We start from the raw sequence: 50,309 nt of genomic DNA, 5'->3' as shown, positions 1-50,309 counted from the left end.
CCAGTCCGGGGTATAAATCATAATTGGCACTGGCTTATCTAGCACCCTGTTGAGTTCTCAAAGAACAACCACACACCGCCGAGAAACCCCACACCGTGGAGCCCCCGTCCGGGGCATTTCGTTCATGTCCGCCGCTCTCGCGCCGGGCACTTTTACTACCTTACCTCACCGTCTTCCCCGTGTCAACCGGTGTGTCCCGGTCTGTCACGCTTCGTACGGGTTGGCACCGCTGACCGCGCGCAGCGGCGAACCGCTGTGCTGATCATCGGATTTGGTAGGCCGGCCGCTGCGGTCTCCCGCTAGCTCGCCCGGTTCCCTACCGGTCGACAACCTTACCCGGTCAGTTCCGCTCCGCCAAATCCGCCTCGCGGCGTTTCCGGCGGGCAACCGCCCGGACCGTGTCGGTCAGGAGCGTACCCCTTTTCGACCCGGCGCCAGTCCGGTTCGGCCATCCAGGACCTTCGTCCCGTTTGCCCCGTTCCGCGCTGGCAGAGAGAAAGTTACGCGTCTGCGGGTTTGATCGTCAAATCCGTGGGTAGCGTCCCGCGTCACACCATCCCCGATCGCCTATCTCGGCTGGTCAAGACGGTTCGGGGGGCGGGGCCTCGGGACGAACGGCCCGCTCTGTCAGGGAGTAACGCCCTCCCCCAGCGCCTTCTTCCCGGCCACCGTTGGGGCATGACAGTCCTGGTCACCGGCGCGACCGGTCGAGCCGGGCGGCACGTCGCCCGGATTCTGCGAGCCGGCGGACACCCGGTACGAGCGGCGGCGAACGAACCGGGCGCCACCGGCCCCTGGGACGAGGCGGTGCCGTTCTCCTTCACCGATCCGGACACCTGGCACGCGGCGTTCGCCGGCGTGGACCGGATGTTCCTCATGCGGCCCCCGCAGCTCGGCAACGTGAAGCGGGACATGCTCCCCGCCCTGGAGCGGGCGCGGCAGCTCGGCGTACGCCGGATGGTCCTGCTCTCCCTGCAGGGTGCCGAGAGGAATCCGGTGGTCCCGCACCACGCCCTGGAGAAGTGGCTGCGCGGGTCGGGCCTGGAGTGGACCTTCGTCCGGGCGGCGTTCTTCATGCAGAACCTCTCCACCACCCACGCGGCCGACATCCGCGACCGGGACGAGATCATGCTCCCCGCCGGACACGGCAGGACCTCCGTCGGCGACGTCCGGGACGTCGCCGCAGTCGCCGCACTGGCGCTCGCCGAGGCGGGACACGCGGGGCGGGCGTACACGCCGACCGGCTCCCGGGCGCTCGGCTACGGCGAGGCGGCGGAGCTGCTGACCGCGGAGCTGGGCCGGCCGATCCGGTACGTACCGGTGGGGCCGCTGCGGTACTGGCGCAGCGCGCGCGGGCAGGGCATGCCGGCCGGGATGACGCTGGTGACGCTGGCGCTCCACACCACCTGCCGACTGGGCCTCGCCGCCGGCGTCACCACCGACGTCCGTGACCTGCTCGGCCGGCCGCCGATCGGGTTCGCGCAGTTCGTCCACGACGAACGGGCCGCCTGGCTGCGCGTACCCGGACACGCTGGTGACCGGCCGGCCACCGCGACCGACGGTCGGCGGCCGACCGCGCGGAACGGCGGCTGACGTCAGCCGGTGGGCCGGCGGGCCGCCCGCCAGCCGCGGACGCCGAGCACCCCGACGGTGGTGCCGATGGCCAGCGACGCGGCGATCAGCAGGGCGTGCACCCAGAGGAACCCGGTCGGGGCGCCCTCGCCCACCGTCCCGGTCGACCAGGCGCGTGGGTCGTTCCAGATGGCGAGCCCGAACCTCGGCCAGATGAGCCAGGTCCACACCCCGACCGCGAGGAGGAAGAGGGACCAGCCGCGCGACAGCACCATGAGTGGCGAGTATGCCAGCGGGCGGGCCGACCTTCCCCCGCCGCGACCGGTGTCGCGCCGCCCGGTCACGCACCCGCTCCGGGAGATTGCCGCGATCGTTTCCACCGGTGGTGCCGAGGGCACAGATCGGGAGGAGCGACGACGAACCGGAGGTGTGCTGATGCAGCCGTTCAACCCGTGGACCTGGCGCGATCCGACGGCGCTCGCCGGGGGGTACGACCGGGCCGACCCGGCCGAGGAGCCCCGGGACCGGCCGGAGAGCGACGGGCCGGACGCTCCCGGTCCGGGGACCCCGGTCGACCTGACCGGCTACCGGGTGGAGGCCACCGACGGCCGGATCGGCGCGATCGACGAGGCCAGCGAGGACGCCGGCGCGCGGTGGCTGGTGGTCGACACCGGCCCGTGGATCTTCGGGCGCAAGGTGCTGCTGCCGGTGGGCACGATCGCCCGCGTCGACCACCTGGAGCGGGTGGTGCACGTCGACCGGACCCGGGAGCAGGTCAAGGAGTCACCCGCCTTCGACCCGGACGACTTCGCCAGGCCGGAGTACCGGGAGCAGGTCGGCAGCTACTACGAGCAGAGCTACCGGAAGGGCTGAGCGGGCCCGCACGCCGCACAGCCGACCACACGGCGCCGCCCCGCCCGCAGCCGCAGGGCCGCGACCACGCCGACCTGAGCGGCGGTACGACCATCGGGCCGGTCGGGGTATCCGCTGTACCCGCCCCGGCCTGCCCGCTAGGCTCCTCCCATGACCAGCGCGATCGCCCACACCACCGACACGTCGTACGACGTCGCGGTCGGTGCGGAGCGACGCCGGCGATCCGTCGCCCGCCCGCGCTGACCCCTTCCCTGCGACCGGCGGATCGAGCCGCCGGTCATCGCCGATCGTCCTCGGTCCGCCCGCACTCTCCCCCCTTCGGAGATCCGCGTGACGGCGCGGACCGAGCGAGATCGGCGTACCCATGGATCTGGAAAAGCTGCTCACCGACCGGCTGGCGCCGGCGTTCGCGACCGTGGCCGGCGGCCCGGTCGACCCTGTCGTGCGGCGCTCCCCACGGGCGGACTTCCAGTCCGACGCGGCGCTGGCGCTGGCCCGGCGGCTCGGCCGCCCGCCGCGGGACATCGCCGCCGAGGTGCGGGACCTCGCTGCCCTGGACGACGTCTGCACGGCGGAGGTCTCCGGGCCGGGCTTTCTCAACCTGACGGTCACCGACCGGACGCTGGCCGCCCTGGTCGCGGAGCTCGCGGCCGACGACCGGCTCGGCGTGCCGGTGACGCCGACGCCGGAGACCGTGGTGGTCGACTACTCGGCACCGAACGTGGCCAAGGAGATGCACGTCGGGCACCTGCGCTCCACCGTCATCGGCGACGCGGCGGTGCGGCTGCTGGACTGGCTCGGGCACCGGGTGCTGCGGGTCAACCACCTGGGCGACTGGGGAACGCCGTTCGGGATGCTGATCGAGCACCTGCTCGACCTGGGCGAGGCCGAGGCGGCGCAGGAGCTGTCCATGGGGGACCTGGACTCCTTCTACACGGCCGCGCGGCGCAAGTTCGACGCCGACGAGGCGTTCCGGGAACGGTCGCGGCAGCGGGTGGTCGCCCTGCAGGGTGGCGACGAGCGGACGCTGCGGCTGTGGCGGCTGCTCGTGGCGCAGTCCGAGCGGTACTTCCTGACCGTCTACGCCCTGCTCGACGTCACCCTCACCGCGGCCGACTTCCGGGGCGAGAGCGCCTACGACGACCGGCTCGCACCGACCGTCGAGGAGTTGGACCGGCTCGGACTGCTGCGGACCAGCGACGGCGCCGCCTGCGTCTTCCCGCCCGGCTTCACCGGTCGGGACGGCGAGCCGCTGCCGCTGATCGTGCGCAAGCGCGACGGCGGGTACGGATATCCGGCGACCGACCTGGCCGCGCTGCGGCACCGGACCGCCGACCTCGGCGCCACCCGGCTGCTCTACGTGGTCGGCCTGCCGCAGCGGCAGCACTTCGAGATGGTGTACGCGGTGGCCGAGCTGGCCGGTTGGCTGCGGTCGCCGACCCGGGCGGAGCACGTCGGCTTCGGCTCGATCCTCGGCCCCGACGGGCGGATGCTGCGGAGCCGGGCCGGCGGTTCCCTGAAGCTCGTCGGGCTCCTCGAGGAGGCGGTGGCCCGGGCCGTCGAGCTGACCCGGGCCAAGAACCCGGAGCTGGACGAGGCGACCATCGCCGAGATCGGCCGGGCGGTCGGCATCGGGGCGATCAAGTACGCCGACCTCGCGACCGACCGGGGCCGGGACTACGTCCTGGACTGGGAGCGCATGCTGTCGCTGGACGGCAACACCGCGCCCTACCTGCAGTACGCGTACTCCCGGATCCGGTCGATGTTCCGGCGGGCCGGCACGGCCGCGCGACCGGACGCGGCGATCCTCCTCGTCGAGCCGGCCGAGCGGGCGCTCGCCTTCGAGCTGGCCGGCTTCGCCGCGGTCGTCGGCCAGGTCGAGCGGACCCTGGCGTTCCACCAGCTCACCGGCTACCTGTACCGGCTGGCCAGCACGTTCAGCGCGTTCTACGAGCGGTGCCCGGTGCTGCGCGCCTCCGGGGAGCTGCGGGACAGTCGGCTGGTGCTGGCCGACCTGACCGCCCGGACCCTGCGGCAGGGGCTGCACCTCCTCGGCATCCGCACTCCCGAGCGGATGTGACCCCACCGGCCCCGGCCGCTCCCGCAGTAGACCTGGAAGGGTGTGCGAGGGTGGGATGCCGATGTCCGCCATACCGGCGGGATCGACCATGCTCGCCCGGCTCCGCTCCGCGGTGGAAGCCGGGCGGGCCACCTGTCGGCCCTCGTCGGGCTGGCACCACTGATGGGGAGAAGATGAGTGGTGCTGCGGATCCAGTTCGAGCTCCGGCCGCTCGCCGACGTACCGCCGTGGGGTGGCGACCGGCGGACGCTGCACTGGTTCGGGTTGACCAGCGGCTGGTACTGGATCGAGGCCGACGGTCACCGATTGCTCCGATACGGCGAACGGGCAGTGGACCGGTGGCGCCTGAGCCGCCCCTGTCCGGACTACTACGTGGCCCGGCTCTGGGAGGACCTCCTGGTCCTGCGCTGGGCTCTGGCCGAACCGGTGCCGGCCGACGTCGTCCACTTCGTGGACGGGAGCTTCCCGGGCAGGGAGATACCCGACGACGTCAGTGCCGACGTGGACGCGGCGTTCGACCTCCAGGGCGACCACCAGCTCGATGTGGGCTACCTGACCGACGCGCCGATCATCACCTGCTGGCGCCACGAGGCTGCCGGACGGGACCTGGTGACCATCAACCAGCGAGTCCGGCCAGCCGGCCGGGACACCTTCGACGGGCCGGAACTGCTGCAGGTGAGCATGCCGACGGCCGAGTTCTTCGCGGCGGTGCGCGAGCTCGACCGTCGGCTCATCGCAGCGATGGGCGAGCGGGTGGCTGAACTGGCCCGGACCGGGCCGCTGGCGGAGGTGGAACTCGACCTGGAGACGCTGCGTGCCGAGCATGGGCAGCGGAGCCGTTGGCTGGCGGACCGCCTGACGGTTCCCCGGCGGGTCGACTGGGACCGGGTACGGTCCGGCATCACCGAGATCTCATCCTGGCCGCTCCGGGACACCGGCAGTTGATCCGATTACCGATCGAAGCGAACGACGTCGACCGCTAGCGTCACTGTGGTGACCGCACCTGCAATCACCACCGCCACCCCGACAGACCGCGCCCGCGTCATCGCCTCACTGGTCGCGGCCTTCACCAAGGATTCCGTCCTGCGGTACCTGTTCCCGGACGAGGCGACCTATCCGCTGCACGCCGCCGCCTTCTTCGGGCACCTCTTCGACAAGCGGGTGCACAAGGGGACGGTCTGGACGATCGAGCGCGGCGCGTCGGTCGCGATCTGGGAGCCTCCCGCGACAGACAACCAGCCACCGGGAGACAATCTCGCCGCGCAGCTCCCCACCGACGCGCTGGCCCGCGTCCGTGCCTACGACGAGGCCGTGCACTCGGCACTGCCGACCGCCCCGTTCTGGTACCTCGGCGTCCTGGGCACCCACCCCGACAACGCCGGTCGTCGTTGGGGGCACGCCGTCATGCGGGCCGGGCTGCGCCGCGCCGCCGCGGACGGCCTGCCGGCGGTCCTGGAGACCAGCAACACCGCCAACGTCGAGCTGTACCGTCGCGCCGGCTGGCAGGTGCTGCGCGTCGTGACGGCACCCCTGCCCACCTGGATCATGCATCAGCCGGCCCGCTGAGGGCAGCCAGTAGCAAGGCTCGGCGGGTGCTGCCCGCCACGCCCGATACTCAGGCCGGGCGCAGATCGTGAATGGCGAAGTGCAGGTCGAGTTCATCGCCGGGTTCGCACCACAGGCCCTCGGCGGCCAGCACGTCGGCGGCGACGATCCGGGCCTGCGCCACGGGCGTCGGCTCGGCACCGAAGCTCGGCCAGACCAGCAGGGGAAAGGCACGTTCCTCGCCGTGGCGACGCACGTCCGCGATGTCACCGAGCGCCGCCGACGGCAGGGGGTCGCGCTCGATCACGTCGTAGGGCGGACTGTCATGCGTGCGAGGTTCAGGTAGGTCACGTTGATGCCGGTGTTGGGAATGGGCACGGACACCTTGCGCACGACGCCGCCTGTGGCGCGGTCGAAGACGGTGGACGTGATGTCACCGTCGGCGCCGGGAGACGTACTGAGCGCGTGGAGCTGAGTGTCGGAGAACGCGAAGAGCGTCTGCATGGGACGTCCCACACCGGTTTCGAGCCCGGTGTCGAAGCGGGTGGTGGTCTTCCCAGTGGCGCTGTCGGTGGAGAACACCCGGCCGTCGGCGTATACCCAGTGCAGCCGGCCGTCCCGCCAGTCCTGCACGACGTAGCCGAAGTCGTCGAGATTCAGCTGCGTGCCGTCGTCAAAGGTCAGCGGGTGCGCCCGGTACTTCCCGGTGGCGGTGTCCCAGGAAATAATCTTCGCCTGTTCGCGGCCATCGGCATCGGTGTCCCAGGACAGGAAAGTGATCACGCCGTCGTGGCAGGGGACCTGCCCGATCGGGGTTCCCCCGCCGAAGTGCGGTCGCCAGGCAACGACCTTCTCACCGCCGTCCGCCGGGTAGAGGCGGGCCAGCATCTGCGGGCTGGCGGCCGGGTCCCTGGTGGACTTCATGCCGGGAAGATCGGGTGCCTCACCCGCGTGCGTCCCGGGTGTATCGGTCAGCCCGAAGACCTGGCCACCGCAGACGGCACCGGTGAAGTAGTTGCCCTGCACGTCGTACCGGCGCGCGTCGCCTCCGGTGGTGACGGCGACCTGGTTGGCGTATCCACCGTCGGCACCGTGCCCGCCGTTGTAGACCCCCACCGCTCCACCGTCCGGCAGCGCGAACATCAGGTTCTGCGCGGTGGCCTTGGGGTTTCCGGCCTTCGTGAACCCGGATGCCGTCATGTGGTAGTCGCTACCTTCGTCGGCGAAGTACAGACCGTGCACGGACCATACCGGTGCCATCATGTCCATACGCCTGGTCTTGACGGCACGGAAGGCGCCCTGAGCGTTCACCAGAACCAGATACCCCGGCTCGTGCACCTCCCCGGTCACCGGGTACATCTCCGAGTTCTGGGGCCCGACGAAGAACGCCATGACCGCATCACCCAGCATGGCCTCGCTCTCCGGCACCACCGCGCGGTTGAAGAACTCTTGAGGGCCCGAGGGAGAACGCGACGTGCATCCTGCCAGAGCCATCGCCACTGCCAACGCCGCGACAGCCGCGCGTCTCGATCTCAGTGACATAGGCTTCCCCGCCTTCTTTCCTGCGCCGTGCGCCGCCAGTCCCGATTCGCCCACCCGCTGGTGATGATCAGCGAGGGACCCGCCACCCGCAGACCTCGCCGCAGGTTTTCGCAGTACCGGTAACGACAGACTCTCCCCTCGCCCCACGAGCACCTGTTCTGCTGGGTGTCACCAATGAAAGCCCGCGCCGAGGCGTCCGGGCGGCTTGCCGCAGCCGCGGCGGGTATTGGCAGGGAAAAGACAACCCGGAAGGAACTTCATGCGAGCGACTCTGATGTACGGGGCCGGGGACGTGCGGGTCGAGGACGTGCCCGACCCGGTGCTCCAGGAGCCCACCGACGCGATCGTGCGGGTCGTCCGGACCTGCATCTGCGGCAGTGACCTGCACCCGTACCACACCATGCCCGCGTCGGGGCGGGGGTCACCGATGGGGCACGAGTTCCTCGGCGTCGTCGAGGACCTCGGCTCCGAGGTGGCCGGCCTGAAGCGGGGCGCCCTGGTGGTGGCACCCTTCGCGTTCCAGGACAACACCTGCGAATTCTGTCGGGAGGGCGTGCAGACCTCCTGCCGCCACGGAGGGTTCTTCAGCACCGCCCAGGCCGAGTTCGTCCGCGTACCCCAGGCCGCCGGCACCCTGGTCACGCTGCCGGTGGGGGAGGACTCGCCGCTGCTGCCGTCGCTGCTGACCCTCTCCGACGTGTACGCCACCGGCTACCACGCGGCCAAGCGCGCCAACGTCGACCCGCGTACCACCGTCACCGTGATCGGGGACGGGGCGGTGGGCCTCCTCGCGGTGCTGTCGGCCCGGCAGCTCGGCGCGCAACGGATCATCCTGATGGGCCGGCACAAGGCCCGCACCGACCTCGGCATCGAGTTCGGCGCCACCGAGGTCGTCGCCGAGCGCGGCGAGGAGGGCATCGCCCGGGTGCGGGAGCTGACCGGCGGTGACGGCACGCACGCGGTGCTGGAGGCGGTCGGCTACCGCGAGGCGTACGAGCAGGCGCTCGGCGTGGTCCGCGCCGGCGGCGTGATCAGCCGCGTCGGGGTTCCGCAGTACGACGAGGGGCCGATCGGCTGGGGCATGTTCGGCCGCAACCTCACCCTGACCGGCGGGCCCGCTCCGGTGCGCGCCTACGTCGACGAGCTGCTGCCCGGCGTCCTCGAGGGCACCGTCGAGCCCGGCAAGGTGTTCGACCGCACCATCGGCCTGGACGAAGTGCCCGACGGGTACCGGGCGATGGACAGCCGCGAGGCTCTCAAGGTCCTCGTCCGCATCTGACCGAGCACCCTCGGCCCGGGACGGGCGCGGCGTGTCGTCTCAGCGCGTCGCGCCCCGGGTCCCGTGATCCACCCCGAGTCAGGGGACGGTTTTCTCGGCTGCCCCCTTGTCACGGTGGCGGCCGAGGCAGAGTTGGACTCGGCGGCCCGTGCGATCGCGGCGCACCGACCGACGTGGCTGGCGGAGCCATCCGGGGCAGGCGCGTCATCACTGGAAGGCGAGGTCGCGTCATGCGCGCGGTGGTGCTCAGGGAGTTCGGTGGCCAGCTGGCCCTGGACGAGATCGAGAAACCCGTACCCGGTCCCGGACAACTACTGGTGCGGGTCGCGGCGAGCGGCGTCAACCCGCTGGACACCAAGATCCGGGCGGGTAAGGCCGCCCACGCCCGGAACCGCCTGCCGGCCGTACTCGGTCTGGACCTGGCCGGGGTCGTGGCGGAGGTCGGCCCGGAGGTCACCGGCTTCGCCCCGGGCGACGAGGTGTACGGACTCACCGGCGGCGTCGGCGATCTTCAGGGATCGCTCGCCGAGTACGCGGCCATGGACGCCCGGCTGCTCGCCCGCAAACCGGGGCTGCTGACCCTGCGCGAGGCCGCAGCGCTGCCGCTGGCCGTCGTCACCGCGTGGGAGGCGCTGGTGGACCGGGCACAGGTGAGGACGGGCCAGCAGGTGCTGGTGCACGGTGGGGCCGGCGGTGTCGGGCACGTGGCCATCCAGATCGCCCGCGCGCGCGGTGCCGAGGTCTTCGCCACCGGATCGACCCGAAGCCTGGAGACCATCGCGCGGCTCGGCGCGACTCCGATCGACCACACCACCACCCCGGCACAGGACTACGTCGCCGAGCACACCGGCGGCGACGGCTTCGACGTGGTCTTCGACACCATCGGCGGCGCCACCCTCGACCTCTCCTTCACCGCGGTCCGCACCTACACCGGCCACGTGGTCAGCGCCCTGGGCTGGGGCACCCACTCCCTGGCACCGCTGTCGTTCCGCGGCGCCACCTACTCCGGGGTCTTCACCCTGCTGCCGATGCTGACCGGCCGGGGACGCGAGCACCACGGGAGGATCCTGCGCGAGGCGAGTGCGCTGGCCGATGCGGGTGTGCTGAGGCCACTGCTCGACCCCCGAAGGTTCACCCTCGCCACCGTCGCCGACGCGCACGCCGCCGTGGAGACGGGCGCCAGCACCGGCAAGATCGTGGTCGACGTCGAGTGATCAGCCCTCCGCCCGCCCGGCGATGACGTGCGGGACAGCGAGCACTGTCGTTGGGGCCCGACAGTGACGCCGGGGATGATCTGTCCCTGTGAATATCCGTGAGGTGACGCCCGGCGGTGACGATCGCCTGGCCCGGGTGTTGTTGTCCGTGCAGCGTGCGGCGTACGCGGTGGAGGCCGCGGTGATCGGTGACGATCGGATCCCGCCGTTGCACGAGACGTTGGACGAGCTGCGCCTGGCGCCACTGCGGTGGCTGGCAGCCTTCGACGCCGGTCTCGTCGGAGCGATCGCCTGGGCTGAGACCGACGCCGAGGTCGACGTTCACCGGCTGGTGGTCGACCCGGCCTGTCACCGGCGCGGGGTGGGCAGAGCCCTGGTGCGTGAGGTGCTCGTACGCGCCGGCCACCGCCGTACCGTCGTCGCCACCGCGCGCGCCAATGTCTCCGCCCGCGCGCTCTACGACGGGCTCGGCTTCGTGGCCGCGGGCGAGCAGGAGGTGATTCCGCGTTTGTGGATCACGCGGTATGTCCACGACCCGGGTGCCGTGTCCCTGGCCTGACCGATTCGTGCTGCGGCCTTCAAAGCTGGACAGCGGTTCGTGAGGCCGGGATGGCCGGCCCGTCTCCGAACCTGGGCTGCGCCGACGCGTGGTGCGCCCGCGAGCGGGCCTGCCGGACCTGCTGCCACCGTCAACTGAACCGCGAGCGGTGCCGGTACCCCGACGGGCGCCGGCGCCGCTCCCCCTCATTACCGCTTGGCCTCGTGCTTGGCCATCTGGGGCCGTTCGCCCTTGCCGACCTTCCGCAGCGCCTCGCGCAACTGCTCCTCGGTCATCTTGGAGTTGCCTTCGATGCCCGCGTCGTGGGCCTGCTGTCGAAGATCGTGCAGCCGTTCCCGGTCACTCATGTCGGCCTCCCCGTGCCTGCGGTGGCGCGGGCGGCTCCGCGCCAATGTCGCCCGTCGCCTTCCCTGCGACGGGAGGCGCAAACGGCCTCACCCGCCCGCCCGGCCCCGGCGGCGTTGCGGGTGATGACGTTGAGGTTGCCCCATCCGGGAACTCCTTGGCGTCGTCGAGACGCTCGACGCCCTGGTGACGAAGTGACCCGCCGACGCGTCGAATTTGAGGAACGAGAGGAAGGGCTACCCCAGGACCGAGTGCCGCCACCGGTAGAAGGCGTTGGCAGGCGGCAGCGCGAGCAGGACGAGGGAGACCAGCAGCGCGGGCGACGCCACGATCCCCGAAAAGGTGGCGACGGGCTCAACCCACGCGGGTGTCAACTGACCCGCGATCGCATCGACCCTGTCCCAGTCGGTTCTGTCCGGGACCTCTCCCGGGGGAGCCGGGAGGAGGGCAAGGGCCAGCCAGCAGGCTGCCACCACCAGCGTCACGCCGCCGATGATCCAGGTGACGATCCGGGTCCAGTTCCAGCCGCCGAGGTTGACCAACGCCAGCACCAGGAGGCCGAGTGCGACCAGCGACACGAGCAGGCCGACACCCATGAGAAACACCATCGGCAGAGCGGCAAAGGCGCCCGGCATGCCGACCACCTCGTGCGCCTTCGAGTACGCGTCCTGTTTGACCGCCTCTGCCGCCACCTGCGCCAGCCGTGCCAGACCGCTCAGCGCCAGCAGCAGGCTGGACCCGACGACGACGACGGGAATGCGCCGCCGGGCCAGCTCCGTCGTGGGCGTCTGCGTAGTCATGAGGAGGGATGCTAGTGCCGGCCGTTGTTTCGGTGTTCCGATCTCGACACGCCCAAACTCGTCAAGCCAGCTCAGACGCCGACGCCGACGCCGATCCAGGCCCTAAAGGGCGAGATTGCCGTACGCCGGGGTGCCTGCCGCCTCGTATGTCAGTTGCAGCGTGCCGTTGGAGTGGGTGACCGACTCGGTGAGCCGAAGGGCCGCGGGCACGGTGCCCCCGGCGAACACCCGCTTTCCACTGCCGAGCACCAAAGGGGCACCGCGGCCGGAATCAGCCGGGGCAGAAAGATCAAAGGGCCGGTCTCCCATGACGGGAAACCAGCCCTTGACCTGCTGTGCGCCCGAAGGGACTCGAACCCCTAACCTTCTGATCCGTAGATTCCCAAGACCATGTCTAGCCCGTCCGAGTCGGTCCGCCTGGTCCTGGTCCTCGGGCGCTCGGCAACTCGATCCGTCCGGTCCAGTCCACTCCAGTCCGCTCCGGTGGCTCCCACGGGTGGCTCCCAGACTGTCAGCTTGGGAATCTCACAAGACTGGTTCGAGACACAGCGTTTCGCCTCGTGGACCAGGTCGGCGGTGGCCTCGTTTGGCCTCCCGTGACACCACCTTGTGGCCCGTGGATGGCCCGCCGGCTCATGCCGGGCGAGGGTCGGCAACCTACGCATTACGAGATCAAATGGGCGATCGGCCGGCCTGGGCACATGGCGGTCTAGCAGCGGAAATACGTCTCGACATCTCACACCGCTCCCCCGCTATCCGCCGACCTCTTGCGGACCAGATGCGGACTGCGCGAGCAGGCGCGGCCAAATCCGGTTCGGCCCCTGCCGCCGTTCCTCTACTGTGCGGGCGTGGCCGGATTGAATGGTGACGAGGCAGCATCTGACCTGCCTCCCGGACGCCCAGTGTGGTTGCTGGACGTGGATGGGGTTATCAACGCGAACCGGCCAGGCTGGGGCGGGCCACCCCGGAAGAGCATGGTCTGGTCGGACACCGACCAGGTGTCATACATTGTGCGCTGGGCGCCAGCTCTGATCGACCGGATCCGGTCGCTCCGTGCTTCCGGCACCGTGGACATCCGTTGGTGCACCACCTGGTGCCCCGATGCGAGCCGGCTTGAGTACCTGTGGCACCTCCCCCCGTTGGCTCGGGCGATCACCGCTGATCCGATGCCACGGGGTCCTGCTTGTTGGCCGCTGAAGCTTGCTGCGGCTCGCACCGTGCTGGCCGAGGGGCGCAAACTTGTCTGGACTGACGACGAGGCGCTGCCCCCACCGGGCCCTCTACGTAACGAGTTGACCGCCAGCGGGCAAGCACTTCTCATCGCGCCCAAGTCAAACCGCGGCCTCCAACCCGACGACCTGGAGCGGATCGAGTCGTTCGTCGCAGCCTCGCAACATGACGTCCTACGGTAGAGCGGATCTCCTCGTCGGGCAGTCGTAGACCGTCCAGCCTCCCCGGACGGGGACAAGGTGGAGCGCCCTACCGGACGAACGACCTTGGCCCCGTCCGGGGAGGCTGGTAGCCCTTGTGGTGCCCGACGAGGTGATCTGCGGCGGCATCTCTGAGGAGGGCCGGGGTTCGGGGCAGCGCCCCGAGGTCTTCAAGGTCTTGTCATCCGTCATTGTGGCCGGCCGGCCCGGCCGATGCCGGCCGGAGGTCGCCAGCAGGCCGGGGCCGGGCCGGCGCGGCCCGCTTGCGGGCCGCCTTGATCTGATAGAGCGCAATTCGGCAGTCTGTGACCGTCGCCGGATTGTCCCGTCACGGGACATGCTTGACACTCGCGTCCCACCAGATGCTTGACATGATCCGCGAGAGACGTCACAGAGGCCCTCACGGTCCGCGACAGAGATGCGGAGTGTGCGCTTGATCGGGCTATGAAGCGACGCCGCGGAGGGCTAAGTGCAGCGGCAGCGGTTTGGATCAGACTTCTGCCGTCTGGTCTGGGATGACCAGGAAGTCGGTGACGTAGCTGGTTACCTCGCCGTCGGCGGCATAACCAATGAAGGTCGGGTAGATGCCGTCGCCCCACCCGGAGCTAACGATGATCACGTTCGCTCCGGTCGCTTCATCCGTAATCGCATCGACAGCGGCAGGTGCGGGCGGCACCTGCGCCGGGATGAAGACCTCGTCCACCTGGTCGAACTCCCAGCGGGCCAGCGCTCGCACGGCGACCGCGTCTGCCAGTGTGCCCACGCCCGCGTCGACGGGATAGCCGAAGAACCCGTCCGCTCCCAGTTCGACGGGCTCCTGCCCGTCCGTCAGCGCCGGCTCCCAGCGCACCGTCGGCTGATCCTTGACAACGAGCTGGAGAGCGGCTGTGCGGTCCTGCGGTTCGCTCCCGCTCTGGTGGACCGCAGCGACCCACGCGGCCAGTCGATACCGGCCAGGCTCGACCGTCACCGTGAACGGCGCCGCTGTGTCGGGGGCAATCAACGGATCGCAACCGACAACCTGACCGCTCGGAAGCGTCACCATGCCAACCGGATGCGCCTTGATCACGTACTCGACGCCGTCTTGTGTGATCCGAGCACCGTCGACCAACACCGTGGTCAGGTCAGGCAGGTATGGCATACATCCTCCAGCGCTACCAGCACAGCGCACACCCCAGGGAACTGGCAGCGATCATGCCAAGCTCGGCTGTCACCCATCGTCACCGGGCTGGTCGTGCCGTCAAGGCCGGCTGTCGTGCATGTCCTGGGACGGATTCGTCAAGCATGTGGTGGGACTAGACAGTGACCGTCGCCGGATGTCGTGTCCCGGCTGATGCTTGACATCGGCGTCCCACCAGACGCTTGACATGATCCTCTAGATGTTGTGCAGGTACTCACTGCAATGGGAGCCCGCATCGCGGGCAGTAGGGGACGCTGACGCCGTCGCCGGTGGGACGATCATTGCCATGGACCCGAGGCCGCTGACTCAGCGAGAGCGCGCAGTGCTTGAGGCGCTGCTGGCCGTTGGTTTCGACGGCGTCGAAGGCCTGCGGCGCCAGGCGGCGGACGTGGTCGTCGTCGGCAGGTGCGACTGCGGGTGCCCCTCCATCGACTTCCAGCACGGTCGCGGCCACGGGATGGCGATACGTGCCAATGCGGCGGTCACAGCCTCCGATGACGGCCTGTTCCTCTACACGATCGAGGACCCCCATCGGGGGGAGGTCCTAGGCGGCATCGAGTGGGTCGGCGTCGGGGACACAGATCCCGATGAGCTCCCATCACCCGAGCTGCTCGACATCCAGCCCGCTTGACTCGTCGGCCCCGCTCACCGCTCCGTCATCGGAATTTGAGTGCGCCGTCAGAGGGCTTGGCTAGCACCGAAGGTGATCGGCGAACCTAGGTCGGCCCTCAAGCGTGTGCCGGGACGGATCCGTCAAGCATCAGGTGGGACTAGACAGTGACCATCGCCGGACGTCTACCCGCCTAGGTTGCGGATCTCTTCGTATAGGTCGTCCGCCGCGCTTGCCCCTCGGTATGGCTCGGCGCGAAGCATCGCCGCGAATCTTCCGAGCCGCTTCTTGATCCAGGAGATTTGGCGGTCCGCTGGCAGATCGAGAATCGGCCGGATGGCGGCAGTGGCGGAGTCGAGGTCCCCGACTTGCAGGAAGGCGGTTCCTTGGTAGACGTGGGCCAGGGCCTCGTCGTCCAAGGACCTGCTCTCCGGAGGCTCCTTCTCCCAGAGCGCGATAGCCCGCCCCGCCTCTCGGGCAGCTCGTTCCGCGTCGGCCCCACCCGCCAGCCAAATCAGGCTGCTCCCCGCGTAGTAGTGCTGCTTGGCGACAGAGAAGCCGAAGAGGCCATCCACGGAGTCGGTGCTGGCAAGCTCCTCCCGCTCCGTCTGCGCTAGGTCAAGGGTGCGGTTCGCGCCTGTGGAGTCGCCGAGATTGGCATGGCACTGAGCCACGCCGCAGAGCAGCCGTATCCGGCCGGTGCCCCTTGCCTTGTACCGCAGTCCGTCGTGCACGTAGTCCAGGGCGTGGCCGTAGTCGCCCTGGAAACGTGCGATCAGACTTTGGGTGCCGCGTGTCCACGCGCGCAGCTCGTTATCTCCAGCGTGTTCCGCACAGGTCCATGCAGCGTCTGCGTGGGTCATGGCTGCGTCGGCGCTGCCCAGGTCGAGGGCGGCGTATGCCAGTGCGCCTTGCAGCCTGCCCAGCAGGAGGTAGAGATCTTTGAGTTCGTGCGGAGCGTAGTGGCGGTCGCGCAGCCGTTGCAGGATCTCGCCGCGCAGCTCGACGGCGTCTTGCAGCATCGGGCCGGGTGGCGCTCCGAGGTAGGCGATCGCCAATCCCTCCACACCGTCGCTGATCTGGGCCAGGTCGTGGCGCTCCTCGGCGGCGGTGAGCAGCCGGAGTGAGTCCTTGACGGAGGCCGTCAGCAGCCTGCCCATCCGCTCGTTGTGACCGGTCGGCGTACGTGCCTGGTGGTCAGCGAGCTCAAGACGCGACGCTCCCGGCGGACGCTGTACCTCACGCCCCAGCTGGTGGAGCTGTTGCGTCGGCATCGGGCGCGGCAGGCGGAGGAACGGTTGGCCGCCGGTGAGGCGTGGCAGGATCACGGCCTGGTCTTCCCCAGCGAGGTCGGTACGCCGCTCGATCCGGACAACTTCTCCCACCGGTTCTCGGCGCTGTGCAAGCGGGCCGGGCTCGGGCACTGGCACCCGCACGAGCTTCGCCATTCTGGTGCGTCGCTCATGCTTGCCCAGGGCACCCCGTTGCATGTGGTGTCGGAAGTCCTCGGGCATACGTCGATCGCGATCACCAAGGATGTCTACGGGCACCTGATGGAGGGTGACCGCCGTTCTGCTGCGGCGGCCATGTCCCGTGCGCTGTTCGGGCAGTGAGGCACCCGGTGGCTCCCAGCTTGGCTCCCACGGCCGCTCGAAGCCTGATTTCAGCGGACATGAAAAAGCCCCCGACCTTGCCGTTTTGGCTGGTCGGGGGCTTCCCCTTGCTCTGTGCGCCCGAAGGGACTCGAACCCCTAACCTTCTGATCCGTAGTCAGATGCTCTATCCATTGAGCTACGGGCGCTCGTGCTCAGCCAGTCTACACAACCAACTTTCGCGCGGAGACTCCGGGATTCGAACCCGGGAGGGGCTTTAAGACCCCAACCGCATTAGCAGTGCGGCGCCATAGACCAGACTAGGCGAAGTCTCCCCGGTGATCCTGCGGACCACCGCGGACGAGGATACAGGTCCGCCCCCACCCGGGGCAAAGCGGCTACCTCGGACGCCGAGAACCGGTCCCCGGGCCGACGTGTTTCCACCGTGTGCGATGTCACGTTCGCGACTACGCTCCATCGACATGCAGGAGCAGCCGCCGAGCGATCCGCCCCGCCGCGATCCCCGCGGGCAGGCGCGTAGCCGCTCCCCGAAGGCCACCTTCACTCCGCCGCCCACGCCGGCGAAGGCTTCCCCACCCGCTGCCGAGGAGAAGCCGCCGGCGCAGAGGCGGGCGCGGTCGAAGGCCGCTCCGGCGGTGCTGTTCCAGCCACCGGCCGCCGACCGACCACTGCCCCGCCAGCCCGCCCGCGACGACGTCTCCGGCCCCTCCTCCGACGGCCCCGCCGCCACCAATCAGACCAGCACCGGACCGACCGGAAGCGGAGCGACCGGAACGGGACCTACCTCGCCGGAAACGACCACGCAGAGAATGCCGGCTGAGGAGACCGCGCAGGGAACCACCGCACAGACCGGGACCGCGAAGGAGACGCCGGAGACCACCGGCCGGGCCACCCGGACCGGCACGCCGGGGTCGCGGCGGGCGCCCGGAACGGACCGACCCGCTCCGGCCGCCAGGAAGGCGACGCCGAAGAGGGCCGCCACCTCGAAGAAGGCAGCGCCGGCACCGGACGGTGATCCACCGCACACGGACGCGGCAGCGGCCGAGCCGACCCCACCGACGGGCTCCAGCGCCCTGGCCAAGCTCACCGGTGTCACTTCCGCCCCAGCTGACGCGTCGGCACCACAGGTGCCGGCCACGGCCGACCCGGCCCCGGCGGGGCCGAGCAGGGCGGGTGCCGAGGGCGCGGAACAGGCCGGTGCCGGCACGACCGCGCCGGCGAGGCGGAAGGCCGCCCCGGCGAAGCGGACCGCCGCCCGACAGCACACCGACCCCGACGCCGGGCCGCAGGAGATGAGCGGGCCGGAGATCACGCCGCCGCAGGCCGCGTCACCGAAGAAGGCGACGCGGCGAAAGGCCGCCCCGGCCAAGCAGGCCGCTACGCCGACCTCGCCTCCGGCCGACCCGCCGGGTCCCGCCGCGAGCGGACCGGACGCGCTGGCCGGCCGCAGCGCGGCACCGGGGCTGGCCGCGCTGCGGGTACGGCTGCTGAACCACCCCGGGTTCGCGCCGGAGCTGTTGGCGCTGGCGGCCGTCGAGGGGATCGGGCCGGGCGCCCGCGACTGGGCCCAGCGGCTGCGTGGGACGTACCCGGAAGCGGGTCCGGACGGCCTGGCGCGGCTGGCGACCCGGCGCTTCGTGCGCGGGGCCGGCGTCGGTGGCGCGGCCGCGGCGCTGGCCGGGTTCTTCGCCCCGGTGGCGGAGCTGGCGGCGGTGCTGTGGACGCAGGCCGGCCTCGTGCTGCACGTGGCCGCCGCGTACGGGCGGGACCCGCTGGACCCGGAGCGGGCGGTGGAGCTGCTGGTGCTGACCCAGGTGCACCCGGACGAGGACAGCGCCCGGTCCGCGTTGGCGGCGGCGCGGGCGGCGGACGGTCCGGGGGAGCGGCCGTGGGCGCGCGCGGCGGAGGCCGCCTGGCGGCTGGCGGCGCCGCTGGCCGTGCAGGCCGGTGGTTGGGCGGCGCTGCGGCTGGCGTCCCGGCTGCTGCCGGGGGCGGCGGTGTTGGCGGCGGCGGCCGGTGACGCGGCGGCGGCGGAGCGGCTGGCCGCCCGGGCGGTGGCCGTCTACCGCCCGGTCAGGACCGGGTGAGCGGGCCGGTGGTCAGAGCCAGGTGAACCACTTCTCCGGCAGCAGCGCGTACCCGACGAAGGCGACCACGTCGAGCAGGGTGTGCGCGACGATCAGCGGCATCACCCGCCGGGTGCGCAGGTAGAAGAGGCTGAACACGACCCCCATCACGGCGTTGCCGAGGAACGCGCCGAAGCCCTGGTAGAGGTGGTAGGAGCCGCGCAGCAGCGCGCTCGTCGCGACGATCGCGCCGAGCCGCCACTGGAGCTGGCGCAGCCGGGTGACCAGGTAGCCGACCACGATCACCTCTTCCAGCACCGCGTTCTGCACGGCGGCGAGGATGAGCACCGGCACCGCCCACCAGAGGTCCGGTAGGGCGGCGGGGACCAGGGTGGCGTTGACGCCGAGCTGCGCCGCCGCCCAGAACAGGGCCAGGCCGGGCAGGCCGATCAGCGCGGCCAGGCCGGCGCCCCGGGCCAGGTCGGGGCCGGGCCGCGAGAGGTCGACCCCGAGCGTCCGCGCCGGGTCGCCGGGGTCCCGCGCCAGCAGGTGTACGGCGAGCAGCACCGGCAGCAGCGCGAAGGCGATGCCGAGCAGCTGGTACGTCAGGTCCAGCCAGGGCCGGGGCGAGGCGGACCGGTTCAGGGCGGCGGTCTGCGCGGAGAGCGGCCCGGCAGCGCTCAGCGCGGCGACGATGGACACCATCGCGTAGACGGCCGACTTGCCGAGCGACAGGCCGAGGACCAGCACGGTCTCGGTGCCGAGGACCCAGCGGGACACCGGGCGGGTGAGCTCCTCAACGGTCACCGCACCACTCTGCCCGACGACGGGGGCCGACGGCACCGGTCGACGGGCCAGGTGAGGCGATCGCACATTGTGTGCGACCGGTGCACACGCTCCGTGGACATTCTATGCGGGCCCGATCCGCCGTCAGGAGGAGAAGCGCCCCGTGGACGACATCGCGCGACTGTTGAAGGAGAGCTGGACCCTGGTCGAGGAGGACCGGGACCGGCTGATCGGTCACTTCTACGCTCGGACGTTCCTCCTCGACCCGGCCCTGCGGCACCTCTTCCCGACGGAGATGTCCGGTCAGCGCGACCGGCTCCTGGACGCGATCGTCACCGCGACGCAGGTGGTGGACGACCCGGAGAGCTTCGGGGAGTACCTGGGCGCGCTGGGCCGGGACCACCGCAAGTACCACGTGGACGCGGCCCACTACGAGACGATGGGCGTCGCGCTGCTGGATGCGCTGCGCAGCACCGCCGGCGACGGCTGGAACCTGGAGTACGACCAGGCCTGGCGGGAGGCGTACGCGGCGATCAGCGAGAAGATGCTGGCCGGGGCGGCGGCGGACGACGACCCGCCGTTCTGGCACGCCGAGGTGCTCACCCACGAGCGGTACGGCGCGGACACCGCGGTGCTGACCGTGCGGGCCCTCCAGCATCCGCTCACCTGGCGGGCCGGGCAGTACGTCAGCGTCGAGGCGCCCCGGCACCTGCCCCGGGTCTGGCGGACGTACTCGGTGGCGAACGCTCCGAACGACGACAACGTGCTGGAGTTCCACGTCCGTACGCCCGCCGGGGCGGGTTGGCTCTCCGGCGCGCTGGTGCGGCGGACGAAGCCGGGCGACCTGCTCCGGATCGCCGCGCCGATGGGGTCGATGACGCTGGACCGGGAGTCGACCCGGGACATCCTCTGCGTCGCCGGTGGGGTGGGTCTGGCGCCGGTCAAGGCGCTGGTGGAGGAGCTGACCGGCTGGAACCGGACCCGCTGGGTGCACGTCTTCTACGGCGCCCGGCACCGCGACGACCTGTACGGCCTGGCCGGTCTGGCGGAGCTGGTCGCCGCGCACCCCTGGCTGTCGGTGACCGCGGCGTGCAGCGACGACCCGGACTTCGACGGCGAGCACGGGGACATCTCCGAGGTGATCACCCGGTACGGGCCGTGGACGACGCACGACTGTTACGTCTCCGGTTCGGCGCCGATGGTCCGGGCGACCCTGCGGGCGTTGGCCGAGGACGAGGTCCCGGCCCCGCGGATCCGGTACGACACCTTCGGCAACCTGTAGCGACTTTCCTCCCCCCGTGACCGGGTCGCGTGCCTCCGCCCCCTGGGGCACGCGACCCGGTCCCCCCTTCCTTTCGTTCTCCGCCGGCCGGGGGACTCAGACGGTGGGGTACTCCTCGACGGGGACCAGCGGCACGCCGGGTGCCATCCGGTCGGTCCAGAGCCGCCCCTCCAGGTGGTCGATCTCATGCGCGACCAGCCGGGCCATCCCGTACGAGTACGAGGTGATGATCCGGCTGCCGTCGAAGCGGGCGTGTTCGACGTCGATCCGCAGCGGCCGGGGCACCAGCCCCCGACGGTCGGCGAAGGAGAGGCAGCCCTCGTACTGCTCGTCGGTGTCCGGGCTGGCGTCGACCACCCGGGGGTTGAGCAGCACGACCGGCTCGGCGGCGCGGTCGGCGGGGCGGATCACCGCCACCGCGGCGTCGACTCCGAGCTGCGGCGCGGCGAGCCCCAGGCCGGCGCTGAACGGGTGCAGCTCGTCGACCCGGGCCAGCAGGGCGGTCAACCTCTCCGCCACCTCCCGGGCCCGCGGCTCGTCGGTGGGCAGGTCGAGGGGGCGGGCCGGGCGGCGGGGCTGGTCGGCGTCGCGGGGCAGCAGGCCGAGGGCGTGCAGCCGGTCGGCGGCCCGCCCGGTCGGCGTGGCGCGTTCCGCCTCGGCCGGTTCGCCCCGGAACCGCCACTGGAGGCGGTAGCGGGTGTTCAGCGGCGGTTCGTCGATGGCCCAGTCGAAGACCGCCCGGTCGCCCCGGTCGTGCCGGCGGACGGGGGTGCGCAGGGGGCCCTCGTCGGCGGAGAGGGAGGTCTCGACGCCCCAGACCCGGGGGTCGAGCGCGGCCGGCAGGTCCAGCCGCACGGCGAGGTGGCGGGTGGGCAGCCGGACGGCCCGCTGGAACCAGGGGCCCCACTTCTCCCGGCCGACCCGGTACGCGTACTCGATCTCGGCCCGCTCGCCGGGGTGCAACGGGAAGGGGCCGTCGGCGTTCTCGAAGAGCAGCCAGATCTCCTTGTACGCGTCGCGGTCGTGCCGGACCCGCCAGTGCATGGGTTCCCGGCTGCGGCCGTCGTCGAGGAACACCCGCAGGCCGAGTTCGGCGAAGGTGAGCGGGTGTTCCCGGTGGTGCCGGTTGGAGCGTCCCGGGTCGTCGGGCCAACGGTCGACGGCCACCCGGACCAGGTAGCGGGTGACGGGTTCGGCGCCGGCGTTGTGCAGCTGCCGGCGGATCACGCAGCGGTAGCCCTGGTCGGTGAGGGTCAGGGTGGCCGTCTCGCGTTCGACGAGCAGGCCGGTGCCGGGTGGCAGCCACCGGCCGGTGGGCGCGGGTTCCCGGGGGGCCGGCGCGGCGCGGGCCTGGCGCAGCTGGTCGTACTCCCGGAAGCGCTGCCAGATCGCGCCGTCGGCGTCGAGGACGGCCTCGGCGCGGCGGGCGAAGTCCTCGGTGGGCCGGTGCCGGCACCCTTCGACGTGGCTGACGTACGACGGGTCGAAGCCCATCATGGTGGCGAGTTGCTTCTTGGATAGCCCGCGCCCCGTCCGGTGCCGGGCGAGCTCCGCCGCGAAGGACTCGGCGGCCCGCTCCAGGGGGGAGGTCGTCATCAGCTTCCTCAGGGCCGGGACGACAAGTCTTCATGTTCCACCGGTCCGGCCGCAGCCGAACTGGCGCTAATCCGACATATGGCTTGACACGCCCGCGTTTCCGCTCCCATCGGCCGGGTAGTACGCGGAGCCAGGGCCGCTCCATCGCCGACGGCGGAGTGATCCGAGCCTCCCGCCCCGTCCCTGGCGAGGGTTCCCTGGGGCCGACGACTGTGGTTAGGCTAGCCTTAGCTCAACGGACGGTACTTCGGACAGGGGGATGACCAGGTGACAGCGGTGATGCCGAGGCGGGACCTCGCCCTTCCGCTCGCCCCGGTCACCGACACCCTGCGGGCCATGTTCGGCACCCTCGACCTGCCCGGCCTCGCGCCGGGCCTGGTGGTCACCGACGAGGCCGGCTGGAGCCCGGCGAGCACGCTCGTCGACGGCACCCGGCTCCCCGACTTCCTGCGCGCGGCGGCCCGGCGCTGGGGCGGCACCCCGCACGCCTGCGCCGCGCTGGCCTGGAAGTCCTACAGCTACTGGACGGCGCTGCCGGTGGTGCTCGGCTGGGCGTCCGCCCGTCGGGTGCCGCTGCTCGACCCCGCCGACGTCCTGATCCACTTCGAGGACCACCACCAACTGCTCACCATGGGACTGCGCCGCTCGACGGCCGTGGCGGTCCTCCCCGGCGACCCGCTGGCGCTCTCCGGCCTGCCCGAGGTGCGGGTGGTCGCCGACGAGGCGGAGCTGCTCCGGGTGCTGCGCGCCTCGCTGCTGGACGCGCACCTCGCTCCGATGATCGCCGCCATCCAGGCGGAGGTCCGGGTCGGCGCCCGTACGCTGCTCGGCTCGGTGGCCTCCGGCATCGCGAACGGCATCCTGCGCGCGACGGACGTGCTGCCCGGCTCCTCGGTGCGCAGCATCGCCACCCTGCTCGACGCGCTCGACCTGGCCGACCTGGTCGAGATCGTGCCGAACGCGGCGGGCGAGCCGACCGTCCAGCGCCGCACCTGCTGCCTGGCCTTCACGCTGCCCCGGCCGAAGATCTGCCAGGGCTGCTGCGTCCGCTCCTCCTGAGGCTCGTCCGTCCTCAGTCCGTCAGCGGCCGGACGTCCCAGAGCCACACCCCGCCGGCCCACGTCGGCCTGATCCCGGTCAGCTCGGTCATCGCCGTGCCCAGCGCCCCGGCGTGGCGGTGCGGCCCGAGGACCACCACGCCGGCCCGCCAGTACCGCAGGTCGTCCACGGCGGCGGCCCGGTCCTGCGGGGTGATCGGCGGGACGGCGCCCGTCCTGGCGATCCGGCCGACGAGGGTGCTGGTCCGGCGGAACGGGGCGCCGAAGAGTGCGACCTCCGGCTCCGGCGCCTGCGGCCGGGTGTCCGGATAGAGGAAGTAACCGCGGGCCAGCGGCATCTCCAGTCGGGTCCGGGCGCTCCAGCGCAGCGGGTCGGGGTAGGTGTTGTCCGGCAGCGGCAGGGTGACGACACTGCGCCCACCGGCGACGTACGGGCGCCAGGCACCGGAGGTGACGAAGGCCGGGGTGGGGTCGGGGCGGGTGGTGGGCAGCGGGGTGGGCAGCAGTGGCAGCAGGGCCATCAGCAGGACGGTGACCCCGACGAACCGGATCTGGGACCGGTCGGCCGGATGGCGCACCGCCAGCCGCCGGGCCTGCTCGGCGCCGAGGGCGAGGAGCACCCCGATGATCGGGCCGAGCGCCAGGGACCAGCGGGTGGGCACCACCGAGTGCAGCAGCGGCAGGCCCTCCAGCGCCGCCCACGGCGCGGGCACACCGGTCTCCCGGCCGTTGAGCTGCACCTCCCGGCCGAGGGAGAGCACCGCGAAGAGCAGGCCGAGGGCGGCCAGGCCGAGCACCACCGCGCTGCGTCGCAGCCACCACACCAGCGCGACCACGAGTACGACCAGCGGCCACCCGAAGAAGGCGTTCTCCTCGGTGGCGTTCTTCGCCAGCGGGGCGGCGGACCGGGCGTCGCCGGCGAGCGACTCCCGGGAGTACCCGACGAAGGCGGCCAGGTCGGTGCGGTAGCCCCGGATCAGCCGGGAGAGCCCGTGGTAGGAGCCGGGCCCGAAGAGCTGGACGTGGAGCGGGTAGGCCAGCAGCGCGGCGGCGAGCAGGGCGGCGACACCCAGCCCGGCGAGGAAGGGCCTGGCGTCCCGGCGCCGGGAGGGCCGGCGCAGGGCCAGCGCGCCGACCACCGCGGCGAGGCCGATCGCGGTCATCAGCAGGATTTCCAGGTTGATGAAGGCCTGCCAGACGATGAGCAGGCCGAGCAGCACGCCGTTGCGGAGCCAGCGGCCCGGCTCGGCCAGCCGCAGGGTGCGCCAGACGATCAGCGGTACGACGAACTGCGACACGATGTTCGGGTGCCCGTTGGCGTGCGACACCATCGCCGGGGCGAACGCGCAGAACGCCGCGCCCAGCCAGGCCGGCCCCCGGGAGCGGGTGACCACCCGGGAGAGGAGGAAGTACCAGGCGGTCCCGGTGGCGGCCAGCCCGGCGGTGAGGAAGATCAGGAAGGACCAGTGCGGGCCGAACAGGACGGTGACGGGCGTCATTGGTAATGAAATGGACAATACGGACGTGTTGGCCATCAGGTTCACGCCGTCCGGCACGTTCATCCGGTCCGACGCGAACGGATAGGCAAATTCGGTCACCACGCGCGCGCCGTGCGCCATCATCCACTCGAACTGCCACTGGTCGGTCCGGTTGTCCCGGAGCGCGCCGCCGGGGCGCGACCAGAGGCGCACGGTCACCCAGAAGGCCAGCAGGACGTAGCTGAGCACGGCGGCCGCGTCCCGCCACCGCCCCTCCCGCAGTGGTTCGCCGGGCTCGGCGTTCCCGACCCCGGGACGCGCGCCCGCGGGGCCCGGTTCGGGAGTAGTCATGGCAATTCGAGCGTAGTCACGGCATCGAGCTGACGTGACATGTTTCGGGGGACTGGCGTACTATGTGCCGGGTTCGCCGACCGCCGATCACGTGCCCACCCCCGACCGCATTTCGGCCACCACGGTGCCCCGATTCCTCCGCCGCTGAAGCGGATGGTTCACTCTGTCGGTCAGGCGCAGGTCGAGTCATATCGTGAGGAATCGACGCATGGCAGAAATCACTGGGGATCAGCGCGTCCAGTCCGAGGTACTGGAGGGCCTGGCGACCGCGGTCAACCATCGCAGATGGTTCGTCGAACTGGCGGTTCCCCACCTCGGTGACAACCCCATCGAGATCGGCAGCGGGCTCGGCGACTACGCGCTCGAGTGGTCGGCGCACGTCCCCCGGTTCACCGCGACCGAGGCCGATCCGGACCGGCTGGTGTCGCTCAAGGAGCGCCTCGCCGACCAGCCCGGCATCGAGGTACGCCAGATGCTGCTGCCGCACCCGGAGCGCGGCGACTACAGCGCGGCGGTCTCCTACAACGTGCTGGAGCACATCGAGGACCACGTGGGGGCGCTGCGCAGCATGCGCGACCTGGTCCGCCCGGGCGGCAAGGTGATCATCATCGTGCCGGCGTTCCAGTTCGCCATGAGCCCGGCGGACATCGCCACCGGACACGTCCGCCGCTACACGAAGAAGACGCTGGGCGCGGCGATGACCGAGGCCGGCCTGCACGTCGAGACCATGCACTACGCCAACGCGCTGGGCCTCATCGGCTACTTCATGGCGACCAAGGTCTTCCGGCTGATGCCGAAGGAGGGCCCCATGGTCAAGGTCTACGACACCCTGGTGCTCCCGGCCACCAAGGCCGCCGAGCAGCGGATCCGTCCCCCGTTCGGCCAGTCCGTCTTCGCGGTGGCCCGCGTCCCCGCCTGACCCACGCCGACTGAGACCGGGCCCCCGCCGACGGCGGGGGCCCGGTCTGCTTCCGCACGGCGCGGCGTCACTCCTTGATCTGGTACGTCGGGCGGATGACCGCCCGGGCCAGGGTGTGGAAGGCGAGGTTGAAGCCGACATAGGCCGGGGTGGCGCTCCGGTCGACGCCGAGGCGCTCCACGTCCAGGGCGTGCACGGCGAAGACGTAGCGGTGCGGGCGGTCACCGGGGGGCGGGGCGGCGCCGCCGTACCCGGTGTCGCCGTAGTCGTTGCGGACGCTGAACGCGCCGCCGAGGTCGACCTCCCGCACCCCGGTCGGCAGCTCGGTCACCGACGGCGGCAGGTCGACCAGCACCCAGTGCCAGAAGCCGCTCCCGGTGGGGGCGTCCGGGTCGAAGCAGGTCACCACGAAGCTCTTCGTCCCGGCCGGGAAGTCCGACCAGGCCAGGTGCGGGGAGACGTTCTCGCCGCCGTGCGCGTACCGCGCGTCCATCGGCTCGCCGTTGTACACGTCGTCACTGGTCAGGTTGAACGACGGAACGGTCGGCAGCAGCTCGTACGGGTCCGGGGCGATCGGTCGTTCCAGGGTCATCGGGGGTCCTTCCGGTACGGCGTTGTCGTCCCTTCTTACCCCGCCGAGGCGGCCCGTCGAACCGGAAACGCCCCGTATCCGGGTCCTGCCCACTCTCTCCAAACGACTACACTGTAGTCATGGGTAGTCCCCGCTCGGTACGCTTCGACGACACGGTCCTGGCCCGCCTGGACCGGTACGTCCGCGAACACCCCGGCTCCTCCTCCTCGTCGGTGGCGAACATGTTCGTCGACGAGTCGCTGCGCACCTACGAGCACCCGGGAGTGATCTTCCGGTCCGGGCCCGCCGGTCGGCGAGCCGCCCTCAACGGCGGGCCCGACGTCTGGGAGGTGGTCGGCGCCCTCCACGCGGTACAGGGCGAATCCCCGGACCTGGAGGGCGAGGAACTGGCGGCCGAGTTGATGGAGGTCACCGGGCTCGGCCGGGAGCAGATCGCCACGGCCCTGCGCTACTACGCCACCTACTCCGCCGAGATCGACCAGCTGATCCGGGCCAACCACGAGGCGGCCGAGCGGGAGGAACGCCTCTGGCGGGCCGAACAGGGGCTGCTGAAGCGCCGAAGCGCATGACCGGCCTGCTGCTCGACGAGATGTATCCGCCGGCACTGGCCAGGGAACTTCGCAAGCTGGGACACGACGTCCTGGCGGCACTCGACGTCGAGGTGGGTCTGTCGTCCCGCTCGGACGAAGACGTCCTGGCCTGGGCCACCCGCCACGAGCGCTGTGTCGTCACCGAGAACGTCCGCGACTTCGCCCGGCTGGCACCGCTGGCGTCGCACGCCGGGATCATTCTCGTTTCGGCCCGCCGGTTTCCCCGAACCCGCAACGGGCTGGGGCGGCTCGCCACCGCACTGGACGCCGTGTTGACGACCGGGGCGCTGCCTCCGGCTGAGGGTGTGACCTGGCTCGACGCCACGTGACGGGCGTCCGGACCGGAGCGGAGGGTGTGGGATTCGAACCCACGAAGACATCGCTGCCTTACCGGTTTTCAAGACCAGCGCCATCGGCCACTAGGCGAACCCTCCCGGACCGCCACCCGCAGGTGCGCGACCGCTGCCTAGTCTGCCACGGGCGCGCCGCGGGCGAGCAGACCTCCCCGGCCCGGCGACCGCGCCGGCTCGACGTGGGTTACCCCGACACCAGGCCAGGCCTCACTCAGCCGTCCACTGTGGCCCGGCGGCAGGCACGTGGACGAAATCCGCGCCCCGGCGTGGTCGAAGGGGCGGATCGGGTAAGACTGGGCCATGCGCGCGATCACGATCCCGAAACCCGGTGGACCCGAGGCACTCGTCTGGGCCGAGGTGCCCGACCCCGAGCCCGGCCCGGGCGAGGTGCTCGTCGACGTGCGGGCCAGCGCGGTGAACCGGGCCGACCTGCTGCAGCGGCAGGGGCACTACCCGCCGCCGCCGGGCGCGCCCGCGTACCCGGGTCTGGAGTGCTCGGGGGTGATCGCCGCGATCGGCTCCGACGTGACCGGGTGGGAGGTCGGCCAGCAGGTCTGCGCGCTGCTCGCCGGCGGCGGGTACGCCGAGCGGGTGGCGGTGCCCGCCGGGCAGCTGTTGCCGGTGCCGGCCGGCGTGGACCTGGTCGACGCCGCGGCGCTGCCGGAGGTGGCCTGCACGGTCTGGTCGAACGTCACCCGGCAGGCCCGGCTGGCCGCCGGCGAGACGCTGCTGGTGCACGGTGGTGGCAGCGGGATCGGCACCTTCGCCATCCAGTTCGGGGCGGCGCTCGGCGCGACGGTGGTGGCGACCGCCCGGTCGGCCAAGCACGAGCGGCTGCGCGAGCTGGGAGCGGCGCACACCGTCGACTACCGCGAGCAGGACTTCGTCGAGGAGGTCCGTCGGGTCACCGACGGCCGGGGCGCGAACGTCATCCTCGACATCATGGGCGCCTCCTACCTGGGCCGGAACGTGGCGGCGCTGGCCGAAGGCGGTCGGCTGGTGGTGATCGGCATGCAGGGCGGGCGAAAGGGCGAGTTGGACCTGGGCGCGCTGCTGGCCAAGCGGGCCACGGTGGCGGCCACCGCGCTGCGGTCCCGCCCGCTGGAGGACAAGGCGGCGATCGTGCGGGGCGTCCGGGAGCAGGTCTGGCCGCTGGTGGAGTCGGGCGCGATCCGGCCGGTGGTGGACCGGCGGGTGCCGATGACGGCGGCGGCCGAGGCGCACCGGCTGGTCGAGTCGAACGACCACCTGGGCAAGGTGCTGCTCACGAGGTCGTGACGTGGCCGTCCGGCTGCGCGGGCCGGGGCAGCACCAGCCGGGCACCGGGCCCCTCCCCGGAGAGCGAGTCGCCCGGGTTGTTGAGGTGGCAGCGCTGCAACGAGAGGCAGCCGCAGCCGATGCAGCCGTCCAGGTCGTCGCGGAGCTTGCCGAGCAGTCGGATCTTCTCGTCCAGCCGCTCCCGCCAGGTGCGGGAGAGGGCGGCCCAGTCGTCCGGGGTGGGGGTACGCGAGGCGGGCAGCGAGTCCAGCGCCTCGCGGATCTCGTCGAGCGAGATGCCGACCTGCTGGGAGATCCGGATGAAGGCCACCCGGCGCAGCTCGGTGCGGGCGTAGCGGCGCTGGTTGCCGCCGGTGCGCTCGGCGCGGATGAGGCCGAGCCGTTCGTAGTAGCGCAGCGCCGACTGGGCCACGCCGCTGCGGGCGGAGAGCTGCCCGATGGTGAGAGCCTCTTGCATCACGGTCACCTTGAGTTGAAGTGAACTTCAACTTCAGGCTAGCCGGGTGGCTACCACCACCGCCACCGCCGTCAGCGCCGGGCCGAGCCGAGGGGGCGGCGGCGGGTGCGCTCGCGGCCGAGGATCCAGAGCGCCTCGACGCCGTCCTTCCAGGTGATCTTCTTGCCCTCCTCGCGGCCGCGCGCCCGGTAGCTGATCGGCACCTCGTACGGGCGGATCCGCTGGCGCAGCAGCTTGCCGGTGACCTCGGCCTCCATGCCGAAGCCCCGGGAGCGGATGTCGAGGGAGCGGTAGAGCTCGACCGGCATCAGCTTGAAGCAGGTCTCCAGGTCGCCGATGTAGGAGTTGAACAGCACGTTCGCCGCCATCGTGACGCCCTTGTTGCCCATCACGTACCAGAAGCTGTAGGCGCTGTGGCTGCCGAAGGTCCGGTTGCCGTAGACCACCGTGGCCCGGCCGTCGAGCACCGGGTCGAGCAGGCGCGGGATGTCCTGCGGGTCGTACTCCAGGTCGGCGTCGAGGATGACCATGTACTCGCCGTCGGCGCTGTCGACCGCCGTCTTGATCGCGGCGCCCTTGCCGGCGTTGCGCTGGTGGGTGATCACCCGCAGCCGGGCGTCGTCCGCGCGCCCGAGGATCTCCCCGGTGCCGTCCCGGCTGCCGTCGTCGACCACGACCAGCTCGATCTCGCACGGATAGTCGACGGCCAGTGCCTGCTTGAGGGCATCCGCGATGCGTTCTTCCTCGTTGTAGACCGGCATGAGGATCGAGAGCTTCACGGGAATCTCCACGGTGGCGACAGCAAGTCGCCCCTAGCCTAGCCTGGCTGCTGAGCAGCGCGGAGTCCGCCACGGGGCCCGGCGGGCGCCCGGGCGTCAGGAACATGGTGTTTACTTCCGCCCATGTCGGCAGCCGGCTGGATGCTCGTGGCGGCGCCGGTCGCCGCGCTCGTCGTACTCACCCGGGTTCTCCGTCCGCGCCGCGACCGGATCGCGCCGCTGCGGTTGGCCGTGGTCCGGGCCGCGCTGACCACCGGCGTCTTCGCCGTACTGGCCGTGGAGGTGCTCGGCGCGGCACGCGCGCTGACCCTGCCGGCCCTCGCCGCGGCGTGGCTGCTCTTCCTGGTCGCCGTCGCGGCCGGCGCCCGGCTGCGGCCCGGCCGGGCGGCCGTCCACCGGGGCGCGACCGTCCCCACCGCCCGCCGGGAGGCGCTGGTGGGCGCGGGCGCGGCCACCGCCGACCCGTCCGGCCACACCGGCCCGGTCCCGGCGTCCCTGCCGGACCCCGACGCCGCCGGAGCGGCGGTCCCGACCTCCGCGCGCGGCGGCGTCGCGTCGGCGCTGGCCGGCTGGACCGCCCGGCTGGCCGACTTCCGGCGTACGGCGGGCCGGGGCGAGCGGCTGCTCGCCGGCAGCGTGCTCGGGGTGGTGCTGGTGGAGCTGCTCGTGGCGCTCCTCGCCGAGCCCAACAACTTCGACTCGCAGACCTACCACCTGCCCAAGGTGGAGCACTGGGTCGCCCAGCACAGCCTGGAGTTCTGGCCGACCGCCATCCACCGCCAGGTGACCATCCCGCCCGGCGCGGAGTACCTGCTCCTGCACCTGCGCCTGTTCACCGGCGGGGACGCGCTGCACAACCTGGTGCAGTGGGCGGCGGGGATCGGCTGCCTGCTGGTCGCCACCCGGATCACCGCCCAGCTCGGCGGCGGGCGGCGGGCCCAGCTGCTCACCGCGTTCCTGGTCGCCACCACGCCGATGGTGGCGCTCCAGGCGACCAGCACCCAGACCGACCTGGTGGCCGCCGCCTGGGCGGGCTGCGCCGCCACCCTGGCCCTGGACGGGCTGCGCCACCGCGCCGGCCTCGGCGCCGTGCTGGCGCTCGGCGCGGCCACCGGGCTCACCGCGCTGACCAAGACCAGCGGGCTGATCGCGGTCGGACCGATGCTGGTGCTCTGGGGCGTCGCGCAGCTCCGGCTGGCGTTCCGGCCGGCCCCGACCGACGGCGGGCCTGCCGACGACCGCGTACCCGGTGCCCGGCGGTCCCCCCGACCGGCGGGCGGGGTGCTCCGCACGGTCGCCGGCTCGCTGCTGGTGCTGCTGGTCGCGGCGCTGGTGGTGGGTCCGTTCCTGGCCCGGGTGACCGCCGAGTTCGGCCACCCGCTCGGCCCGCCCCGACTGCGCGAGTCCATCCCGATGGAACGGCACGACCCGTTGTCCATCCTGGTCAACGCGCTGCGGATCGGGCACACCGCGTTCGACACGCCGCTGCCGCCGCTGCGCGCCGGCACCGCAGAGGCGATCATGGACGGCTCCCGGGCGGTCGGCGTCGACCCGCAGGACCGGGCGATCACGTTCGGCCGCGAGGTCTTCCCGGTGCCGGCCTGGTATCCGGACGAGGACCGGGTGGCGTTTCCCCTCGCCGGGTCGCTGGCGCTGCTCGGGGCGGTGTTCGCGCTGGCCCGCCCGGCCCGGATCAGCCCCGGGGGTCCGGGGCCGCTGCGGGCGTACGCGGCGACGATGGTGGTGGCCGTCGGGCTGCACACCGCGATGATCAAGTGGCAGCCGTGGGGCAACCGGCTGCTGCTCTACGCGCTGGTGCTGGCCGTACCGCTGGCCGGTCTCTGGCTGGACGCGCTGTTCCGGCGCCGGTCCGCCCCGGGCCGGCGACCGGTGGCGGCCGGGCTGGCGGTGGCGGTGCTGGCCACCGCCGCGCTCTCCGGCGTGCTGGCCCTGTCGTACGGCTTCCCGCGCCGGCTGGTCGGCGCCGGGTCGGTCTTCACCACCGCGGAGTGGGACACCCGCTTCCTGCGTCGCCCGCAGTGGGCGGAGGAGTTCCGCTGGGCGGCCGAGGCGGTACGGGCCAGCGATGCCCGCCGGATCGGCCTGGCGCAGCAGAACGACAACTGGGAGTACCCCTGGTGGCTGCTGCTGCGCGACGCCGACGGCCGGTCGCCGGAGCTGGTGGCGTTGCAGTCGGTGCTGCCCGACCGGCCGCCCGCCGATCCGGCCTCGGTCGACGCGATCGTCTGCACCGGACCGCGCGCCGCCTGCCTGAAGCTGGTGCCGACGGGTTGGCGCCTGGAATACCGCGGCTACGTCGGCTACGCCCTCCCCCCGACCTCCTGACCCACCCGCCGCCGGCGCTCGGAGCCGGGGTCCGGCGCGCAGATGGCGGAAACCTTTCCGAGAGACATTCACATACCTCGTTGCCACGCGTTACCTTCCGGTAACTCGATCGACGTCCCGCGATCGAATCGGAAAGGAGTGCGTCGATGCTTGGCACCCCCACCAGGCGCGCACCGGCGGTCCGACGGCACACCCTGGCCGTCGTCTCCGCCGCCGCCCTCGTCCTGCCGATGCTCCTCGGCCCGGCGTCCCCGGCCACCGCCGACGACCGTCCGACCGTCCAGCCGCTCCCGTCCCACCTCGAAGCCGTCCGGGCCGCCGAGGCCACCGCGCTCTACGGCTCGCCGGAGATCCGGCCGCTGGAGCAGCGGCGTACCGCCCTGGTGACCATGGGCGACAGCGAGATCTCCGGTGAGGGGGTGGGCAACTACGTCCCCGGCACCCACCAGCCCGGCAACTGGTGCGACCGCTCGTACGACCAGGCGGTGTTCCGCACCGGCATCCCGTCGGACACCCAGTACAACCTCGCCTGCTCCGGGGCCACCCCGTGGAACCTGATCGCCGGCGGACCCACCCAGCACAACGAGCTCAACCAGGGCGACCACCTGGCGATCAAGGCCCGCAACACGCACGTCAAGCTGATCTGGGTGGTGGTCGGCGCCAACGGCGACGGCACGATCCAGTTCGGACCGGTCGCCACCGACTGCACCATCCGCCGGGTCTTCTTCCAGGGCCCCTGCTACCCGACCTACACCGACCAGTGGACCATCCGCACCGACGGCAGTCGCCGCGCGGTCACCGAGGCGCTCACCTCGATCCGGCAGACCATGACCGGGGCCGGCTACCGGAGCGCCGACTACGAGCTGGTGCTCATGTCGTACCCGAGCCCGGGCAGCCCGGACGTGGAGGACAACCCGAACTTCCCCGGCTGGTACAGCGGCGGCTGCCTGCTCTACCTGGCCGACGCGGCGTTCGCCCGGAACAAGGCGGTGCCGCTCTTCGAGTCGGCGCTGCGGGCCGCGGCGACCGAGACCGGCACCCGCTACCTGGACGCCAGCCGGCTCTTCCACGGCCACGAGGTGTGCACCGACAACACCTCGGTGCGCGGCCTCTACATCGAGGTGGGCATCTGGGACGAGAACGCGGCACGGCAGTCGTTCCACCCCAACGCCCGGGGGCACGGCATGTTCGCCCAGTGCATCACCCAGTTCTGGAACTCCGGCCAGGCGCGGGCCACCTGCGTCGACCCGGCCAGCACCGGCAGCGGGGTGCTCTACGGCGGGCTGTTCGAGTTCAAGCAGCTCCGCAACGCCGCCACCGGCACCTGCGTGGACGGCAAGGGCTACGACTCACGCAACGGCACCGCCCAACAGTCGTACGGCTGTCACGGCGGTCGCAACCAGGGCTTCTGGTACGACCCGACCCGCCGGTCGCTGCACTCGGAGCTCTCCCACGACCGCTGCCTCGACGTCGCGGGCGGATCGTTGACTGCCGGTACCGCGGTCAACGTCTACGACTGCAACGGCAGCGCCGCCCAGCAGTTCGTCTTGGCCGGCAACCAGCTCAAGCCGGCCGGCGCGACGAACCTCTGCGTGGCGTTCGACAACCCGTGGTTCGGCACCCCGCGGCTGCGGCTGGCGAACTGCTCCACCAGCACCCGCCAGCAGTGGTCGTTCGAGTCCCGGTCGTTCGCGAACCCGGTCGGGTACGGCCACGACGACTTCATCGGCTCCCGCGTCTACTGACCGACGACGAGCGGCCGTCCCTCACGGGACGGCCGCTCCCGCCGCCTCACTTCTGCTTCGCGGGGACCACGATCAGCCGGGCGACGCTGGCTTCGCCGTCCCGGGCACCGGCGACGCCGACCGTCGTACCGACCTCGATGTCCCTGGAGGCGATCGTGGTGCGCCGCTCCACCACCCGGAGCTTGTCGCCGAAGGTCCAGGTGAGGGTGAAACCGTCGGCGGACTTCACGGTGACCGAGTCGCCGTCGATAGCGGTGACCTCGCCGCGCTGCACGACCACGGTCTTCGTGCCGCCGTCCCGGGTCTTCACCACCACCTCGCCGTGCAGGGTGTTCTGCCGGAGCAGCACCCGGGCCTGCCGCCGCTTGCGCCACTCGTCGCCGCGCTCGCCCGCCCTGTCCCGCGGGCCGGTGGACGCCTCCGGTGCGGCGGACGACGGCGCGGGCGCGGCGGCCAGGTCCAGCTCCCCGGCCTCGAAGCCCATGGCGGTGAGCGCCTGTCCCTCCGCGCCCAGCGCCGCGGCCACCTCGACGGCCGCCTCCTTCGCCGCGCCCGGCGACCGGTCGGCGGGCCCGCAGCCGGCGACGCCCAGCGCGAGCGCCGCGAGCAGCGACGTGGTGGCGATGACAGTTCCCTGACGTGCCATTGGTCTTCCTCTCGTCCGTGGTGTACCCAGCGTCGCCCGGCGGGATGGGCGGAAGGTCAGGTCGATGTTCGGGTCGGGTAAGGATCCGGGGGCAGCACGACGGTGAACGCCGCCCCACCCTCGGCGGCGTGCCCGGCGGTGATCCGTCCGCCGAGCCGGCGGACCAGGCCGGCGGCGAGCGCCAGCCCCAGCCCGCTGCCCACCTTGCGCACCCCCCGGTAGCGCTGGTGCAGCGCGCCGCGTTCGAAGGCCACCGCCAGGTCGTCGTCGGTGAAGCCGGGCCCGCCGTCCCGGACCTCCACCACCCCGCCGGCCGCCGGGCCGGCTCCGGCGGGCCGGACCGCGAGCACCACCGGCGCACCCGGCGGTACGACCCGCAGCGCGTTCTCCAGCAGCCCGTCCACCACCTGCCGGATCCGCCCCGGATCGGTGTACGCCGGCACCGGCGCGTCGGGCAACTCGGCGCGGAACGGCACCCCGACCGCCGCGCACCGGTCGGACCAGGTGCGCGCCGCGTCGGCGGCGAGTCGGGTCAGGTCGACCGGCACGGGCTCCAGCGGGAAGTCCGCCGCCTCCAGCCGGGCCAACGCCAGCAGGTCGCTGACCAGCCGGTCCAGGTGTTCGGCCTCGGCGAGCATGGTGCGGCCGGTGCCCGGCGTCTCGTCCCCGCCGATCACCCCGTCGGCGAGCGCCTCGGCCCAGCCCCGGATCGCGGTCAACGGGGTGCGCAGCTCGTGCGAGACGGAGAGCAGGAACTCCCGCTGCCGCCCCTCGCTGGTGGCCAGCGCGGCGGCCAGCCCGTTCAGCGCGTACGCCAGGTCGGCCACCTCGTCGGGCGGCTCCACCGGTACCCGTACCGCGCGGTCGCCGGCGCGCAGCCGGGCGGCGGCGGTCGCCGCGACGCGGATCGGGCGGGCCAGCCGCCGGGCGAGCAGCAGCCCGGCCACCACCCCGGCGGCGAGCCCGGCCAGCAGGGGCAGCCAGAGGCTGCGCAGCACCTGACGCCAGGGGCCTTCGGTGGCGGCCCGGGTCAGCACCACGCCGTCCCCGCCGGGCAGCGGCCGTCCCTCCACCAGGGCCCGCTCCCCGTTGACGAGCCGCCGGCCGGAGACCTCCCTGCCGGCGGAGATCCGGTTCACCACCTGCCGGGGCAGCCCGGGCCGGTCCACCGTGCCGCCGCGGACGACGTACACCTCGATCCGCTGTTGGCGCAGCTGGCGGATGAGCCGGTCACCGGCGGCGTCGCGCTGCCGGCTGGGGCGGACCCGCAGCACGTCCGCGGCGAGCCGGGCCTGGGCGGCCAGCGCGTCCTGGTCGCGTCGCTCCACGCCGCGCACCGCGAGGGGGACCGCGACCAGCGCGGTGACCAGGACGGAGACCAGCGCGACCGCGCAGGTGACCAGCACCGCGCGGGCGGTCAGCGTGCGGCCGAACCGGTGGCGCGGGGCGGTCGGCGCCGGGCCGGGCCCGATCACCGGCAGCGCGACGGTGGGCTCGTGCGGCTGCGGCGGGCCGGGGTCAGCCATCGGCGGCGTACCCGACGCCACGGTGGGTGCGGATGACGCTGGCCGGGCCGAGCTTCGCCCGGACCTGCGCGACGTGCACGTCGACGGTGCGGGTGCCGGCGTGGGCGGCGTACCCCCAGACGCCGGCGAGCAGCTCCTCCCGGGTGAAGACCCGGCCGGGCCGGGCCATCAGGTGCGCCAGCAGGTCGAACTCGGTGGAGGTGAGCTGGACGGGCGTGCCGGCCGCGGTGACGGTGCGGCGGGCCGGGTCGAGGGTGACGGGACCGACCACCCGGGGTCGTTGCGCCCCCTCCGGCGCACCGGCGGTGCGGCGCAGCACGGCGCGGACCCGGGCCACCAGCTCGCGGGGGCTGAACGGCTTGGTGACGTAGTCGTCGGCGCCCAGCTCCAGTCCGACGATCCGGTCGACCTCGTCGTCGCGGGCGGTGAGGAAGATGACCGGGGTCCAGTCACCCGCCTCCCGCAACCGCCGGCAGATCTCGGTGCCGGCCAGCCCGGGCAGGGTGATGTCCAGTACGCAGGCGACCGGGCGCAGCCGGCGGGCGGCGGCCAGGCCGGCGTCGCCGTCCCGTTCCAGGTGTACGCCGAAGCCCTCCCGGCTCAGGTAGAGCCGGACCAGGTCGGCGATCGCCGGCTCGTCCTCCACCACGAGGACGAGCCCGCGCTGCGGAGCGTCGACGGTCACCGGGCCATGATGACCGACCGACGGTCACCACGGATGCGCGGTCGTGTTCGGGTCAGGTAAGGATGAGGTCAGCGGGCCGGTACGGGGCGCAGTGTGGCGCCCGGCGCGACGGCCGGTGGCTCACCGATGGTGGCGACGACCCGCTCCCGGGGCGTGCGCAGCCGGGTGCGGAACGCGTGGTGGAGCAGCGTGTCGAGCTGCCACACCTGCTTCGGGTGCTGGGTACGGATGACGAACCGTTCGCGGGCCCCGTCGATCGCGGTGGCCGACAGCTCGACGGTCTGGGCCCGCGGGTCGGGGCTCCAGGTGACGTTGCTGAGTTCGCGCAGCTCGGCGTTGAGGTGCAGACGGAGCCGGTGCAGCACCCGGGTCTGCTGGGTGACCACCATCCGGCGGTGGGTGAGCAGGAGGAGGTACTCGCCCCCCACCGGGTGGTCGGGTCGGCTGCACCGGGTGACCAGGATGGTCGCGTCGCCGGAGCCGACGCACTGCCGGAAGACCGGCATGTGCCGGCTCACCGTCTGGACCGCCAGTCCGGTCTCGGCGGCGGCCGGGAGGAACGTTCGCGAGAACACGTCCATGCCCTGGTAAACGAGCCGTCACCAGGCGTGATGTGGGTCACTGCCACATTTTGGAAGTTCCACGGGCGTTCGTCGCACCGGGTGTGCGACGGTCGCCACCCCGGCGTCGGTCGCTACCCGGCGGCCCGCGGCGGCTCCACGGTGGGCGATGCGTCGGGGATCACCGGAGGCGGTGCGAGAAGCTCCTCCAGCCAGCCGGGGACGGCGGCGACGTACCCGGCGCGGGCCGGATCGGGCGTGTCGAGGGCCCGCCGCCAGGACAGCGCCCGGCTCACCGTGGTCACGGGCAGCGCCAGGTCGACGGCCTCCCGCAGGGTGGCCCGGTCGTACCGGTCGGTCCAGGCTTCCAGGTACGCGTCCCGCAGCCGGGTCAGCGTCGGGTCACCGACCGGCAGCGCGAAGGTGTGGGCGACCGAGCGGAGCGTCACCAGCAGGGTCCCGAAGGGGTGGGCGACCGAGGCGTCCCCCCAGTCGAAGAAGCGGTGGCCGCCGGCGGCGGCGACGAAGACGTTGCCGTCGTGCAGGTCGTCGTGCTGGACGGTGGCGGGGACGCCGATCTCGGCGAGCCGCCGGCACCGCTCGGCGTACGTGGCGCGCTGGGCGCGCAGCCGGTCGTGCGCCTGCGGGGCGAGTCCGTCCTCCGCGCCGAGCAGCAGCGACTCCTCGTCGTCCAGCAGCGCCTCGAACAGCCGCGGCAGCGCCTCGGGCCGGTGGTCGGGCACCCCGAGGGCGAGCAGCTCGTCGGCGTACGGGGTCATGGTGAGCTGGAGGTCGGCGTACTCCGGCAGGACCCGTTCCCAGCGGGCCGGGTCGCGGTCCCGCCCCAGCACGTCGCGCAGCGACTCGCCCCCGTCGGGCAGCAGCGACCAGCCCCGGCCGGCGTCGACCGCGATCGGGTCGAGCACCCGGCCGGGGGCGAGCCGGGCCAGTGCGGCCAGGAGCGCCGCCTCGTGCCGGGTGCCCGGGTTGTTGGCCTTGAACCAGACGTCCCCCGCGTCGGTCGGCACCCGCCAGACCAGCGACCAGGGACGCTGTCGCGGCTCGACCGGGCCGGTGACGCGCCGGCCCCGCCGGCCGAGCTGATCGGTCACCCAGCCGAGGGCCGCCTGCCGCAGGTCGGGGTCGGTCCAGCCGGGGTACGGGGTCTCAGCGCTCACCCGGCGCAATCTAGGGCCCGCAGCGGTTTCCGCGCGAGGTGATTTCTCCGCGTGCCCGCCACCGCCCGGCGGGGTCGGCGGGGCGACCGATCGGCTGACCACGGCGCGGGCCGACGGCTGCTAGCGTTCCGGTCGATATTCTGCTGCATCGATACGGGGGTCGTATGCGCACCTTCTGGCGTGCCCTGCTGCCGTTCCTGCTCACCGCGACCGCGCTGGTGGTCGCACCGCAACCCGCCCACGCCGTGGCCACCCGCGTGATGGTGGTCGGCGACTCGATCAGCCAGGGGTCGGCCGGTGACTTCACCTGGCGTTACCGGCTGGCGAAGAAGCTGGCGGTCACCGCGCCCGGCGCGGTGGACCTGGTCGGTCCACGCACCGATCTCTACGACAACGTCACCGGCCAGCAGGGCTCTCAGGCCTACCGGGACGCCTCCTTCGACCGGCAGCACGAGGCCATCTGGGGCCGGCGGCTCTCGGACGAGAAGACGGTGATCGCGAGCCGGGTCTCCGCCGCCACCCCGGACGTCCTGCTGGTCCTGCTCGGCATCAACGACCTGGAGTTCCAGGGGTCCACCCCGGCTCAGGTCGCGCAGGACATGCGGGAGTTCATCGGCAACGCGAGGTCGGCCCGGCCGGGGGTGGACGTCGTCATCGGCCACACCCTGTCCCGGTACGACCTGTGGGCCGGGGTCCCGCAGAGCGTGGCGAACACCGCGGACCTCAACGCCCGGCTCGACGCCCTGGCCGCCGAGCTGAACACCTCCTCCTCGCGGGTGCTGACCGCCGCCACCGACGCCGGTTGGAACGCGAGCGTGCACACCTGGGACGGCACCCACCCGGACGCCACGGGTGAGGTGCGGATCGCCGCCGCGTTCACCGACGCGCTGAGCACTCTGGGCGTCGGCAGCCCGTACGGGACCCGGCCGTCGTTCGTGCAGTGGACCAGCGCCGGTGCCAAGCCGACCGTGACCCCGCAGACCAACGCCGCGATGCTGACCTGGGCGGCCAGCCCGGGTGCCACCGGCTACCTGATCGAGCAGAAGGTGATCAGCGCGGGCGAGACGGTCTTCACCCGGCTGCCCTACCCGGTCAGCGGGACGAGCTGGACGGCGCAGCTCCTTGCCCCGGGCCCGGTGGAGTTCCGGGTGGTGCCGACGAAGGGTCGGATGACCGGACTGCCCGGCCCGTCCACCACAGCCACCGTCCTGGGCTGACCGGTGTGTAAGGAAGGGCTCCTTGTTGACGCCTGGCGTCAACAAGGAGCCCTTCCTTACCCGTCAGAGCAGCTCGACGATGGTGGCGTTGGCCATGCCGCCGCCCTCGCACATGGTCTGCAGGCCGTACCGGATGCCGTTGTCACGCATGTGCTGGAGCATCGTGGTCATGATCCGGGCGCCGCTGGCGCCGAGCGGGTGGCCGAGGGCGATCGCCCCGCCGCGCGGGTTGAGCCGCTCCGGGTCCGCCTCCGTCTCCGCCAGCCAGGCCAGCGGGACCGGGGCGAACGCCTCGTTCACCTCGTACACCCCGATCTCCTCGATCCCCAGCCCCGCGCGGCGCAGCGCCTTCGCGGTGGCCGGGATCGGCGCGGTGAGCATGGTGACCGGGTCGTCGGCGGCGACCACGGCGGTGTGGATGCGGGCCAACGGGCGCAGGCCGTGCCGGCTGGCCCACTCGCTGGTGGTGACGGCGAGCGCAGCCGCGCCGTCGGAGATCTGCGACGCGGAGCCGGCGGTGACCACGCCGTCGGACCGGAACGGGGTCTTCAGCTCGCCGAGCTTCTCCAGCGAGGTGTCCCGGCGGATGCCCTCGTCGGCGGCGAACTTGCCGCCGTCGGCCAGCGCCACCGGGGCCAGCTCCGGGTCGAACGCGCCGGCGTCCTGGGCGGCGGCCGCCTTCTCGTGGCTGGCCAGCGCGAACTCGTCGAGCTGGGTACGGGAGAAGTGCCAGCGGGCGGCGATCAGCTCCGCGCCGACGCCCTGGTTGAACGGGAGCGGCTGGTCGTCGGCGAAGCCCTCGACGCCCCGGTAGCGGTCGCGGAGCTGGTCACTGAAGGGCATGCCCCCGCCCACGCTGGAGCCCATCGGCACCCGGGTCATCGACTCCACGCCGCCGGCGACCACCAGCTCGGCCTGACCGGAGGCGACGGTGGCGGCGGCGAAGTGCAGCGCCTGCTGGCTGGAGCCGCACTGCCGGTCGAGGGTGGTGCCGGGGACCGACTCGGGCCAGCCGGCGGCGAGCACGCCGTTGCGGGCGATGTTCCAGGACTGTTCGCCGACCTGGGAGACGCAGCCCCACACCACGTCGTCGACCTGGCCGGGCTCGATCCCGGTGCGCTCGGCGAGGGCGCGCAGCACGTGCGCCGAGAGGTCGACCGGGTGGACGGCGGCGAGGCTGCCCTTGCGCCGCCCGACGGGGGTGCGTACCGCGCCGACGATGACTGCGTCACTCATGACTACTCCCCGGTAACTTGGGCTGCGTCGATCCTACGTCCTCCGGCGGCCGGTCGTCCGCCCCCGGGTCGCGCCGCCACCGCCCTGGCATGCTGGAGGCGTGCACACCCCATCGTCCCCGGCCCGCCAGTGGCGGGTGCCGGCGGCCCTGCCGGTGGCGAAGCTGGTCGGCGCGGTCGCCCTGGTCCTGCTGGGCCTGCTCTTCGCCGACGGCGACCCGGTCCAGGTGGTGCTCGCCGTGGCGGCCGCGGTCGGACTCGCCGGGTGGGCGCTGCGCGACCTGCTCGCCCCGGTACGCCTCGCCGTCGACCCGGACGGTCTCACCGTGATCCACGGATACGCCGGCCGGCGGCGACTGCCCTGGGCGGCGGTGGAGTCGATCACGGTGGAGCGGCGTACCCGGTTGGGCCTCGCCGCCGAGACGTTGGAGATCGACGCCGGGGAGTCGCTGCACCTCTTCGGCCGGTACGACCTGGACGCCCCGCCGGCCGACGTGGCGGAGGAGCTGCGGGCCGCCCGCCCCTGACCGGCGACTCAGCCGCTCAGCATGGCGGTGCGTACGAGCACCAGACCCAGCAGCGCGACCACGATGACGGCCGTGCCGGCGGCCTGGAAGACCGATCGCCGCATCCGCGGCGCGTACGCCAGCACCCAGCCCATCGCCGCGCCGGTGACCAGGCCACCGATGTGCCCGGGGACGGAGATGCCCGGCACGGTGAAGGTGAAGATCAGGTTGATCACCAGGATCGGCACGATCGCGGAGGTGTCCCGGCCCAGCCGGCGCATGATCAGGAAGACGGCGGCGAAGAGACCGAAGATGGCGGTCGACGCGCCGGCCGAGGCGTCGTTCGGGTGGCTGAAGAGATAGGCCGCGACGTTGCCGCCGAGACCGGCGACCAGATAGAGCGCCAGGAAGCGCAGCGGCCCGAGCAGGGCCTCCAGGTCCCGGCCCAGCACCCAGAGCGCCCACATGTTCAGCAGCAGGTGCACCAGGCCGTAGTGCAGGAACATCGCGGTGACCAGGCGGTACCACTCACCGGTGGCGACGCCCTCGATCGGGAACTGCGGCGGCCACTGCGCGAGCACCGCGCCCCACTGGGTCAGCGGCGTGCCGCCGCCGAGCAGGCCGCCGAGGCCGGAGCCGCCGGCCATCGAGTCGCCGCCCCGGTCGCTGAGGATCGACAGCACCATGGCCAGCAGGTTCAACGCGATCAGGGTGCGGGTGACCAGGCCGCGGCGGCCGGCGGCACCGCCACCGAAGGCGGTACGCGCCGGCCGCACGCTGCGGCGTCCCTCGTTCACGCACTCCGGGCACTGGTGGCCGACGGAGGCTTCCCGCATGCAGTCCGGGCAGATCGGCCGGTCGCAGCGGGTGCACCGGACGTACGTCTCCCGGCCGGGGTGGCGGTAGCAGACCGGAGTGGTCGGCACGGACCCACCGGTGGCGTCGCTGGCCGGACCGGGGCGTTCAGTCATGCGTGCAAAGGTACCTCGCGGGGGCGATCAGGCCGCGCGCTCGATCTCGACCCGCTCGATCACGACGTCCTGCAGCGGCCGGTCGTTCGGACCGGTCGGGGTGTTCGCGATCGCGTCGACCACCTTCGCCGACTGCTCGTCGGCCACCTGGCCGAAGATGGTGTGCCGGTTGTTCAGGTGCGGCGTCGGCGAGACGGTGATGAAGAACTGCGAGCCGTTGGTGCCCGGCCCGGCGTTCGCCATCGCCAGCAGGTACGGGCGGTCGAAGCGCAGCTCCGGGTGGAACTCGTCGGCGAACTTGTAGCCCGGGCCACCCCGGCCGGTGCCGGTCGGGTCGCCCATCTGGACCATGAAGCCGCTGATCACCCGGTGCGAGATGGTGCCGTCGTAGTACGGCCCGCTGCCCGGCTGACCCGTACGCGGGTCGGTGTATTCCTTGTTGCCCTCGGCCAGGTCGACGAAGTTGCGGACCGTCTTCGGCGCGTGGTTCCCGAAGAGCTCCAGCCGGATCGGGCCAGCGTTGGTGTGCAAGGTGGCGTAGACAGCCTCGGCCACGGGTACTCCTCACTCGTTGGTCAGTTCCATGCGGATCCTCCCATGTGCCCGATCTGGCAGTGCGGAGGCATCCGAAGGTGGAGGATGACGAAGGAACAACTCCCAGGAGGTGGGACCGTGTTTGGAATCGGGCGGCGCAAGACCCAGGGACAGCTCGCGAGGGTGGAGCTCAACCAGGGCATCGGTCACCTGAAGCAGGCCGCGACGCACGCGGCGAAGGGTGCCGGCGCCACGGTCGGCCCGCGGGTCCAGGCAGCCCGGGTCGCCGTCGCGCCGACCGCCGTCGTCGTGCGGGACCGGGCGTCCACCGGCTTCGCGTCGACGGTCGCGGCCCTCGCGCCGCTGGCCCTCGCGGTCCGCAACGCCCAAGCCGAGGCGGCGGGCAAGGTGGTGACCGGCCGGAAGGCCGCAGCCGCCAAGCAGGCCGCGGTCAACAAGAAGGTCAAGGCCAAGAACATGAAGAAGAAGAAGCAGAAGAGGTCCGGCGGGATGCTGACCGGCCTGCTCGCCGCCGGTGCGGTCGCCGGGGTGGCCGGGGCGATGGCCATGCGCCGCCGCCGCGAGCAGCAGGAGTGGGCCGAGTACGACCCGACCCGCGGCGTCGACCCGGTGAGCGACGAGGTCGACACGCTGGTGGTGCAGACGCCGTCGGCGAACGGTGGCAAGGTGACCGACTCCTCCACCATGTCCAGCGGCGCGGGCACGGCCGGTGGCCCGACCGGCGCGGGCAGCTCCGCGGTGGCCGGCGGCGACAGCGCCTCGACCACCACCCCCGGCGCGCAGCCGGTGATCCAGCGCAACGACAAGGTCCCGTCGGTCGCCGAGGGCGCCACGGACGTCTCCGGCCGCCCGGCGGACGACGTGAGCAAGGCACTCGGCAAGGGCACGGCGAAGTCCAACAGCCGACGCTGAACAGGGACATCGCCGGCGGCGCGGGAGGCGACTCCCGCGCCGCCGGCGTGTCCGGGGTTCGGTGCGGCGGTCAGAGCCAGCCGTTGCGGCGGAACCAGCGGTACAGCGCCAGCGAGATGGCGAGCATCAGGGCCAGCACGCCCGGATAGCCGTACGTCCACCCGAGCTCGGGCATGTTCTCGAAGTTCATCCCGTAGACCCCGGCGAACGCGGTCCAGACCGCGGCGATGGCGGCCCACGCGGCGATCTTGCGCATGTCGTTGTTCTGGTCGACGGTGACCTGGGCCAGCCGCGCCTGGAGGATCGAGTTCAGCAGGTCGTCGTAGGAGTTGACCTGCTCGACGGTGCGGCTGAGGTGGTCCTGCACGTCCCGGAAGTAGCGCCGCACCTCCTCCGGCACCTCCCGGTTGGCCTGCGCGGTGAGGGTCATCAGCGGCCGCTGCAACGGGATCACCGCCCGCTTGAACTCCACCAGCTCCCGCTTCATCTGGTAGATCCGCTGGATCCGCCCGGTGCTCTGCCGGTCGAAGACGTCGGCCTCCAGCACGTCGAGGTCGTCCTCCAGCCGGTCGGCCACCTCCAGGTAGAGGTCGACCACCCGGTCGGTCACCGCGTACGCGACGGCCCACGGGCCGTGCACCAGCAGGTCGTGTCGGGTCTCCAGGTCGGCGCGGACGGCGCCGAGCCGGCAGGCGTCGCCGTGCCGGACGCTGATCAGGAAGTTCGGCCCGATGAAGAGCATCACCTGGCCGGTCTCCACCACCTCGGAGTACTCGGTCAGCTCGGTGTGCTCGCAGTAACGGGCGGTCCGCAGGACCAGGAAGGCGACCTCGCCGAAGCGCTCCAGCTTCGGGCGCTGCTGGGCCTTGACCGCGTCCTCGACCGCCAGCTCGTGCAGTCCGTACGTCTCGGCGATGGCGGACATCTCGGTCAGCTCCGGCTCGTGCAGGCCGATCCAGACGAACGCGTCGCGCTCCTTGCGGGCGGCCTCCAGCGCGTCGGCGTAGTGCCACCGCCCGGGCTGGCGCCGGCCGTCGACGTAGAGGGCGCAGTCGACCACGCCGCTGCGCCCCGGGCCGGTCGGGGTGGGGGTGCGCGGGGAGCCGTCGGCGTTGAGGATCCGGGACATCGCGCGGACCGGCGCCGCCCAGGCCCGGGGGCGGGGCGGCCGTCCGGCCTGCGATGTGGTCGGCCGTTCCTGGTCCGTCCGGTCGGTCATGGCGTCCCCCTCCCCACGTGCCGCTGCGGCTTGCAGGTTACGCCGTGGCCGGTGCCCCGGTCGGCCGCCGGACCTGCCGAGGCGCGCCCGGGGAGCGGGGGGTCGGTGACGCTCGTCACCGGCGAGGCGTCGGGGCGGCCGGATCCGGGCCGCTGCGGAGCGGGCCGGCCCGGACGCCGGGCGCGGCCGGCGGTGGCGCGGGGGCAGTGGGTGGCGCCGGGCGGGCCGGGCCGCCGCCAGGGGGGGTGGGGGGCGACCCGGCCCACCCGGCGCCGTGGGGGCGGGGGTGAGGCCGCGGGGCGCCGCCGATCGTCCCGTGGCGGCACCGACCCCCTGGTCAGGCGCTCGTTCGGGAGGCGAGCGACGCTCGCAGCATTGTGGGCCGCCGGCCGGCCCGAGGCGAGCCCCGGACCGGCCGCGATCGCGCTACTGTCGGAAACCCGACAGAAATCAGCTTCGGACGGCCGCCACGGCCTCCGCGAGCCGACGGACGCCCTCGTCGATCCGGTCCGCGGTCACCGCGCTGAAGGCCAGCCGGAGCGCGTGCCGACCGCCGTCGACGACGAAGTCGCTTCCCTTGACCACGGCGACGCCCCGTTCGGCGGCCGCCGGAGCCAATCGGTCGACCAGCACGTCCTCCGGGAACTCCACCCAGAGGAAGTAGCCGCCGTCCGGCTCCACGAAGCGGACGTCCGGCAGGTGCCGGCGCAGCGACTCGGCGAGCACCCGGGCCCGCTCACCGAGCGCCGTGCTGACCTTCTCGATCGAGCGCTGGATGTCACCGGAGACGCAGAACTGGTGCACGATCGCCTCGGACACCATGCCGGGCGAGATGTAGAGGCTGGTGGCCTTCTTGGCGATGCCGGCGATCAGGTCCGCCGGCCCGACCAGGTAGCCGACCCGGACGCCCGGGCAGACCGTCTTGGTGAAGCTGGAGGCGTGCACCACGACGCCACGGTTGTCCATCGAGAGCATCGACGGCAGCGGCTCGCCCCGGAACCGGATGTCGGCGTACGGGTCGTCCTCGAAGATCGTGAACTCGTACTCGGCGGCGAGGTCGAGCAGCTCACGCCGCTTCTCCAGGGAGAGGGTCACGCCGGCCGGGTTCTGGTAGTTCGGAATGACGTGCGCCAGCCGGGGTCGCACCCCGGACTCCAGCAGCTTGCGCAGCTCGGCGGTGTCCAGGCCGTCCGGCTGGATCGACACCCCGTGGATCTCGCTCCCCATCCGCTGGAGGTTGAGCAGGGTCCGGTCGTACGTCGGGCGCTCCACCACCACGGCGTCGCCACGCCGCACCAGGTGGTCGAAGAGGAACGCGTCCGCCTGGAGCGAGCCGTTGGTGATCAGCACCTGGTCGGCTTCGACGCCGTGCTTCTCGGCGATCCACTTCCGCAGGGGTGGGTAGCCGACGGAGGTGCCGTACGCCGTGATCCCGGCGGGGTCGGCGTCGAAGGCACGGACGGCGGCGGCCTTGAGACCCTCGACATCCACGATGTCCAACGAGGGAGCGCCACGGGCGAACGAGATCAGCTGCTCGGCGGTCATGCGCACGAGCCTAGGGCCTGGTCGGGTCGGTCCGACCGGCATACACGCCAAGTTCAACATGCGGGCAGAAGATCCACCAGCGGACGCGAGCAGGGCTCTCGTCCGCGCTGGTCAGGGGCCACCTCGGCAGCACGTCGGCGGCCCCGGACCGGCGCGGTCAGCCGACCGCGAGCCGCTGCTGCGACCAGACCCGCATCAGGTCACGGACCGAGATCACCCCGGCCACCTCCCGCCCGTCGAGCACCACGAGGTGCCGGAACCCACCCCGGGCCATCGCCGCGGCCGCCTCCTCCACCGTCCACTCGGGACCTGCGTAGACGACGTCCCAGCTCACATGGGCCCCGGTGCGCTCGACGTCGCAGTCCAAACCGGCCCCGATCGCGTTCAGCACGTCACGTTCGGTCATGATGCCGACCCCTTCGGACTCCGGGTCGATTACCACCGCCGAGCCGACCCGGCGGGCCGACATCATCTGGGCCGCCTGGCGGAGCGTGTGCTCCGGACCCACGACGAGCACCTGGCTGGACATAGCTTCCCGAACCTGCATCACGCATCACCCCTTTGGGACGGCGGCACCCGGTCACCCCACATGGTGGGCCTCGGGCCAGACCGGGACAAGACCGGGCATCGGCGCGGCCCGGCTCCTCCTGGCTACTGTCATGACGTGCCCACAGAGCCTCTCCGCTGCGCCGGCGCGCTGATCGTGCACGACGACGGCCGCCTCTTCTTCCAGCGCCGGTCCCCCGAGCGGCGACTTTTTCCCAATGCCTGGGACGTCGTCGGCGGCCATCTGGAACCGGGCGAGGAGATCGAGGACGCGCTGAGCCGGGAGGTCGCCGAGGAGACCGGCTGGTCGCTGTCGCACGTGCTCGGGCGGATCGGCGAGTTCCGCTGGACCGGCGACGACGGCGTGCCCCGGGTCGAGACCGACTTCCTGGTCCGGGTCGACGGCGACCTGGCCCGGCCGCGCCTGGAGGTGGGCAAGCACACCGAGTTCCGCTGGCTGACCGAGCGGGACCTGGCCGTGCTGGACGAGAACCGGCTCGCCGACGACGGACAGATCCGGCGGATCGCCGAGGACGCGTTCGCCGCGCTCCGGTCGATCGGTCTGTGAACTCCGCGGTCGAGCTGGCGCCGCACCGGTTCGCCGGGCTGGTCGCCCCGGCGGTCGACCGGACCTTCGTCGCCGGCATGCTCGCCGGCCGCGACGGCGGCGGCGCCGAACTCAGCCAACGGTACGGCGGCCCGGCGGCCACCGGTTTCCTGGTCGAGTTCCGCACCCGGCTGGCCGCCCCGGGCGGCACGGTCGACGGGCCCGGCTTCGCCGCGGTCACCCGGTACCGGGACCCGGCCACCTGTCAGCGCGCCCTGGACAAGCAGGTGGCGCACGGGATGATCGCCCGCCGGCCGGACGGCGGCTTCACCGCCACCGAACGCGGCGCCGGCTTCCTCGCCGAGATCTACCAGGTCCACGGCGAGGTCACCGAGGAGCTGTGGGCGGGCCACGACGACCGGGTGCTGCGGCTGGTCGAGGCGTTCGGGCGGGTGCTCGGGTACGCGCTGCTGCTCGCCGAGGAGCCGGACGCCGAACCGGGGGCGGCCTTCGCCACCATGGCCCCGCCGTACGAGCCGGAGGGCACCCCGCCCGGGGTGCTGCTGCTGAACCGGCTCGGCACGCTGCGTTACCACCGGGCGGACGCGCACGCCGCCGCGTGGACCGCCGCCGGGCACACCGCGGCCAGCGTCGTCGAACTGCCCGACGGGCCGGAACGGCACGCCATCGAGCTGGAGACGGACCGGCGGGCGGCCGGACCGTACGCCGCCCTGACCGCCGAGGAGCGGCTGACGGTCCTCGCCGACCTGGCCGCCCTGCCCGGATGAGACCCGGTTGACGCCAGGGCCGCCGTCACCCGGCGCTATCCTCCACGGTGACCTGGAGTCGTACGAGGGAGGACCCCGCATGATCGGGATGGTGCTCGCAGCCGGTGCGGGGCGCCGACTGCGCCCGTACACCGACACCCTGCCCAAGGCGCTGGTGCCGGTGGACGGTGAGACCACCATCCTGGACATCGCGCTGCGCAACCTCGCCGAGGTGGGGCTCACCGAGGTGGTGATCGTGGTCGGCTACGCGGCCGACGCGGTGGTCGCGCGCAAGGCGGCGCTGGAGAAGCGCTACGGCGTCCGGCTCACCCTGGTGCACAACGACAAGGCCGAGGAGTGGAACAACGCCTACTCGCTCTGGCTGGCCCGGGAGCACTTCAGCCGGGGCGTGCTGCTGGTCAACGGTGACACCGTGCACCCGGTGAGCGTGGAGAAGACCCTGCTGGCCGAGCGCGGCCCGGGGATCCTGCTGGCCGTCGACACCATCAAGGTGCTGGCCGAGGAGGAGATGAAGACCACCTTCGACGCCGCCGGGCAGCTCACCCGCATCACCAAGATCATGGACCCGGGCGAGGCGTACGGCGAGTACATCGGCGCCACGTTGATCGAGCCGCAGGTCGCCGACGCGCTCGCCGACGCGCTGGAGACGACCTGGCGGCGCGACCCGAACCTCTACTACGAGGACGGCTACCAGGAGTTCGCCGACCGGGGCGGCGAGGTGCGGGCGGCGCCGATCGGCGACGTCTCCTGGGTCGAGGTCGACAACCACGCCGACCTGGCCCGGGCGTGGGAGATCGCGTGCCGCTACTAGCCCGTACGGTGCTGACCCCCCTGCACATCGACGTGCGCCGGGGGGCGGTGGCGGACCTCGCGGCGATCCTCGCCGACGGGCGGATCTCCTCCGGCGGCGACGTCGCCGTGGTGGTCGGCCCCGGACAGGGCGAACGGATCGCCGAACTGGTCCGGCCGTCGTTGCGCTCGGCGGACGTGTTCACCGTCGCCGGGGGCACCCTGGACGCCGCCGACGACCTGGGCAGCAAGCTCCGCGCCCGCTCGTACGACGCGGTGGTCGGCATCGGCGGCGGCAAGACCATAGACGTCGCGAAGTACGCGGCCACCCGGCGCGGGCTGCCGATGGTCTCGGTGGCCACCAGCCTGGCCAACGACGGCATCGCCTCTCCGGTGGCCAGCCTGATCACCGATGGGATCAAGGGCTCCTACGGGGTGCACATCCCGATCGCGGTGATCGTCGACCTGGACTTCGTGGAGAGCGGCCCCGAGCGGCACAACCGGGCCGGCATCGGCGACGTGGTGAGCAACATCAGCGCGCTGGCCGACTGGGAACTGGCCCGGCG

Annotated in this window: 52 protein-coding genes and 3 tRNA genes (1 of these 55 only partly in view); 26 read left to right on the top strand and 29 right to left on the bottom strand. The window is 72.4% G+C overall.

Annotation, left to right across the window (positions count from 1 at the left end):
* The first annotated feature begins 678 nt into the window (after nt 1-678).
* Entirely contained in the window at nt 679-1,593 is a 915-nt protein-coding gene (locus AC5L3Z_RS12500) for an NmrA family NAD(P)-binding protein (protein WP_494841683.1), read from the top strand.
* Between the two features lie 2 nt (nt 1,594-1,595).
* On the opposite strand, the gene AC5L3Z_RS12495 is transcribed toward AC5L3Z_RS12500, so the two are convergent.
* Complete coding sequence (locus AC5L3Z_RS12495) at nt 1,596-1,847, bottom strand: SCO4848 family membrane protein (RefSeq protein WP_494841682.1); 252 nt, start codon at nt 1,845-1,847, stop codon at nt 1,596-1,598.
* Nucleotides 1,848-2,007: 160 nt separating this feature from the next.
* Here AC5L3Z_RS12495 and AC5L3Z_RS12490 point away from each other — a divergent pair, with 160 nt between their 5' ends.
* The 4 genes from AC5L3Z_RS12490 to AC5L3Z_RS12475 all read left to right on the top strand — a co-directional run bounded on the left by AC5L3Z_RS12490 (nt 2,008) and on the right by AC5L3Z_RS12475 (nt 6,091).
* Nucleotides 2,008-2,445, top strand: a complete 438-nt coding sequence (locus AC5L3Z_RS12490; RefSeq protein ID WP_494841681.1) for a PRC-barrel domain-containing protein — start codon at nt 2,008-2,010, stop codon at nt 2,443-2,445.
* Between the two features lie 364 nt (nt 2,446-2,809).
* On the top strand, nt 2,810-4,525 hold the full coding sequence (gene argS, locus AC5L3Z_RS12485; RefSeq protein WP_494841680.1) for an arginine--tRNA ligase: 1,716 nt from the start codon (nt 2,810-2,812) through the stop codon (nt 4,523-4,525).
* 177 nt (nt 4,526-4,702) lie between these two features.
* Nucleotides 4,703-5,470: a DUF5984 family protein gene (locus tag AC5L3Z_RS12480; protein WP_494841679.1), complete on the top strand. Its 768-nt coding sequence runs from the start codon at nt 4,703-4,705 to the stop codon at nt 5,468-5,470.
* 48 nt (nt 5,471-5,518) lie between these two features.
* Complete coding sequence (locus AC5L3Z_RS12475) at nt 5,519-6,091, top strand: GNAT family N-acetyltransferase (RefSeq protein WP_494841678.1); 573 nt, start codon at nt 5,519-5,521, stop codon at nt 6,089-6,091.
* Between the two features lie 49 nt (nt 6,092-6,140).
* Here AC5L3Z_RS12475 and AC5L3Z_RS12470 read toward each other — a convergent pair whose 3' ends face one another.
* Both AC5L3Z_RS12470 and AC5L3Z_RS12465 read right to left on the bottom strand, forming a co-directional pair.
* Nucleotides 6,141-6,377, bottom strand: coding sequence for a hypothetical protein (locus AC5L3Z_RS12470; RefSeq protein ID WP_494841677.1), 237 nt, complete (start codon nt 6,375-6,377; stop codon nt 6,141-6,143).
* Entirely contained in the window at nt 6,374-7,570 is a 1,197-nt protein-coding gene (locus tag AC5L3Z_RS12465) for a hypothetical protein (protein ID WP_494841676.1), read from the bottom strand. Before AC5L3Z_RS12465 ends, AC5L3Z_RS12470 begins: the two co-directional genes overlap by 4 nt.
* 301 nt (nt 7,571-7,871) lie before the next feature.
* Here AC5L3Z_RS12465 and AC5L3Z_RS12460 point away from each other — a divergent pair, with 301 nt between their 5' ends.
* The 3 genes from AC5L3Z_RS12460 (at nt 7,872) to AC5L3Z_RS12450 (ending at nt 10,664) form a co-directional block, all read left to right on the top strand.
* A complete protein-coding gene (locus AC5L3Z_RS12460; protein ID WP_494841675.1) occupies nt 7,872-8,891 on the top strand; it encodes a zinc-binding dehydrogenase in 1,020 nt (339 codons plus the stop codon).
* A gap of 230 nt (nt 8,892-9,121) precedes the next feature.
* On the top strand, nt 9,122-10,105 hold the full coding sequence (locus tag AC5L3Z_RS12455; protein ID WP_494841674.1) for a zinc-dependent alcohol dehydrogenase family protein: 984 nt from the start codon (nt 9,122-9,124) through the stop codon (nt 10,103-10,105).
* Nucleotides 10,106-10,241: 136 nt separating this feature from the next.
* Nucleotides 10,242-10,664: a GNAT family N-acetyltransferase gene (locus tag AC5L3Z_RS12450; RefSeq protein WP_494841673.1), complete on the top strand. Its 423-nt coding sequence runs from the start codon at nt 10,242-10,244 to the stop codon at nt 10,662-10,664.
* Nucleotides 10,665-10,852: 188 nt separating this feature from the next.
* Here the strand turns inward: AC5L3Z_RS12450 and AC5L3Z_RS12445 are convergent, their stop codons facing one another.
* From AC5L3Z_RS12445 to AC5L3Z_RS12430, 4 genes are all read right to left on the bottom strand, one after another.
* Nucleotides 10,853-11,011, bottom strand: coding sequence for a hypothetical protein (locus tag AC5L3Z_RS12445; RefSeq protein ID WP_334524113.1), 159 nt, complete (start codon nt 11,009-11,011; stop codon nt 10,853-10,855).
* Between the two features lie 234 nt (nt 11,012-11,245).
* The gene (locus AC5L3Z_RS12440) at nt 11,246-11,809 is read right to left on the bottom strand and encodes a hypothetical protein (protein WP_494841672.1); all 564 of its coding nucleotides are present in this window, start codon (nt 11,807-11,809) and stop codon (nt 11,246-11,248) included.
* 102 nt (nt 11,810-11,911) lie between these two features.
* Nucleotides 11,912-12,058: a hypothetical protein gene (locus AC5L3Z_RS12435; protein ID WP_494841671.1), complete on the bottom strand. Its 147-nt coding sequence runs from the start codon at nt 12,056-12,058 to the stop codon at nt 11,912-11,914.
* A gap of 1,671 nt (nt 12,059-13,729) precedes the next feature.
* Nucleotides 13,730-14,380 (bottom strand): DUF4241 domain-containing protein, encoded by a 651-nt coding sequence (locus AC5L3Z_RS12430; RefSeq protein WP_494841670.1) that lies wholly within the window; start codon nt 14,378-14,380, stop codon nt 13,730-13,732.
* 325 nt (nt 14,381-14,705) lie between these two features.
* Here AC5L3Z_RS12430 and AC5L3Z_RS12425 point away from each other — a divergent pair, with 325 nt between their 5' ends.
* Nucleotides 14,706-15,050, top strand: a complete 345-nt coding sequence (locus AC5L3Z_RS12425) for a hypothetical protein (RefSeq protein ID WP_494841669.1) — start codon at nt 14,706-14,708, stop codon at nt 15,048-15,050.
* A gap of 164 nt (nt 15,051-15,214) precedes the next feature.
* Here the strand turns inward: AC5L3Z_RS12425 and AC5L3Z_RS12420 are convergent, their stop codons facing one another.
* Nucleotides 15,215-16,189 (bottom strand): NsdA family TPR-like regulatory protein, encoded by a 975-nt coding sequence (locus AC5L3Z_RS12420; RefSeq protein WP_494841668.1) that lies wholly within the window; start codon nt 16,187-16,189, stop codon nt 15,215-15,217.
* A 33-nt stretch (nt 16,190-16,222) separates the two neighbouring features.
* Here AC5L3Z_RS12420 and AC5L3Z_RS12415 point away from each other — a divergent pair, with 33 nt between their 5' ends.
* Entirely contained in the window at nt 16,223-16,642 is a 420-nt protein-coding gene (locus AC5L3Z_RS12415) for a site-specific integrase (RefSeq protein ID WP_494841667.1), read from the top strand.
* Between the two features lie 115 nt (nt 16,643-16,757).
* Here AC5L3Z_RS12415 and AC5L3Z_RS12410 read toward each other — a convergent pair.
* The 3 genes from AC5L3Z_RS12410 to AC5L3Z_RS12400 all read right to left on the bottom strand — a co-directional run bounded on the left by AC5L3Z_RS12410 (nt 16,758) and on the right by AC5L3Z_RS12400 (nt 17,729).
* Nucleotides 16,758-16,830, bottom strand: a tRNA-Arg gene (locus tag AC5L3Z_RS12410).
* 35 nt (nt 16,831-16,865) lie between these two features.
* Nucleotides 16,866-16,956: transfer RNA gene (locus tag AC5L3Z_RS12405), tRNA-Ser, on the bottom strand.
* A 419-nt stretch (nt 16,957-17,375) separates the two neighbouring features.
* Nucleotides 17,376-17,729, bottom strand: coding sequence for a hypothetical protein (locus AC5L3Z_RS12400; protein ID WP_494841666.1), 354 nt, complete (start codon nt 17,727-17,729; stop codon nt 17,376-17,378).
* Between the two features lie 40 nt (nt 17,730-17,769).
* On the opposite strand from AC5L3Z_RS12400, the gene AC5L3Z_RS12395 reads away from it, so the two are divergent.
* A complete protein-coding gene (locus AC5L3Z_RS12395) occupies nt 17,770-18,729 on the top strand; it encodes a hypothetical protein (RefSeq protein ID WP_494841665.1) in 960 nt (319 codons plus the stop codon).
* A 12-nt stretch (nt 18,730-18,741) separates the two neighbouring features.
* On the opposite strand, the gene AC5L3Z_RS12390 is transcribed toward AC5L3Z_RS12395, so the two are convergent.
* On the bottom strand, nt 18,742-19,515 hold the full coding sequence (locus tag AC5L3Z_RS12390) for a CPBP family intramembrane glutamic endopeptidase (protein ID WP_494841664.1): 774 nt from the start codon (nt 19,513-19,515) through the stop codon (nt 18,742-18,744).
* A gap of 142 nt (nt 19,516-19,657) precedes the next feature.
* Between AC5L3Z_RS12390 and AC5L3Z_RS12385 the strand changes: the two genes are divergently transcribed.
* On the top strand, nt 19,658-20,776 hold the full coding sequence (locus AC5L3Z_RS12385; RefSeq protein WP_494841663.1) for a globin domain-containing protein: 1,119 nt from the start codon (nt 19,658-19,660) through the stop codon (nt 20,774-20,776).
* A gap of 96 nt (nt 20,777-20,872) precedes the next feature.
* Here the strand turns inward: AC5L3Z_RS12385 and AC5L3Z_RS12380 are convergent, their stop codons facing one another.
* On the bottom strand, nt 20,873-22,372 hold the full coding sequence (locus AC5L3Z_RS12380; RefSeq protein WP_494841662.1) for a peptide deformylase: 1,500 nt from the start codon (nt 22,370-22,372) through the stop codon (nt 20,873-20,875).
* 279 nt (nt 22,373-22,651) lie between these two features.
* On the opposite strand from AC5L3Z_RS12380, the gene AC5L3Z_RS12375 reads away from it, so the two are divergent.
* The gene (locus tag AC5L3Z_RS12375; RefSeq protein ID WP_494841706.1) at nt 22,652-23,431 is read left to right on the top strand and encodes an IucA/IucC family C-terminal-domain containing protein; all 780 of its coding nucleotides are present in this window, start codon (nt 22,652-22,654) and stop codon (nt 23,429-23,431) included.
* Between the two features lie 13 nt (nt 23,432-23,444).
* On the opposite strand, the gene AC5L3Z_RS12370 is transcribed toward AC5L3Z_RS12375, so the two are convergent.
* Nucleotides 23,445-25,259 (bottom strand): DUF6311 domain-containing protein, encoded by a 1,815-nt coding sequence (locus AC5L3Z_RS12370; RefSeq protein ID WP_494841661.1) that lies wholly within the window; start codon nt 25,257-25,259, stop codon nt 23,445-23,447.
* A gap of 208 nt (nt 25,260-25,467) precedes the next feature.
* Between AC5L3Z_RS12370 and AC5L3Z_RS12365 the strand changes: the two genes are divergently transcribed.
* Entirely contained in the window at nt 25,468-26,178 is a 711-nt protein-coding gene (locus AC5L3Z_RS12365; protein WP_334533199.1) for a class I SAM-dependent methyltransferase, read from the top strand.
* 67 nt (nt 26,179-26,245) lie between these two features.
* Here AC5L3Z_RS12365 and AC5L3Z_RS12360 read toward each other — a convergent pair whose 3' ends face one another.
* A complete protein-coding gene (locus AC5L3Z_RS12360) occupies nt 26,246-26,770 on the bottom strand; it encodes a YbhB/YbcL family Raf kinase inhibitor-like protein (RefSeq protein ID WP_494841660.1) in 525 nt (174 codons plus the stop codon).
* Nucleotides 26,771-26,889: 119 nt separating this feature from the next.
* On the opposite strand from AC5L3Z_RS12360, the gene AC5L3Z_RS12355 reads away from it, so the two are divergent.
* Together AC5L3Z_RS12355 and AC5L3Z_RS12350 are read left to right on the top strand one after the other, a co-directional pair.
* The gene (locus AC5L3Z_RS12355) at nt 26,890-27,339 is read left to right on the top strand and encodes a DUF433 domain-containing protein (protein WP_494841659.1); all 450 of its coding nucleotides are present in this window, start codon (nt 26,890-26,892) and stop codon (nt 27,337-27,339) included.
* Nucleotides 27,336-27,689 (top strand): DUF5615 family PIN-like protein, encoded by a 354-nt coding sequence (locus AC5L3Z_RS12350; RefSeq protein ID WP_494841658.1) that lies wholly within the window; start codon nt 27,336-27,338, stop codon nt 27,687-27,689. Before AC5L3Z_RS12355 ends, AC5L3Z_RS12350 begins: the two co-directional genes overlap by 4 nt.
* An 18-nt stretch (nt 27,690-27,707) precedes the next feature.
* Here AC5L3Z_RS12350 and AC5L3Z_RS12345 read toward each other — a convergent pair.
* Nucleotides 27,708-27,794: transfer RNA gene (locus AC5L3Z_RS12345), tRNA-Ser, on the bottom strand.
* 219 nt (nt 27,795-28,013) lie between these two features.
* Here AC5L3Z_RS12345 and AC5L3Z_RS12340 point away from each other — a divergent pair.
* Nucleotides 28,014-28,991, top strand: coding sequence for an NAD(P)H-quinone oxidoreductase (locus tag AC5L3Z_RS12340; protein WP_494841657.1), 978 nt, complete (start codon nt 28,014-28,016; stop codon nt 28,989-28,991).
* On the opposite strand, the gene soxR is transcribed toward AC5L3Z_RS12340, so the two are convergent.
* Nucleotides 28,978-29,448 carry a redox-sensitive transcriptional activator SoxR gene (gene soxR, locus AC5L3Z_RS12335; RefSeq protein ID WP_494841656.1) on the bottom strand — a complete coding sequence of 157 codons (471 nt, stop codon included), beginning with the start codon at nt 29,446-29,448 and terminating at the stop codon, nt 28,978-28,980. The two genes, AC5L3Z_RS12340 and soxR, sit on opposite strands and share 14 nt — an antisense overlap.
* 71 nt (nt 29,449-29,519) lie before the next feature.
* The gene (locus AC5L3Z_RS12330) at nt 29,520-30,227 is read right to left on the bottom strand and encodes a glycosyltransferase family 2 protein (RefSeq protein WP_494841705.1); all 708 of its coding nucleotides are present in this window, start codon (nt 30,225-30,227) and stop codon (nt 29,520-29,522) included.
* 123 nt (nt 30,228-30,350) lie between these two features.
* Here AC5L3Z_RS12330 and AC5L3Z_RS12325 point away from each other — a divergent pair, with 123 nt between their 5' ends.
* Together AC5L3Z_RS12325 and AC5L3Z_RS12320 are read left to right on the top strand one after the other, a co-directional pair.
* On the top strand, nt 30,351-32,573 hold the full coding sequence (locus AC5L3Z_RS12325; protein WP_494841655.1) for a hypothetical protein: 2,223 nt from the start codon (nt 30,351-30,353) through the stop codon (nt 32,571-32,573).
* 146 nt (nt 32,574-32,719) lie between these two features.
* Nucleotides 32,720-34,318, top strand: coding sequence for a ricin-type beta-trefoil lectin domain protein (locus AC5L3Z_RS12320; protein WP_494841654.1), 1,599 nt, complete (start codon nt 32,720-32,722; stop codon nt 34,316-34,318).
* Between the two features lie 46 nt (nt 34,319-34,364).
* Here the strand turns inward: AC5L3Z_RS12320 and AC5L3Z_RS12315 are convergent, their stop codons facing one another.
* From AC5L3Z_RS12315 to AC5L3Z_RS12295, 5 genes are all read right to left on the bottom strand, one after another.
* On the bottom strand, nt 34,365-34,964 hold the full coding sequence (locus tag AC5L3Z_RS12315) for a hypothetical protein (protein WP_494841653.1): 600 nt from the start codon (nt 34,962-34,964) through the stop codon (nt 34,365-34,367).
* 56 nt (nt 34,965-35,020) lie between these two features.
* Nucleotides 35,021-36,490 carry a sensor histidine kinase gene (locus AC5L3Z_RS12310; RefSeq protein WP_494841652.1) on the bottom strand — a complete coding sequence of 490 codons (1,470 nt, stop codon included), beginning with the start codon at nt 36,488-36,490 and terminating at the stop codon, nt 35,021-35,023.
* Nucleotides 36,483-37,175 (bottom strand): response regulator transcription factor, encoded by a 693-nt coding sequence (locus AC5L3Z_RS12305; protein ID WP_494841651.1) that lies wholly within the window; start codon nt 37,173-37,175, stop codon nt 36,483-36,485. Before AC5L3Z_RS12305 ends, AC5L3Z_RS12310 begins: the two co-directional genes overlap by 8 nt.
* Before the next feature lie 68 nt (nt 37,176-37,243).
* Nucleotides 37,244-37,756 carry a hypothetical protein gene (locus tag AC5L3Z_RS12300; protein WP_494841650.1) on the bottom strand — a complete coding sequence of 171 codons (513 nt, stop codon included), beginning with the start codon at nt 37,754-37,756 and terminating at the stop codon, nt 37,244-37,246.
* Between the two features lie 113 nt (nt 37,757-37,869).
* On the bottom strand, nt 37,870-38,913 hold the full coding sequence (locus tag AC5L3Z_RS12295) for a phosphotransferase (protein WP_494841649.1): 1,044 nt from the start codon (nt 38,911-38,913) through the stop codon (nt 37,870-37,872).
* A 164-nt stretch (nt 38,914-39,077) separates the two neighbouring features.
* On the opposite strand from AC5L3Z_RS12295, the gene AC5L3Z_RS12290 reads away from it, so the two are divergent.
* A complete protein-coding gene (locus AC5L3Z_RS12290; RefSeq protein ID WP_494841648.1) occupies nt 39,078-40,130 on the top strand; it encodes a GDSL-type esterase/lipase family protein in 1,053 nt (350 codons plus the stop codon).
* A 63-nt stretch (nt 40,131-40,193) separates the two neighbouring features.
* Here AC5L3Z_RS12290 and AC5L3Z_RS12285 read toward each other — a convergent pair whose 3' ends face one another.
* Entirely contained in the window at nt 40,194-41,366 is a 1,173-nt protein-coding gene (locus AC5L3Z_RS12285) for a thiolase family protein (protein ID WP_334533236.1), read from the bottom strand.
* Between the two features lie 100 nt (nt 41,367-41,466).
* On the opposite strand from AC5L3Z_RS12285, the gene AC5L3Z_RS12280 reads away from it, so the two are divergent.
* Entirely contained in the window at nt 41,467-41,892 is a 426-nt protein-coding gene (locus AC5L3Z_RS12280; RefSeq protein WP_494841647.1) for a PH domain-containing protein, read from the top strand.
* Nucleotides 41,893-41,900: 8 nt separating this feature from the next.
* Here AC5L3Z_RS12280 and AC5L3Z_RS12275 read toward each other — a convergent pair whose 3' ends face one another.
* Together AC5L3Z_RS12275 and AC5L3Z_RS12270 are read right to left on the bottom strand one after the other, a co-directional pair.
* Complete coding sequence (locus AC5L3Z_RS12275; protein ID WP_494841646.1) at nt 41,901-42,842, bottom strand: rhomboid family intramembrane serine protease; 942 nt, start codon at nt 42,840-42,842, stop codon at nt 41,901-41,903.
* Nucleotides 42,843-42,869: 27 nt separating this feature from the next.
* Nucleotides 42,870-43,397 (bottom strand): peptidylprolyl isomerase, encoded by a 528-nt coding sequence (locus tag AC5L3Z_RS12270; RefSeq protein ID WP_334533245.1) that lies wholly within the window; start codon nt 43,395-43,397, stop codon nt 42,870-42,872.
* Nucleotides 43,398-43,481: 84 nt separating this feature from the next.
* On the opposite strand from AC5L3Z_RS12270, the gene AC5L3Z_RS12265 reads away from it, so the two are divergent.
* The gene (locus AC5L3Z_RS12265; RefSeq protein ID WP_494841645.1) at nt 43,482-44,309 is read left to right on the top strand and encodes a hypothetical protein; all 828 of its coding nucleotides are present in this window, start codon (nt 43,482-43,484) and stop codon (nt 44,307-44,309) included.
* A gap of 70 nt (nt 44,310-44,379) precedes the next feature.
* Here the strand turns inward: AC5L3Z_RS12265 and corA are convergent, their stop codons facing one another.
* The 3 genes from corA to AC5L3Z_RS12250 all read right to left on the bottom strand — a co-directional run bounded on the left by corA (nt 44,380) and on the right by AC5L3Z_RS12250 (nt 47,620).
* Complete coding sequence (gene corA, locus AC5L3Z_RS12260; protein WP_494841644.1) at nt 44,380-45,528, bottom strand: magnesium/cobalt transporter CorA; 1,149 nt, start codon at nt 45,526-45,528, stop codon at nt 44,380-44,382.
* Nucleotides 45,529-45,978: 450 nt separating this feature from the next.
* On the bottom strand, nt 45,979-47,073 hold the full coding sequence (locus tag AC5L3Z_RS12255; RefSeq protein WP_494841643.1) for an aminotransferase-like domain-containing protein: 1,095 nt from the start codon (nt 47,071-47,073) through the stop codon (nt 45,979-45,981).
* Between the two features lie 157 nt (nt 47,074-47,230).
* Nucleotides 47,231-47,620: a CBS domain-containing protein gene (locus tag AC5L3Z_RS12250; RefSeq protein WP_494841704.1), complete on the bottom strand. Its 390-nt coding sequence runs from the start codon at nt 47,618-47,620 to the stop codon at nt 47,231-47,233.
* Nucleotides 47,621-47,737: 117 nt separating this feature from the next.
* Between AC5L3Z_RS12250 and AC5L3Z_RS12245 the strand changes: the two genes are divergently transcribed.
* The 4 genes from AC5L3Z_RS12245 to AC5L3Z_RS12230 all read left to right on the top strand — a co-directional run.
* On the top strand, nt 47,738-48,187 hold the full coding sequence (locus AC5L3Z_RS12245; RefSeq protein WP_494841642.1) for an NUDIX domain-containing protein: 450 nt from the start codon (nt 47,738-47,740) through the stop codon (nt 48,185-48,187).
* The gene (locus AC5L3Z_RS12240; protein WP_494841641.1) at nt 48,184-48,954 is read left to right on the top strand and encodes a hypothetical protein; all 771 of its coding nucleotides are present in this window, start codon (nt 48,184-48,186) and stop codon (nt 48,952-48,954) included. Before AC5L3Z_RS12245 ends, AC5L3Z_RS12240 begins: the two co-directional genes overlap by 4 nt.
* A gap of 79 nt (nt 48,955-49,033) precedes the next feature.
* Nucleotides 49,034-49,765, top strand: coding sequence for a phosphocholine cytidylyltransferase family protein (locus AC5L3Z_RS12235; RefSeq protein ID WP_494841640.1), 732 nt, complete (start codon nt 49,034-49,036; stop codon nt 49,763-49,765).
* Nucleotides 49,753-50,309, top strand: partial view of an iron-containing alcohol dehydrogenase family protein gene (locus tag AC5L3Z_RS12230; protein WP_494841639.1) — the 5' portion only. It continues 511 nt past the right edge of the window; 557 of the gene's 1,068 nt are visible here — the first part of the coding sequence; its start codon is at nt 49,753-49,755; the stop codon falls past the right edge of the window. Before AC5L3Z_RS12235 ends, AC5L3Z_RS12230 begins: the two co-directional genes overlap by 13 nt.

The organism is Micromonospora sp. LZ37 (assembly GCF_059359015.1).
Note: the sequence above shows the minus strand (reverse complement) of the source record. Positions and strands in the feature narration are given on the sequence as shown.

Excerpts from the sequence above, each read along its gene's own strand:
- AC5L3Z_RS12490 (WP_494841681.1), top strand. The coding sequence starts at position 2,008 with ATGCAGCCGTTCAACCCGTGGACCTGGCGCGATCCGACGGCGCTCGCC.
- AC5L3Z_RS12495 (WP_494841682.1), bottom strand. The coding sequence starts at position 1,847 with ATGGTGCTGTCGCGCGGCTGGTCCCTCTTCCTCCTCGCGGTCGGGGTG.
- AC5L3Z_RS12440 (WP_494841672.1), bottom strand. The coding sequence starts at position 11,809 with ATGACTACGCAGACGCCCACGACGGAGCTGGCCCGGCGGCGCATTCCC.
- AC5L3Z_RS12310 (WP_494841652.1), bottom strand. The coding sequence starts at position 36,490 with ATGGCTGACCCCGGCCCGCCGCAGCCGCACGAGCCCACCGTCGCGCTG.
- AC5L3Z_RS12455 (WP_494841674.1), top strand. The coding sequence starts at position 9,122 with ATGCGCGCGGTGGTGCTCAGGGAGTTCGGTGGCCAGCTGGCCCTGGAC.
- AC5L3Z_RS12430 (WP_494841670.1), bottom strand. The coding sequence starts at position 14,380 with ATGCCATACCTGCCTGACCTGACCACGGTGTTGGTCGACGGTGCTCGG.
- AC5L3Z_RS12265 (WP_494841645.1), top strand. The coding sequence starts at position 43,482 with ATGACGAAGGAACAACTCCCAGGAGGTGGGACCGTGTTTGGAATCGGG.
- AC5L3Z_RS12500 (WP_494841683.1), top strand. The coding sequence starts at position 679 with ATGACAGTCCTGGTCACCGGCGCGACCGGTCGAGCCGGGCGGCACGTC.
- AC5L3Z_RS12355 (WP_494841659.1), top strand. The coding sequence starts at position 26,890 with ATGGGTAGTCCCCGCTCGGTACGCTTCGACGACACGGTCCTGGCCCGC.
- AC5L3Z_RS12350 (WP_494841658.1), top strand. The coding sequence starts at position 27,336 with ATGACCGGCCTGCTGCTCGACGAGATGTATCCGCCGGCACTGGCCAGG.
- AC5L3Z_RS12380 (WP_494841662.1), bottom strand. The coding sequence starts at position 22,372 with ATGACGACCTCCCCCCTGGAGCGGGCCGCCGAGTCCTTCGCGGCGGAG.
- AC5L3Z_RS12445 (WP_334524113.1), bottom strand. The coding sequence starts at position 11,011 with ATGAGTGACCGGGAACGGCTGCACGATCTTCGACAGCAGGCCCACGAC.
- AC5L3Z_RS12275 (WP_494841646.1), bottom strand. The coding sequence starts at position 42,842 with ATGACTGAACGCCCCGGTCCGGCCAGCGACGCCACCGGTGGGTCCGTG.
- soxR (WP_494841656.1), bottom strand. The coding sequence starts at position 29,448 with ATGCAAGAGGCTCTCACCATCGGGCAGCTCTCCGCCCGCAGCGGCGTG.
- AC5L3Z_RS12425 (WP_494841669.1), top strand. The coding sequence starts at position 14,706 with ATGGACCCGAGGCCGCTGACTCAGCGAGAGCGCGCAGTGCTTGAGGCG.
- AC5L3Z_RS12325 (WP_494841655.1), top strand. The coding sequence starts at position 30,351 with ATGTCGGCAGCCGGCTGGATGCTCGTGGCGGCGCCGGTCGCCGCGCTC.
- AC5L3Z_RS12340 (WP_494841657.1), top strand. The coding sequence starts at position 28,014 with ATGCGCGCGATCACGATCCCGAAACCCGGTGGACCCGAGGCACTCGTC.
- AC5L3Z_RS12285 (WP_334533236.1), bottom strand. The coding sequence starts at position 41,366 with ATGAGTGACGCAGTCATCGTCGGCGCGGTACGCACCCCCGTCGGGCGG.
- AC5L3Z_RS12375 (WP_494841706.1), top strand. The coding sequence starts at position 22,652 with ATGCCGAGGCGGGACCTCGCCCTTCCGCTCGCCCCGGTCACCGACACC.
- AC5L3Z_RS12365 (WP_334533199.1), top strand. The coding sequence starts at position 25,468 with ATGGCAGAAATCACTGGGGATCAGCGCGTCCAGTCCGAGGTACTGGAG.
- corA (WP_494841644.1), bottom strand. The coding sequence starts at position 45,528 with ATGACCGACCGGACGGACCAGGAACGGCCGACCACATCGCAGGCCGGA.
- AC5L3Z_RS12370 (WP_494841661.1), bottom strand. The coding sequence starts at position 25,259 with ATGACTACTCCCGAACCGGGCCCCGCGGGCGCGCGTCCCGGGGTCGGG.
- AC5L3Z_RS12235 (WP_494841640.1), top strand. The coding sequence starts at position 49,034 with ATGATCGGGATGGTGCTCGCAGCCGGTGCGGGGCGCCGACTGCGCCCG.
- AC5L3Z_RS12255 (WP_494841643.1), bottom strand. The coding sequence starts at position 47,073 with ATGACCGCCGAGCAGCTGATCTCGTTCGCCCGTGGCGCTCCCTCGTTG.
- AC5L3Z_RS12315 (WP_494841653.1), bottom strand. The coding sequence starts at position 34,964 with ATGGCACGTCAGGGAACTGTCATCGCCACCACGTCGCTGCTCGCGGCG.
- AC5L3Z_RS12460 (WP_494841675.1), top strand. The coding sequence starts at position 7,872 with ATGCGAGCGACTCTGATGTACGGGGCCGGGGACGTGCGGGTCGAGGAC.
- AC5L3Z_RS12320 (WP_494841654.1), top strand. The coding sequence starts at position 32,720 with ATGCTTGGCACCCCCACCAGGCGCGCACCGGCGGTCCGACGGCACACC.
- argS (WP_494841680.1), top strand. The coding sequence starts at position 2,810 with ATGGATCTGGAAAAGCTGCTCACCGACCGGCTGGCGCCGGCGTTCGCG.
- AC5L3Z_RS12360 (WP_494841660.1), bottom strand. The coding sequence starts at position 26,770 with ATGACCCTGGAACGACCGATCGCCCCGGACCCGTACGAGCTGCTGCCG.
- AC5L3Z_RS12290 (WP_494841648.1), top strand. The coding sequence starts at position 39,078 with ATGCGCACCTTCTGGCGTGCCCTGCTGCCGTTCCTGCTCACCGCGACC.
- AC5L3Z_RS12250 (WP_494841704.1), bottom strand. The coding sequence starts at position 47,620 with ATGCAGGTTCGGGAAGCTATGTCCAGCCAGGTGCTCGTCGTGGGTCCG.
- AC5L3Z_RS12420 (WP_494841668.1), bottom strand. The coding sequence starts at position 16,189 with ATGGGCAGGCTGCTGACGGCCTCCGTCAAGGACTCACTCCGGCTGCTC.
- AC5L3Z_RS12300 (WP_494841650.1), bottom strand. The coding sequence starts at position 37,756 with ATGGACGTGTTCTCGCGAACGTTCCTCCCGGCCGCCGCCGAGACCGGA.